This window comes from Acidimicrobiales bacterium (assembly GCA_035533095.1).
In the GTDB taxonomy this organism is placed as follows: domain Bacteria; phylum Actinomycetota; class Acidimicrobiia; order Acidimicrobiales; family Palsa-688; genus DATLUM01.
In genome coordinates this window covers 1-53,319 of sequence record DATLUM010000069.1, presented here as the reverse complement: position 1 = coordinate 53,319, position 53,319 = coordinate 1, and the positions used below count along the sequence as shown (strand labels likewise).

55 protein-coding genes are annotated in these 53,319 nt (G+C 67.6%); 21 read left to right on the top strand and 34 right to left on the bottom strand.

The window, feature by feature from the left end; all coding sequences use genetic code 11:
* The first annotated feature begins 221 nt into the window (after positions 1–221).
* From VNF71_08795 to VNF71_08785, 3 genes are read left to right on the top strand one after another with little or no spacing between them, the layout of a single operon-like run.
* Entirely contained in the window at positions 222–1,187 is a 966-nt protein-coding gene (locus VNF71_08795) for a diiron oxygenase (protein HVA74650.1), read from the top strand.
* Position 1,188: 1 nt separating this feature from the next.
* On the top strand, positions 1,189–2,457 hold the full coding sequence (locus VNF71_08790; GenBank protein ID HVA74649.1) for an MFS transporter: 1,269 nt from the start codon (positions 1,189–1,191) through the stop codon (positions 2,455–2,457).
* Positions 2,458–2,484: 27 nt separating this feature from the next.
* Positions 2,485–3,594, top strand: a complete 1,110-nt coding sequence (locus VNF71_08785; protein ID HVA74648.1) for a phosphotransferase — start codon at positions 2,485–2,487, stop codon at positions 3,592–3,594.
* On the opposite strand, the gene VNF71_08780 is transcribed toward VNF71_08785, so the two are convergent.
* From VNF71_08780 to VNF71_08765, 4 genes are all read right to left on the bottom strand, one after another.
* Complete coding sequence (locus tag VNF71_08780) at positions 3,595–4,818, bottom strand: acyl-CoA dehydrogenase family protein (protein HVA74647.1); 1,224 nt, start codon at positions 4,816–4,818, stop codon at positions 3,595–3,597.
* A 99-nt stretch (positions 4,819–4,917) separates the two neighbouring features.
* Positions 4,918–6,711 carry an acyl-CoA dehydrogenase family protein gene (locus VNF71_08775; GenBank protein ID HVA74646.1) on the bottom strand — a complete coding sequence of 598 codons (1,794 nt, stop codon included), beginning with the start codon at positions 6,709–6,711 and terminating at the stop codon, positions 4,918–4,920.
* Positions 6,712–6,735: 24 nt separating this feature from the next.
* Positions 6,736–7,197, bottom strand: a complete 462-nt coding sequence (locus VNF71_08770) for a hypothetical protein (GenBank protein HVA74645.1) — start codon at positions 7,195–7,197, stop codon at positions 6,736–6,738.
* On the bottom strand, positions 7,194–7,796 hold the full coding sequence (locus VNF71_08765; protein ID HVA74644.1) for a hypothetical protein: 603 nt from the start codon (positions 7,794–7,796) through the stop codon (positions 7,194–7,196). Before VNF71_08765 ends, VNF71_08770 begins: the two co-directional genes overlap by 4 nt.
* Before the next feature lie 118 nt (positions 7,797–7,914).
* Here VNF71_08765 and VNF71_08760 point away from each other — a divergent pair, with 118 nt between their 5' ends.
* Together VNF71_08760 and VNF71_08755 are read left to right on the top strand one after the other, a co-directional pair.
* A complete protein-coding gene (locus VNF71_08760) occupies positions 7,915–8,925 on the top strand; it encodes a YihY/virulence factor BrkB family protein (GenBank protein ID HVA74643.1) in 1,011 nt (336 codons plus the stop codon).
* A 29-nt stretch (positions 8,926–8,954) separates the two neighbouring features.
* A complete protein-coding gene (locus VNF71_08755) occupies positions 8,955–9,566 on the top strand; it encodes a hypothetical protein (protein ID HVA74642.1) in 612 nt (203 codons plus the stop codon).
* Here the strand turns inward: VNF71_08755 and VNF71_08750 are convergent.
* From VNF71_08750 to VNF71_08695, 12 genes are all read right to left on the bottom strand, one after another.
* Complete coding sequence (locus VNF71_08750) at positions 9,550–10,689, bottom strand: zinc-binding dehydrogenase (GenBank protein HVA74641.1); 1,140 nt, start codon at positions 10,687–10,689, stop codon at positions 9,550–9,552. The two genes, VNF71_08755 and VNF71_08750, sit on opposite strands and share 17 nt — an antisense overlap.
* Before the next feature lie 10 nt (positions 10,690–10,699).
* Positions 10,700–11,503, bottom strand: coding sequence for an alpha/beta hydrolase (locus tag VNF71_08745; protein HVA74640.1), 804 nt, complete (start codon positions 11,501–11,503; stop codon positions 10,700–10,702).
* Between the two features lies 1 nt (position 11,504).
* Positions 11,505–12,338 carry a thioesterase family protein gene (locus VNF71_08740; protein HVA74639.1) on the bottom strand — a complete coding sequence of 278 codons (834 nt, stop codon included), beginning with the start codon at positions 12,336–12,338 and terminating at the stop codon, positions 11,505–11,507.
* A 29-nt stretch (positions 12,339–12,367) separates the two neighbouring features.
* On the bottom strand, positions 12,368–13,888 hold the full coding sequence (locus VNF71_08735) for a sulfatase-like hydrolase/transferase (protein ID HVA74638.1): 1,521 nt from the start codon (positions 13,886–13,888) through the stop codon (positions 12,368–12,370).
* Between the two features lie 3 nt (positions 13,889–13,891).
* Positions 13,892–14,818, bottom strand: coding sequence for a haloalkane dehalogenase (locus tag VNF71_08730; protein ID HVA74637.1), 927 nt, complete (start codon positions 14,816–14,818; stop codon positions 13,892–13,894).
* Positions 14,815–15,411 carry a TetR/AcrR family transcriptional regulator gene (locus tag VNF71_08725; protein ID HVA74636.1) on the bottom strand — a complete coding sequence of 199 codons (597 nt, stop codon included), beginning with the start codon at positions 15,409–15,411 and terminating at the stop codon, positions 14,815–14,817. Before VNF71_08725 ends, VNF71_08730 begins: the two co-directional genes overlap by 4 nt.
* 88 nt (positions 15,412–15,499) lie before the next feature.
* A complete protein-coding gene (locus VNF71_08720; GenBank protein ID HVA74635.1) occupies positions 15,500–17,305 on the bottom strand; it encodes a GMC family oxidoreductase in 1,806 nt (601 codons plus the stop codon).
* 1 nt (position 17,306) lies between these two features.
* A complete protein-coding gene (locus VNF71_08715; GenBank protein ID HVA74634.1) occupies positions 17,307–18,197 on the bottom strand; it encodes a hypothetical protein in 891 nt (296 codons plus the stop codon).
* Complete coding sequence (locus VNF71_08710) at positions 18,194–18,949, bottom strand: gluconate 2-dehydrogenase subunit 3 family protein (GenBank protein ID HVA74633.1); 756 nt, start codon at positions 18,947–18,949, stop codon at positions 18,194–18,196. Before VNF71_08710 ends, VNF71_08715 begins: the two co-directional genes overlap by 4 nt.
* Positions 18,950–18,981: 32 nt before the next feature.
* Positions 18,982–20,472, bottom strand: coding sequence for a hypothetical protein (locus tag VNF71_08705; protein HVA74632.1), 1,491 nt, complete (start codon positions 20,470–20,472; stop codon positions 18,982–18,984).
* A 6-nt stretch (positions 20,473–20,478) separates the two neighbouring features.
* Positions 20,479–21,138 carry a TetR/AcrR family transcriptional regulator gene (locus tag VNF71_08700; GenBank protein ID HVA74631.1) on the bottom strand — a complete coding sequence of 220 codons (660 nt, stop codon included), beginning with the start codon at positions 21,136–21,138 and terminating at the stop codon, positions 20,479–20,481.
* A gap of 34 nt (positions 21,139–21,172) precedes the next feature.
* Positions 21,173–21,607: a PaaI family thioesterase gene (locus VNF71_08695; GenBank protein ID HVA74630.1), complete on the bottom strand. Its 435-nt coding sequence runs from the start codon at positions 21,605–21,607 to the stop codon at positions 21,173–21,175.
* Between the two features lie 57 nt (positions 21,608–21,664).
* On the opposite strand from VNF71_08695, the gene VNF71_08690 reads away from it, so the two are divergent.
* The 3 genes from VNF71_08690 (at position 21,665) to VNF71_08680 (ending at position 24,045) form a co-directional block, all read left to right on the top strand.
* Entirely contained in the window at positions 21,665–22,804 is a 1,140-nt protein-coding gene (locus VNF71_08690; protein HVA74629.1) for a nitronate monooxygenase family protein, read from the top strand.
* Positions 22,755–23,747, top strand: coding sequence for a hypothetical protein (locus VNF71_08685; protein HVA74628.1), 993 nt, complete (start codon positions 22,755–22,757; stop codon positions 23,745–23,747). Before VNF71_08690 ends, VNF71_08685 begins: the two co-directional genes overlap by 50 nt.
* Positions 23,748–23,877: 130 nt before the next feature.
* A complete protein-coding gene (locus VNF71_08680; protein ID HVA74627.1) occupies positions 23,878–24,045 on the top strand; it encodes a hypothetical protein in 168 nt (55 codons plus the stop codon).
* A 117-nt stretch (positions 24,046–24,162) separates the two neighbouring features.
* On the opposite strand, the gene VNF71_08675 is transcribed toward VNF71_08680, so the two are convergent.
* Complete coding sequence (locus VNF71_08675; protein ID HVA74626.1) at positions 24,163–24,576, bottom strand: SRPBCC family protein; 414 nt, start codon at positions 24,574–24,576, stop codon at positions 24,163–24,165.
* Positions 24,577–24,598: 22 nt separating this feature from the next.
* On the opposite strand from VNF71_08675, the gene VNF71_08670 reads away from it, so the two are divergent.
* From VNF71_08670 to VNF71_08660, 3 genes are all read left to right on the top strand, one after another.
* Positions 24,599–25,462 carry an LLM class F420-dependent oxidoreductase gene (locus VNF71_08670; GenBank protein ID HVA74625.1) on the top strand — a complete coding sequence of 288 codons (864 nt, stop codon included), beginning with the start codon at positions 24,599–24,601 and terminating at the stop codon, positions 25,460–25,462.
* 79 nt (positions 25,463–25,541) lie between these two features.
* Positions 25,542–26,084 carry a VOC family protein gene (locus VNF71_08665; GenBank protein HVA74624.1) on the top strand — a complete coding sequence of 181 codons (543 nt, stop codon included), beginning with the start codon at positions 25,542–25,544 and terminating at the stop codon, positions 26,082–26,084.
* A 75-nt stretch (positions 26,085–26,159) separates the two neighbouring features.
* Positions 26,160–26,750, top strand: a complete 591-nt coding sequence (locus VNF71_08660) for a carboxymuconolactone decarboxylase family protein (GenBank protein ID HVA74623.1) — start codon at positions 26,160–26,162, stop codon at positions 26,748–26,750.
* Positions 26,751–26,759: 9 nt separating this feature from the next.
* On the opposite strand, the gene VNF71_08655 is transcribed toward VNF71_08660, so the two are convergent.
* A complete protein-coding gene (locus VNF71_08655) occupies positions 26,760–27,422 on the bottom strand; it encodes a hypothetical protein (protein ID HVA74622.1) in 663 nt (220 codons plus the stop codon).
* A 48-nt stretch (positions 27,423–27,470) separates the two neighbouring features.
* Between VNF71_08655 and VNF71_08650 the strand changes: the two genes are divergently transcribed.
* The 4 genes from VNF71_08650 (at position 27,471) to VNF71_08635 (ending at position 32,799) form a co-directional block, all read left to right on the top strand.
* Entirely contained in the window at positions 27,471–28,709 is a 1,239-nt protein-coding gene (locus tag VNF71_08650) for a cytochrome P450 (GenBank protein ID HVA74621.1), read from the top strand.
* 154 nt (positions 28,710–28,863) lie between these two features.
* Entirely contained in the window at positions 28,864–30,513 is a 1,650-nt protein-coding gene (locus VNF71_08645) for an AMP-binding protein (protein ID HVA74620.1), read from the top strand.
* 140 nt (positions 30,514–30,653) lie between these two features.
* The gene (locus tag VNF71_08640) at positions 30,654–31,775 is read left to right on the top strand and encodes an enolase C-terminal domain-like protein (protein ID HVA74619.1); all 1,122 of its coding nucleotides are present in this window, start codon (positions 30,654–30,656) and stop codon (positions 31,773–31,775) included.
* 22 nt (positions 31,776–31,797) lie between these two features.
* Entirely contained in the window at positions 31,798–32,799 is a 1,002-nt protein-coding gene (locus VNF71_08635) for an SDR family oxidoreductase (GenBank protein HVA74618.1), read from the top strand.
* Positions 32,800–32,826: 27 nt separating this feature from the next.
* On the opposite strand, the gene VNF71_08630 is transcribed toward VNF71_08635, so the two are convergent.
* The 8 genes from VNF71_08630 to VNF71_08595 form a co-directional block, all read right to left on the bottom strand.
* A complete protein-coding gene (locus VNF71_08630; GenBank protein ID HVA74617.1) occupies positions 32,827–33,219 on the bottom strand; it encodes a hypothetical protein in 393 nt (130 codons plus the stop codon).
* An 88-nt stretch (positions 33,220–33,307) separates the two neighbouring features.
* Positions 33,308–33,931 (bottom strand): hypothetical protein, encoded by a 624-nt coding sequence (locus tag VNF71_08625; GenBank protein ID HVA74616.1) that lies wholly within the window; start codon positions 33,929–33,931, stop codon positions 33,308–33,310.
* A 39-nt stretch (positions 33,932–33,970) separates the two neighbouring features.
* On the bottom strand, positions 33,971–34,474 hold the full coding sequence (locus VNF71_08620) for a hypothetical protein (GenBank protein ID HVA74615.1): 504 nt from the start codon (positions 34,472–34,474) through the stop codon (positions 33,971–33,973).
* Between the two features lie 98 nt (positions 34,475–34,572).
* Positions 34,573–35,034 carry a hypothetical protein gene (locus VNF71_08615; protein ID HVA74614.1) on the bottom strand — a complete coding sequence of 154 codons (462 nt, stop codon included), beginning with the start codon at positions 35,032–35,034 and terminating at the stop codon, positions 34,573–34,575.
* Between the two features lie 63 nt (positions 35,035–35,097).
* A complete protein-coding gene (locus VNF71_08610) occupies positions 35,098–37,869 on the bottom strand; it encodes a bifunctional YncE family protein/alkaline phosphatase family protein (protein ID HVA74613.1) in 2,772 nt (923 codons plus the stop codon).
* Positions 37,870–37,971: 102 nt separating this feature from the next.
* On the bottom strand, positions 37,972–38,796 hold the full coding sequence (locus tag VNF71_08605) for an enoyl-CoA hydratase (GenBank protein HVA74612.1): 825 nt from the start codon (positions 38,794–38,796) through the stop codon (positions 37,972–37,974).
* The gene (locus tag VNF71_08600) at positions 38,793–39,524 is read right to left on the bottom strand and encodes a VOC family protein (protein HVA74611.1); all 732 of its coding nucleotides are present in this window, start codon (positions 39,522–39,524) and stop codon (positions 38,793–38,795) included. The genes VNF71_08605 and VNF71_08600 overlap by 4 nt, the downstream gene beginning before the upstream one ends.
* Before the next feature lie 59 nt (positions 39,525–39,583).
* Positions 39,584–40,144, bottom strand: coding sequence for a DUF3565 domain-containing protein (locus VNF71_08595; GenBank protein ID HVA74610.1), 561 nt, complete (start codon positions 40,142–40,144; stop codon positions 39,584–39,586).
* A gap of 49 nt (positions 40,145–40,193) precedes the next feature.
* Between VNF71_08595 and VNF71_08590 the strand changes: the two genes are divergently transcribed.
* A complete protein-coding gene (locus VNF71_08590; GenBank protein HVA74609.1) occupies positions 40,194–40,937 on the top strand; it encodes an alpha/beta hydrolase in 744 nt (247 codons plus the stop codon).
* Here the strand turns inward: VNF71_08590 and VNF71_08585 are convergent.
* Together VNF71_08585 and VNF71_08580 are read right to left on the bottom strand one after the other, a co-directional pair.
* Entirely contained in the window at positions 40,934–42,181 is a 1,248-nt protein-coding gene (locus VNF71_08585; protein ID HVA74608.1) for an NAD(P)/FAD-dependent oxidoreductase, read from the bottom strand. The genes VNF71_08590 and VNF71_08585 overlap by 4 nt on opposite strands.
* Before the next feature lie 60 nt (positions 42,182–42,241).
* Positions 42,242–43,381 (bottom strand): hypothetical protein, encoded by a 1,140-nt coding sequence (locus VNF71_08580; GenBank protein ID HVA74607.1) that lies wholly within the window; start codon positions 43,379–43,381, stop codon positions 42,242–42,244.
* A 121-nt stretch (positions 43,382–43,502) separates the two neighbouring features.
* On the opposite strand from VNF71_08580, the gene VNF71_08575 reads away from it, so the two are divergent.
* Positions 43,503–44,645 (top strand): transglycosylase family protein, encoded by a 1,143-nt coding sequence (locus VNF71_08575; protein ID HVA74606.1) that lies wholly within the window; start codon positions 43,503–43,505, stop codon positions 44,643–44,645.
* Positions 44,646–44,694: 49 nt separating this feature from the next.
* Here the strand turns inward: VNF71_08575 and VNF71_08570 are convergent, their stop codons facing one another.
* From VNF71_08570 to VNF71_08545, 6 genes are all read right to left on the bottom strand, one after another.
* Complete coding sequence (locus VNF71_08570) at positions 44,695–44,979, bottom strand: MoaD/ThiS family protein (protein HVA74605.1); 285 nt, start codon at positions 44,977–44,979, stop codon at positions 44,695–44,697.
* Positions 44,980–45,074: 95 nt separating this feature from the next.
* Positions 45,075–46,190: a hypothetical protein gene (locus VNF71_08565; protein HVA74604.1), complete on the bottom strand. Its 1,116-nt coding sequence runs from the start codon at positions 46,188–46,190 to the stop codon at positions 45,075–45,077.
* A 79-nt stretch (positions 46,191–46,269) separates the two neighbouring features.
* Complete coding sequence (locus tag VNF71_08560) at positions 46,270–47,121, bottom strand: L,D-transpeptidase family protein (GenBank protein ID HVA74603.1); 852 nt, start codon at positions 47,119–47,121, stop codon at positions 46,270–46,272.
* The gene (locus VNF71_08555) at positions 47,118–48,083 is read right to left on the bottom strand and encodes an MBL fold metallo-hydrolase (protein ID HVA74602.1); all 966 of its coding nucleotides are present in this window, start codon (positions 48,081–48,083) and stop codon (positions 47,118–47,120) included. The genes VNF71_08560 and VNF71_08555 overlap by 4 nt, the downstream gene beginning before the upstream one ends.
* A gap of 82 nt (positions 48,084–48,165) precedes the next feature.
* Positions 48,166–48,981, bottom strand: a complete 816-nt coding sequence (locus tag VNF71_08550; protein HVA74601.1) for a M15 family metallopeptidase — start codon at positions 48,979–48,981, stop codon at positions 48,166–48,168.
* Positions 48,982–49,227: 246 nt separating this feature from the next.
* On the bottom strand, positions 49,228–50,499 hold the full coding sequence (locus tag VNF71_08545; GenBank protein HVA74600.1) for an acyl-CoA dehydrogenase family protein: 1,272 nt from the start codon (positions 50,497–50,499) through the stop codon (positions 49,228–49,230).
* A 109-nt stretch (positions 50,500–50,608) separates the two neighbouring features.
* Between VNF71_08545 and VNF71_08540 the strand changes: the two genes are divergently transcribed.
* The 4 genes from VNF71_08540 to VNF71_08525 form a co-directional block, all read left to right on the top strand.
* Complete coding sequence (locus VNF71_08540; protein ID HVA74599.1) at positions 50,609–51,802, top strand: acyl-CoA dehydrogenase family protein; 1,194 nt, start codon at positions 50,609–50,611, stop codon at positions 51,800–51,802.
* Between the two features lie 39 nt (positions 51,803–51,841).
* Positions 51,842–51,991, top strand: a complete 150-nt coding sequence (locus tag VNF71_08535) for a hypothetical protein (protein ID HVA74598.1) — start codon at positions 51,842–51,844, stop codon at positions 51,989–51,991.
* Between the two features lie 11 nt (positions 51,992–52,002).
* Positions 52,003–52,857: an SDR family NAD(P)-dependent oxidoreductase gene (locus tag VNF71_08530; GenBank protein ID HVA74597.1), complete on the top strand. Its 855-nt coding sequence runs from the start codon at positions 52,003–52,005 to the stop codon at positions 52,855–52,857.
* Positions 52,858–52,878: 21 nt separating this feature from the next.
* Positions 52,879–53,319: PIG-L family deacetylase (locus tag VNF71_08525; GenBank protein HVA74596.1), on the top strand; the 441-nt coding region annotated here is incomplete at its 3' end.

Genomic DNA, 53,319 nt, shown 5'->3' with positions numbered 1-53,319 from the left:
CCGCTCGAGAAGCGCGCTCACCAGGCGCAGGCGGGCCAGGTGGGCCTCGGAGTACAGGACGATCCGCCCCTCCCGCCGGGGTGGTGGCAGGAGGCCGCGGTCCTGGTAGGCGCGGACGTTGCGCACGGTCGTCCCCGCTTCCCTGGCCAGCTCGTCGACGCGGTACTCCATGGGCCTTGACGTTACCATTATCTACTGTTACATTGCTTGATGACATAATCATGCCCGAGGACCCCACCACGGAGGACCCCATGGCCGCCACCATCGAAACCGACACGGCCTTCGACGCGCTGGTGCGGCGGCTCAGCCGCCAGTCCGTCGAGCGGCACTTCGACGCCTTCGCCGACGTGGACTGGGATGCCGAGGCGCTGCAGATCGACCCCGGCGGGGCCCGATGGGCGGCGGTGACCCTCGATCCCCTCACCGACACCGGCTGGTACCGCCGGCAGCCGCCGGAGATCCAGGCGAGGATCGGCCTGCACCGGATCGCCACGGCCATGCGCACCGGCTGGGAGTTCGAGAACGTGCTCCAACGAGGCCTCCTCGCCTACGCCTTCTGGCTTCCCAACCACCGGCCGGAGTTCCGGTACCTGCACCACGAGGTGGCCGAGGAGTCCCACCACACCATGATGTTCCAGGAGTTCGTCGACCGCTGCGGCCTACCGGTCGACGGCCTGCCCGCCCGGATGAAGGTGACCGCCGAGCTGCTCGTCGCGCCGTTCGCCCGCATCTTCCCCCCGCTGTTCTTCATGTTCGTCCTCGGGGGCGAGGACCCCATCGACTACGTCCAGCGACAGCGGCTGCGCGCCGGCATCGCCCATCCCCTGGTGGAACGGATCGTGCGCATCCACGTGACCGAGGAGGCCCGGCACCTGTCCTTCGCCCGCCACTATCTCAAGCGCCGGGTACCGCAGCTCAGCCGGTTCCGCCGCGCCGAGCTCGCCGTCGGAGCGCCGCTGATCCTCGCCGCCATGGCGCAGATGATGCTCCGCCCGTCGCGCCAGATCGTCGCGGACTATGCGATCCCGGCGTCGGTCCTCGATCTGGCCTACACCTACAACCCCGAGCATCGGGCCGCGACGGTGGAGTCGTTGCAGAAGGTGCGGCGCCTGTGCGAGGAGGTCGGGCTTCTCACGCCGGCGTACCGGCGACTCTGGCGGGTGTTGGGCCTCGGCTCAGGTACCTGAGGTGAGCCGGCTGGGGAAACTGCTCGAGCCCGCCCGTCTGCTCGAACCGTCGCACTGGCAGCTCCTGGCGCTGCTCGGATGGGCGAGCTTCTTCGAGGGCTACGACCTCAACGTCGTCATCTTCGCCCTTCCGCACATCCGCCACAGCTTCGGGCTCTCCCAGTCCTCGGCTTCGCTGTGGCTGAGCCTTCTGTATCTCGGGGCCCTGCCCGCGATCTTCGTCGCAAGAAGGGCGGACCGGCACGGTCGCCGGCGGGTGCTGCTGGTGTCGATCACCGGCTACACCATCGCGACCGCGGCGACGGCCGTTGCACCGACCATCGGCGCGTTCGCGGGGTTCCAGTTCGCGGCGCGGCTCTTCCTTGCCACGGAGATCTCGCTCACCTGGACCGTTATCGCGGAAGAACTGCCGGCGGGGGCACGTGGGTTCGGGTTCGGCTTCCTTGCCACGCTGGACATCCTGGGCGCCGGCTTCGGGTCGTTGCTGTACGGGGTCGTGCTCGCACCGCTCGGCATCTCCTGGCGGTGGCTGTACGGCGCCGCCGTTCCAGTCCTTCTCGTCGCCGTGTGGCTGCGCCGGCGGCTTCCCGAGAGCAGTCGATACCTGCGCATCGCCGAGACCAAGGCGTGGTCGAGGTGGGCCGAAATCGCGCGTCCTCCGCACCTGCGCAGTCTCCTCCTCGTGTGCGCGATCGCCTTTCTGATCAACCTCACGACCCAGGCGCAGGTCTTCGTCATCGATTTCTTCGAGTCTCAGCGCCACCTCTCGACGTCTGCCGCGAACCTCATCCTCGTGGCCGCGGGAGCGCTGGCGATACCCGTACTCGGCATCGCCGGTTCCCTGAGCGACCGCCTGGGGCGCAAGGCCGTGGGTTGCGGCTTCCTCGCCGCCGGCGTCACCGGAACCTACCTGCTCTTCTTCATCGCCCACGGCGCGCCTGAGCTGTTCGGCGCGCTCGCGCTCACGTACGTCGGTGGGTTCGGCGCCTGGCCCGCGCTCGGCGCGTACGGGACCGAGCTGTTCCCGACGAGCCTTCGGGCGCTTGGCAACTCGACGGCCGGAGCCGCGAAGGTGATGGGGCAATGCGTCGGCTTCGTCGCCGGCGGCGTTCTGATCGCGGGGACCAAGGGCCTTTCTGATGCGGTCGGGATCCTGGCGTTGGGCCCGCTGGTGGCGATCCCCGTCGTGGCCTTGCTCCTCCCCGAGACGAGCGGGCGTGACGTCGACGAGACAGCCGGCGCCGGCGTCCCGGCGGTTGCCCTGTCGTAGCCCGCGCGGAATACGTAATGTCTCGGCGTGCCGAGCATCGCTGACACCCCAGATTCCCTGACGCCCGCCTGGCTGTCTGCAGCCCTCGCCGAGACGCTCGGGGACGTGAAAGTCGAGTCGGTCGACACCGCCCCGGTCGGCACAGGACAGATGTGCGACACCTTCCGTCTCATCCTGACGTACGCCCCGGGCCCGGACATCCGGACCGATCCACCCCGATCGATCATCGCCAAGCTCCCCTCGGCCGACCCCATCAGCCGCGCGACCGCCCTGTCCCTCGGCAGCTACGAAAACGAGGTCCGCTTCTATCAGCAGCTCGCCCCCCGCCTCGACGTTCGCACGCCGCGCGTCTATTACGCGGACATCGAAGTCGAGACAGCCAGCTTCGTCCTGCTGCTCGAGGACCTGAGCCCGGCCCAACCCGGGGACCAGCTGGCCGGTTGCTCGCACGCCGACGCCGTCACCGCCATCGACGAGCTGGTCGGCCTGCACGCGCCACTGTGGGACGACCCGTCGCTCAAGGAGCTGCCGTGGCTCCACCGCGACCGTTCGGGCCAGCAGCTGTTCTACCTGGGTCTGCTACCTCAGTTGTGGGACGGATTCCGCGAGCGTTATGCGGAGTCGCTCGGTCCGGAGGTGCACGAGGCGGGCGACCAGCTGTTCGCCAAGCTGTCGGACTTCATCCTCGGCGACACCGAGCCGTGGACCGTCGTGCACGGCGACTACCGTCTCGACAACCTCCTCTTCGCCGGATCACCCGCCGTTTCGGGCAGCAAGCCGGGTGAGGGGACGGGCGCGTCGGTGACCGTCCTCGACTGGCAGACAGTCACCCACGGGCCCGCGCTGGCGGACGTCGCCTACTTCATCGGGGCGGGGCTCCTGCTCGATGACCGGCGGGCCCACGAAGGGGGGCTGGTGCGGCTGTACCACGACCGCCTGGTTGCCGCGGGCGTGCAAGGTTACGGATGGGATCGCTGCTGGCACGACTACAGGCGCGGCACCTGGTCCGGGCTGATCATGGCGATCGCGGCTTCGATGCTCGTCGAGCGGACCGAGCGCGGCGACGAGATGTTCATGGTCATGGCCCACCGCCATGCCAGGCACGCGCTCGACCTGGACGCGGCGACCGCTATCTGATCAGTGCATCCGGAACGCCGGCTGGTGCTTGCGGATCTCCCGTCGGGCGATGGTCATCTTGTGTACCTCGTCCGGCCCGTCCGCGATCCGCAGTGAGCGCATGTGCGCGTACATCTGCGCGAGCGGGGTGAACTGCGTGAGCCCCGCGGCTCCGTGCACCTGGATGGCCCGGTCGATCACCTTCAGCGCCATGTTGGGAACGGCGACCTTGATGCCGGAGATTTCCGTGGCGGCTGACTTGTTGCCGACGGTGTCCATGAGATGCGCCGTCTTCAAGACGTACTCGCGAGCCATGTCGATCTCTATGCGCGACTCGGCGATCCAGTCCTGGATGAGCCCCTTGTGGGCGATGCTCGATCCGAAAGCGTGCCTTTCGAGCGAGCGTGTGACCATCAGCTCGAGCGCTCGTTCGGCCACGCCGATGGAGCGCATGCAGTGGTGGATCCGGCCCGGGCCCAACCTGGCCTGCGCAATGGCGAAACCGCCACCTTCCTGGCCAAGCAGATGGTCGTCGGGGATCTCGACGTCACGGTAGATCACCTCCGGGTGACCGCCGTGCTCGGCGTACCCGAAGACGGTCGGGCGCATGCCTACGGTCACGCCGGGGGTGTCCTTGGGGACCACGACCATCGATTGCTGCAGGTGCGCCGGCGCGCCGGGGTCGGTCTTGCCCATGACCACGAGCACCTTGCAGCGCTGCGACCCTGCGCCCGAGCTGAACCACTTGCGACCGTTGAGCCGGTAACCGCCCGGCATCCGGTCGATCCGCAATCCGATGTTCGTGGCGTCCGATGAAGCGCTGTCCGGCTCGGTCATGGAGAACGCGCTTCGAATCTCCCCGGCGAGCAGCGGGGCCAGCCACCGCTCCTTCACGATCTCCGTCCCGTAGTGGTGGAGGATCTCCATGTTGCCGGTGTCGGGGGCGGAGCAGTTGAGCGCTTCGGAGGCGAACCCGACCCCGCCGAGCATCTCGGAGACGGGCGCGTAGTCCACGTTGGACAGGCGGGTCCCCGGGCCGTTCGGCTGCAGATCGGGCATGAACAGGTTCCAAAGGCCGCGCTCCATGGCCGCCGCCTTCAGTTTGTCCATCACAAGCGGGTAGCCGTCGGGCGCGCTCTCGAGTTCCTCGTAGTAGCGGTCCTCGTTGGGGTAGATCGTGGACTCCATGAACCTGCGGACCTGCTGCTGGACGGCGAGTCCCGCTTCGCTGAACGCGTAGGGCATGGGGCATGTGTAGTGGCCAACGACTCGCCCCGGATAGGGGCAGAAGTCCCTTACCAGTGATGCAGGGACTAGTCCGCAGATCAGAGGCTCACCGGTTGATCATCGCGGGTCGACGAGCGCGCCGTCGCAGAGCTCCTTGAACCTTTCGAGGTCTTCTGCCGGCGCGTCCACGCCGCGAAGCGGGCCTTGGTCCGCCAGGTGCGACTGCGCGTACAGGCGGGCGACGAGCGACTTCCGCGCCCCGGAGCCGCCGGCGCTGCCCGCCAGGCGGGCCTCGCGTCCCGCCTGCTCGATCAGAAGCGCGCCGGCGTAGACGTCGACCATGAACTGGGCCAGAGGGAAGAGCCGCGCCTCGGCCACCGTCCGCTCCAGTTTCTTCCACGCGCCGACGGCCTCTCGCATCTGTGCAGCGCGAAGAGATACCAGCTCGGCGGCTTCGCCGCACTCGGACCCCGCCCCCGAGAGCGCGGATTCGATCCGCTCGAAAAGCTGTTCGTGCGCTGCGCTCTTCTCGATCGCCCGGCGGACATCGAGACAGAGAATGTTGTCGGCGCCTTCCCAGACGGTGTTCACCTGGGCATCTCTGAGCAGACGAGCCACCGGCCACTGCTCGATGTAGCCGTTGCCACCGTGGATCTCGATCGCGTCGCTCGCTGCCGTGATGCCGAGGCGAGCAGAGCGCAGCTTGATGAGCGGTGCACCGATGCGCAAGCGGGGCCCCAGGTATCCGTCGAATGCGAGCGCCTGGGCCGCCTCCAACTCGACGATCATCTCCGCCAGCTTGCGCTGCATGAGGGGCTGGTCGATCAGCGCGGCACCGAAGGCCTCGCGGGTCCGGGCGTAGCACAACGACTCCACCAGGGCGCGCCGGGCTACGCCGACACCCATCATGGCGATGCCGAGCCGTGCACCGTTGGTGAGCTCCATCATCCGGCTGAGCCCATGACCGTCGTGCGAAGTCCCCGAAGATGATGAGTCGGAGAACCCGGGAGCCAGCAGGAATCCCTCCGCGTCGTCCAGTTCGACCTCTGCGGAGGCAACTGCCTTCGTGCCGAGCTTGTCCTTGAGCCGTCGGATCCGCACGCCGTTACGAGTTCCGTCCCGTCTCTCGCGAAGGACCAGGAACGGGGCGACCCCGCGGGTTCCGTCCGGAGCACCCACGGGCTTGGCGAGCACGACGTACGCGGAACCGTCCGCGTTGGACACGAACCACTTGAAACCGTTCAGCAGCCAGGCGTCACCGGCGGGCGTGGCGGTCGTCTCGAGAGCGGCCAGGTCGGAGCCGCCGGTGCGCTCGGTGAACATCTGCGCCGTTTCGCCGGCGAGCTCGCTGCCGCTGGCCGCGAGTTCGGCCACCCGCGCCTTGACATCGTCGGGTGCGAACCGCTCGGCCATGCGAACGACCATGTCGAGACCCGTCCCGAGCACGCACATCATCCCGATCTCGGCCTGGTTGAGCATGTAGCTCCATGCCGCGGCGAGCGGACGGGCGTCGACTCCCGCTTCACCTGCCGTCTTCTCGAACGCCTCCGAGGTGAACGAATCGCGAACTAGATCAGCCTTCGACTCCCGGAACGACGCCGAGTGGACGATCCGGCTCACGTCCCGGCCCCAGCGGTCGTACTTCTCCAGCCGAGGCGGCTCACGGTCGGTCATCTCCGCCCGCTCGGCGATCGGGCCGCCCATGAGCGCGCCGACACGCTCGAGATGCGGCTGCGCCCACGCGAGGCCGGCGTCCCCGAGGTGGACCCTCATCAGGAACTGCAGCGTGGGGTCAGACGTGTACCAGTTCAGCCCGACGGCACCGCTGTACCTCTCGGTCGCGTACCGACGTGCCTTGTCGGGGTTGCCGAAGGGCAGTCGGTCGAATGGTTCGCTCAGGTAGTCGGCCACACCCGAGATGTTACGCCAAGACGATCAATCTGGCAATACTTGTAATGTGGACGTGCTTCCAGGGTCCTGGTAGCGGGCCACGGTGAAGCCGATGATGGTCGGGACGTCCACCGCGAAGACGGCCAACGTGCACAGGAGCACGGCGAGAGTGCCGCCGCGGGTGTGGTCGTAGACGAACACGAATCCGAGGATGCCGGCGATGATCGCGTAGGCGAGCAGGGCCCATTTCGCGACCAGGAAGAATTTGTCCCATGCGAAGTCGCCGACTCTGCTCAGCATGACCACCGCGACCATCGTGAGGGCCGCTCCAGCGGCGAGCAGGGCGACCACCGGCGCCAGTCCCGGTGGCTTCGGCAGCGAAGCGGCCAGGTACACCCCACCCGACAGCATCATCGCGAGCGACAGAACGACGAGCTCCGCGACCGGCGGCAGCTTGCGATCGAGCAACGGCGAGGAGCTTCCTACGTCGGCGGGATGGCTGCTCACGACGAGGCCACCTTGGTCATGATCACGAGCGTGGCCACCTGCATGGCGCCGGTGATTCCCGCTGTCATGATGAACCGCTTCATCAGCTTGGCGATGATCTCGCCGTCGGGGCGAGGCTTCTTCAACTCGAACAGGACGGCGACGTTCGCCGGCTCCAGCAGTCCGAGGGCTATCACCGCCATGACCGCTACGACGATGAAGGACGCGACGATCCAACCGTGGTGCGGATCGCTGGACGCCAGGTAACCGAGGTGGCGGGCCAGCTGCCATCCGGCTGCCAGCGTGCAGACCACCACCGTGGGCATGATCAGGACCATCTTCGGCATGAGGCGTGTGGTGAACTCGATACGGGCTGGTATCGACAAGCGTCCGAGGATCGGTCCGATAACGAACCCTAGAAACAAGTCGAGCGCCGTCCATATCCCCCCGGCGACCACGTGGAAGAAGTCGATGGCCCACTGCTTGTTCGTTGCGATAGTGACGACGAGCCCGACGAGCACGAGCCCGACGACGGGCAGGCCGGCCAGCGGGACGATCTGGAACTCCGGCACCGCCGGAGCTTCCGGCCGCGCAGGCGTCGGTGTGGCGATGTCGACCATTTGCCCCCCCCTTCCAGGAATCTCCTACAGATCCGAGACTAGCTGGCTGAGTTCGCGCGCGTGCCGACCGAGCTACCGGGGCCGGTAGATCCGCCGCCGCGCGGGGTACATCGCGTGAATGGAACAGGTGCAAGCCGTGCTGAGGGGGCTGGACGGCTTCCAGCAACGGCATCCCTGGGCTGCGTTCCCGTTCGCGGTTGTCAAGAAGTACGGCGACGACCAGGCCGGCAACCAGGCCGCGTTGATCGCCTACTACGGGTTCTTCTCCCTGTTCCCCCTGATGCTCGTGGCGGTCACGGTCCTCGGGATTGTCCTGGCCCACGACCCGCACCTCCAGGATCGGGTCCTGCATTCCGCTCTCAAGAACTTCCCGGTAATCGGCACTCAGCTCCGGAATAACGTCCACTCACTCGACCGGACCGGCCTCGGCCTCGGCCTCGGGCTGGTGGGCACGTTCTACGGTGCAAGGGGAGTTGCATCGGCGGCGCAGAACGCCTTCAACCACGCGTGGAACGTCCCCAAATCCGAACGGCCCGGGTTCCCGTTCAACACACTCCGCAGCTTCGGGATGATCTTCGCGGTTGGCATCGGGATCGTGCTCAGCACCGCACTCTCGAGCTTCGGGTCCGGCAGCCACTCCGCGATCGGTTTGCGGATCGCCGCTTACGCGGTCGCTTTGATCATCAACTTCGGCGCGTTCTGGCTCGGCTTCCGGTTGGGTACCGCGAAATCGATCCGGAGCATGGACATGTGGCTCGCGGCCGTGATCGCCGCGGTTTTGTGGCAGATCCTCCAGGGTTTCGGCACCTTCCTGATCGCCCACGAACTGAAGAACGCGAGCGAGGTCTACGGGACTTTCGCCTTCGTGATCGGCCTCCTCTGGTGGATCTACATGCAGGCACAGTTCACCATGTACGCGCTGGAGATCGACGTGGTCCGGGCCCGGCGGCTATGGCCTCGCAGCCTGGTCCAGCCCCCCCTTACTGAAGGTGACCAGAAGGCCTACGAGATCTACGTCGAAGAGGAGAAAAGACGGCGGCCCGAGGTGGTCGACGTCCATCTCGACGAGCCGGTCGAGCGCGGGGAGCCCGTTGGTAGAGCCGCGCGCGGAGACGGCGCACAACGCTGATTCACGCCCGGGCGTAAGAATGACCTGCTGTGCTCGACGTCCACTTCGTGATCCTCGGCGCGGTCATCGGCATGGCAGGGATGCTGTCGTACCTGCGCGACACGGTTCGGGGAGTCACCCAGCCGAATCGGGTGACCTGGCTCATGTGGGGGGTAGCTCCATTGATCGCCTTCGCGGCGGAGGTGCAGGCAGGGGTCGGGCTTCGCTCGCTGATGACGTTCGTGGTGGGTTTCGGTCCTTTGGCGATCTTCGTCGCGTCGTTCTGCAACCGGCAGTTGGCGTGGCGGATCGGTCCGTTCGACTGGCTGTGCGGCGCTCTGTCCGCCGCCGGGCTCGTCGCCTGGCTCGCAACCCGCCACGGGACAGTGGCCGTCGTCGCGTCCATCGCGGCGGACGCGATTGCGGCGATACCGACACTGCGAAAATCCTGGGTTGCGCCTGAAAGCGAGTCGGTGTCCGCGTACGTCACAGCAGCGCTCAACGCCCTGATCACCGTGTTGACCATCGACCGGTTCACGACCGCGAATGCTGCCTTCCCGCTGTACATCCTCGTCATCGCGTCGGTGGAGACCGCCCTGATCGTCGGCCGTTTCGGGCAGCGCCTCGCGTCCCGGCGGGGGTTGCTCAGCCGTTCGGATTGATCAGGTACTTCGAACCTGTGGCCTGCCGGCCGTAGTTGGCGATGGCGTCCTGGCTGAGTGCGCCGGCGAGAGATACCTCTGCCGTGTAGGAGCTGGCGAAAGTCGTCTGCAGACCGCTCGCGACCCTGTCGCGCAGCCGTGCCATCGCTTCCATCCCGATCTTCTGGAGGAACGGAGTGAGCAGCCAACCGCCGAGGCTCCACGCGAACCCGAAGCTGCGAGTGAGCTCGGTAGGACCGCGGTCGAGCGAGCCGTAGATGTAAACCTGCTTGTGCACGGATGAGCCGTAGCGGCTGTAATCGCCGCCGGTGGAGCTGGCTGCTGCCTCCATGCACGCGAGGATCTGGCTCGCCAGCGTCCCCCCGCCTACGGCGTCGAAGGCGAGGGTCGCGCCGGTCTCCTTCAGGGCACGAGTGAGATCGTCCATGAATCCAGGAGTCGACGAGTTGCACACGTGCGTCGCGCCGGCAGATCGCAGGATCTCCTCCTGTTCGCTCTTCCGGACGATGTTCACGAGTGGGATCCGCTCCTCGATGCACAGTCGGTTGAGCATCTGCCCGAGGTTCGAGGCGGCTGCCGTGTGCACGAGGCCGGTGTGGCCCTCCATCCGCATTGTCTCGACCATGCCGAGAGCGGTCAGTGGGTTGACAAACGACGACGCCCCCTCCGCCGCTCTCGTCCCCTCCGGCAACACGAGGCAGATGGCGGCGTCGACGCAGCGGTACTGGGTGTACATCGCCCCACCTGCCAGCGAAACGGTTCTGCCCACAAGCGCCTGCGCCTCCGGCGAGGAACCAGCGGCGACCACGGTGCCGGCTCCCTCGTTGCCGACCGGCAACGATTGGCTCATCCTCGCTGCCATTGCCCGCATGGCCGCAGGAGGGATCGGCGCGATCACCACCGGCAGGTCGTGCGAGCCGGCCGTCGACGCCGAACCCATATCCGCGCCAGCGAAGAGCAGGCCCAGGTCGGACGGGTTGATCGGGGCAGCCTCGACGCGGACCACCACCTGGCGCGGGCCCGGCTCTGGGACATCGACGGTCTGGAGTGACAACTCCACCGTCGCTTCCGGAGTCACGAGGGAACGGATCTGCAGGCAGGTTTCCGGTACGTCGGTGGGCATGGCCCCGAAGCTAACCGACAATCGATTCCAAGAAGGCTTTCACCGCCGAGTTCCACTCGGCAGGATCCTCGAAGTAGGGGGAGTGACCGCAGCCGGGTATCTCGACGTACTGTGCTTCGGGCAGCAGGTCCGCCAGCGCGCGAATCGAAGCGGGCGGGAAGAGAGGATCCTTGTCCCCTGCGATGCAGAGCACCGGCATGGTGAGACGCTGGGCCTCGGCGGTGTCGTGGGAGACAGCGAGAAGCCGTGGGATGACGGCAGCGGAGTCGGCGCTGCCCATCTGACCGAGGCACTGGTAAAGGTGGGCTCTCTCGGGTTCGCGTTCGGAGAACCCAGACCCGAGCGCCGGGTGTCTACCCAGCACGTCGGGGGAACCGAGCGGGTCCAGCGGTCTCTGCGACAACCCGGCTTCGATGGCGGGGGACGTGAAACCGCCGAGGGTGTCCGCGAGCACCAGGCTCCTGGCCAGTCCGGGTCGCGCCAGAGCCGCCCCGACGACGGTCCAGCCCCCCATCGACTGGCCGACCAGGTCCGCCCGCTCGATCCCGAGAACGTCGAGAACCGCCAGAAGGTCTCCGGCCGCGACCAGCGGCCCCGACAGATCGGCGGCATCGGTGGACCTGCCGAAACCCCGGTGGTCCCACGTGACCACCAGCCGATCGGCAGCGAATGCCGTCACCTGCTGGAACCATACGGCGTGGTTCCCTCCGGCGCCGTGGCTCAGCACCAGCGGGACTCCGCCGCCTCCCACCGTCTCGTAGTAGATGCGCTCGCCGTCGTGCTCCACGAAACCGGTGCGGCGCGGGATGTCCATGTCAGCGACTCCCCGCCATGTCCGGCCACATTCTCACGATCGCCGACTGGCTGGCCGTCGCGAGCAGCGCGCCGCTCTGCGACCAGAGATGGACGTCTCCATGCCCGAACCCGTTTCGGACCTGGTGCACGCGAACGTCGAGGAGCACCCACTCGGTCGGTACCTGCTGGCCCATGCGCAGCGTGTTGTCCAGGCTGTTGCCGCCGGCGGGGAGGCCCAACGCCTGGCCGATGCCGAACGGGACGTAATCCCCGAGGATCCCCAGCGAGGCCGAAGACATGTCCAGCACATCCGGCATCTTCGCCCACAGAGCCGAGCGGCCGTCGGGCATTCCCTCTCCCGGTCGGGCGCTCTTCGAAAGCTCGGCCATGTTCCGCCCGAGCGCCATGCGGATGTCGAGACGGTCGGGGAGCGAGTTCCCGTCGGTAGGCAGGCGCAACTGCCGTCGGGAGCACTCCTCGGGCGAGGGAACCTCCGGCATCACGGCCCATGTCCCGTCGTGCTCGACGTGGCGCCGACCGAGAGCCGCGTTCACCGTGATGACCTCGCGGTCCGCAACGTGTCCGACCACCCGCGCTTGGGTGACCTGATGGCCGGCCACGCTCACGATCACATCGAGGTCGAGAACTTCGGGAGGGCGCGCGTACGAGAGGTACTGGGCTGTCGCCCACACCAGGGGGCGGCCGGTCGTCGCCTCCAGCGCGGTGATCGCCGCTCCCAGCCCGCACCCGCCGAAGAGGAACCCTCCAGGTGTGCAGATGCCCTGCGTCACCGGGAGAATCCACCGGAAAGGGTTGTGCGTCGCGTTCAGTCCGAGGAACGTGCGGGCATCCACGGGGCGGCGATGCTAGCCCGCAGGGCCGGTCAGACCGGCGCTTCGACCTCCAACTTGTCTGCGCGCTCCGGTGGAAGGTTGTCGTAGAGGTCTGCGACGAGATCCTCGCGGATCGCCTTGTAACCGGGGTCGTTCCAGAGATTCTTCCACTGCCGCGGGTCCTCGGTGAGCGAGTACAGCTCTCCCTCGCTTCCGTCATAGCCCCCGCCCGGCTCGTAAGCGGTGACCAGCCAACCGTCGCGGTACATCGAACGAAGATGCAGGTCCTCGGTCGGGAACTGGCTGTCCCACTCGGTGATGACGCGCTCCCTCTCGGGTGCGGGACCGATCGGAAGCGGCGTCCCCTGCACCCATCCGGGTGCGGGCAGGCCGGCGATGGCGGCGAACGTGGGCGCGAGATCGAGCTGGCCCACCGGTTCGTCGACGACCGCCGGCGCAACGGCGGCGGACGGCGCCGGCCGCCAGATCATCGGCAGGTGCATCAGCGCCTCGCAGTGATAGGGCCCCTTGAAGAGCAGCCCGAAGTCGCCTTGAAGCTCGCCGTGGTCCGTCGTGAAGATCACGTCGGTGTCTTCGGCCCAGCCGCGCTGGTCTACGTAAGCGAGGATGCGCCCGATCGCCTCGTCGATCAGCTCGTTTTCGATGTGGGTCAGCGCGTTGACCTCACGCACCTGGTCGGGAGTCATCTCGGCCGGGACGAACGTCGGAGGGCCGCCCTCGAGGTTGGAGTGCGACCCGTCGTAGTACGCCAGCCAGTGGTGCGGCTTCTCCTCGAGGATGCGCCGGCACTCGTCCGCGCTTCCCGGGTGCGCATCAGGCAGATCGAGATCGCGCCAGTTCACTCGCCCGAGCTCCGACGACGGCGGGTCCCACGGGTGGTGAGGGTCGGGGAAGCTGACCCAGCAGAACCAGTCGTCGCCCGCTTCGAGGGTCTGGAGCCACGCCATAGCCCGGTCGGCTGTCCAGTCGGTGTGGTACATGTCGCGCGGAACCGGGTTGATGGCCACCTGCGGGGCGCCGGTCTCCCCGCCGGGCTCGCCGTTCAGCTGGCCTCCTTTGAACAGCTGGTAGAAGCCTTGCTCCAAGTGCCCCGGCTGCTCCATGAGCCACTTGCCGTAGTGCCAGAGCGGTAGCGGCCCGTGCATGGCCAGTTCCATGTGGTCGAAACCGCGGTGGGGGCCGAAGGTGCCATCACGGGCCATGCGGTTCTCGGGCCAGCGGCCTTCGAGGTCCATCCCCGGTTCAAAGTGCGCCTTGCCCAGCAGGGCGGTCTTGTATCCGTTGCCGTTCAGGTACGCGGCGATGCTCGGAGCGTCGGCCGGCAGAGGCACCCCATTGGCGAACACCCCGTGGGTCCGGACGTACTGCCCGGTGATCATCGTGGAGCGTGCCGGCATGCACACGACGTTCTGGTTCATGGCCCTGCGGTAGTTGATGCCTTCCGCGGCAAGCCGGTCGAGTACCGGCGTGCGCGCGACGGTCCCCCCGTTGCAGCCGAGGCTGTCGTAGCGCTGCTGATCGGTGGTGATGAACAAGATCTTGCGGCCCATGGTTCAGCCCTCCCGGTTGGTTCGAATGAAGTCGGCGACGGCCGCGGCGAGTTCCGGCCCGCGGTCTTCCTGCAGGAAATGGCCTCCGCCTGAGATTGTCGTGTGGGCCTGCCCCTTGGCGCCCGGCACTCGCGCCAGGAACAGCTGGTCCGCACCGCGAGTGATCGGGTCGCCGTCGCTGTACGCGCACAGGAACGGTTTGGCGAATCCGGCCAGCACCTCCCACGCCTTGCGGTTCGCGCCGGCAGCCGGGTCGTCCGGCCGGGTCGGGACAAGAAGCGGGAACTGCCTTGCACCTTCCTTGTAGGTCTCGTCCGGGAAGGGGGCGTCATAGGCGGCGACCACCTCTTCGGGCAGCTGGGTCGTGCAGCCTCCGGCGATGATCCCCCCGACCGGCAACTCGGGTGTCTCCTGGGAGAACCGCTGCCAGGCGAGAAACGCATCGCCCATGTCCATGTCGCCCGTCGGCAGTCCGGTGTTCGCCGCCACCACCCGGCGGAACCGGTCGGGGTTCTCAGCTACCAGACGGAGCCCGATGAGGCCGCCCCAGTCCTGACCGACCACGGTGAGGCCGGACAAGCCGAGACCGTCGAAGAGGGCCGAACGCATCCATTCGACATGGCGCTCGTAGGTGTAGTCGTTGCGGTCAGCCGGTTTGTCCGAACGCCCGAAACCGACGAGATCAGGGGCCACGACCCGGATGCCGTCCGCGGCGAGCGGCGGGATCATCTTCCGGTACAGGTAGCTCCACGACGGCTCCCCGTGCATCAGCAGGACCGTCTCGGTGGCACCGGGATCACCCTCGTCGAGGTAGTGGACTCTGATCGTGCCGGCGGCACCGTCTCCGGCCGGTACGTCGACGTAGTGCGGCTCGAACTCGAAGCCGGGTAGGCGCGAGAACCGCTCGTCCGGTGTGCGCAGGACTTTCAACGTGACCCTCCTTGGTCTGCGAGCAGCGACTTCATCATCCGAACCACGACGCGCCGCGCGGCTGAGCGGCTCAGACCCATCCGCCCGCGGAGCAGCTCCCAGGTCTCCCAGCTGGCTGCGGCCTCCAGGGCGTCCAGCAACTCCTTGGCACCGGAACCCCGCAGCTCGGCGTCGAATGCCGACTCGATCCCGTGCCGCAGCTGCAATCTCGCCCGGGTCAGCTCGGCGGCAACCGTCGGCGAAGACTGCTCCGCCCGAGCAGCGGCGCGCCTGACAGGGGCGATCGCCTCGTACAGCGTCTCGCGTTGGCGGACCACTTTGCTTGTCCGCTCATCGAGCGGCAGCAATGGGTCGACCGCCTGCAGCCGGTTCCAGTGCCGGTCGACCTGCACCGAGACAGCGGCGCGGAGAACCTGTTCCATGTCGTCGAAGTGGTGGAAGACCAGGCGCAGCGACACCCCGGCGCGCTCTGCGATATCCCGCGCGGATGGCTGGGGCGAGCCTTCCTCGAGCAGAGCGATCATCGCCTCCGCGAGCCGCCGGCGGGTTTCCTCCCCCCGGGCTACACGGCGGTCGACGGCGGTATCGGGCACCGATGGCGATCGTAAACTAGTTGCACTCCTGATGCAATGAGTTTCTCCGGCCCGTCAAGTCGCTGGCTGCAGCTGGACGCCCGCCTTGTCATCGGCGACGCGAAAGAACGCCATGCGGTCCAGCCCCGCGTAGCGCTGCCACGATGCGGTCCGCCGTGCGCCAGGCCATCGCCTGGATCGTCAACGTCGGGTTGTATCCGCCGGCGGTCGGGAACACCGACCCGTCGGCGACGTACATGTTCGGGACCCCCCAGACCCGCCCGTGCGGGTCGACGACCGACGTGGAGTCGTCGTCGCCCATGCGCATGGTGCCCATCTGGTGGTTCACGAGCCCGCCCACGGTGTCGGGAAACCCGCGCAGGGCTCCCATGTGGAAGGTGTCCTGGTTCCCGAACTGCGGTATGGCCGTCCCCACCCCGATCGGCATGACCATCTGAGTCGACACCGCCCCCATCTCACCGAGGAGTCCGGCGATCAGCGGCGCGGCGGCTGCCTGTACCACGGCGTTGTTCGGGTGGTGCGAGTACGTGATCCGCGCGACGGGAACGCCGTACACATCCTGCACGGTCGGGTCCAGGTCCACCGTATTGGTCGCCACGGGTGGGTCCTGGCCGATGATGCCCAGGAACTGAAGGTGGCCGAACAGGTACCGCATCGCCTCTTTGTGCGTCTGGCCCCAGCCGACAGTCTTGGCCATCGAGATCAGCCCACCGGTTCCGAAGGCCGAGCGAGCCCCGCCCGACGGTCCGATCGTCTGCAGGTTTCCCCAGCCGAACTGCGGGTCAGAAACCCCGCCCGGGCCGAAGTACCAGTCGTCCAGGCAGCGCATGCTCCAGAAGCCCCGCCAGTAGTCCACCCGCTCCTCGAACACACCCACGCCGGCGGGGTAGTGGTGCACCATCAGGTAGCGGCCAAGGGCGTCCGTGTTCACGAGTCCGGCCGGAAGGGTCGACTCCCTGATGGAGTTGAGGACGAGCCGCGGGGTCTCGACCGTCGACGCGGCAAGGACCACCGCCTTGGTGGCGGACCAGTAGTCGTCGTTGCCGGCGCCGTCGATGACGTTCACGCCGACGGCGCGGCCACCCACGACTGCGACGTTGCGGACGAACGTGTCCGCGACGATGGTCAGGTTCCCCGTCGCCTGGGCGAGCCTCAGCGCCGTTACCCTCGTGTCGCCTTTGGCCTCGATCGGGCAGGCGTAACCCGAGCAGAACCCGCAGTAGGTGCATCCCGGCCGCCCCTTGTAACCGCCGTTGTTGATCGCAACCGGTGTGGGGAACGGGTGCAGCCCGGCGGCGAGCGCAGCCTTCTCGAACAGCGAGCACGGGTAATTGGGCGGGTGCCCTGGCATCGGGTACGTGTCGGTGCGCTCCTGGAGGCTTCCCGGGATCTGGGCGCCGGGGCTCGCGGAGCCCGCCGTCTGGCCACCCGCCACCCCGATCAGCGCCTCCACGCGCCGGTAGTAGTCCCAGATCGAACCGGGGGCGCCGAATGCCAGCTCGCCATCGCTCAAGGGCCAGTTGACGACGGCGGCCCCGGGAAGGTTGCCCCATGTGTTGTAAGCGCGGAAGTCCTCGGGCCGGAAGCGGAAGCACACGGCCCCGTAGTGCACCGACCCGCCGCCGACGCACCTGCTCACGTCGAGCACGTCGCCGACGTACACGTGGTCACCCTGATCGGCGTTGTCCCTGAAGGTGCGAGGCTCTATCAGCGGGTCCTGGTCGATGAAGTTGCGGTCCCCGAAGCGAAGCTCGTCATCGCCGAAGTTGGCAGGGGTGGCCCAGGGGCCCTTCTCGATGACGGTTACCGAGAACCCCGCCTGGGCCAGCACGTAGGCGGCTATGCCCCCGCCGGCGCCGGAACCGACGACGACTATGTCGGCTGTGCCGCCCATGTCAGCTACTCGCCCACGGGTCTACACCCGGTTGGGTGCTCGCACCGAACGCGTTGACGCACCCGCCGTAGAAGTAGTTCCCGTCGGTGTAGGTCGGGCCGAACACGGCCGAGTCGGGGCATGTCGACGGTGAGGAGTCGAACCCGGCCGCGTAGCGGATGAGGTTTGCCTCCGCCTGTGGCAACTCCGTCGCTTTCGACATATCGACGTCGAGGTATGCACCTTGGACCCACTGGCCGGCGGTGTTCAGGTAACCGGGGCCGACGTAGTAGGGGCCCTGTGCCGCGGTGTGCGCGAAGTTGGCGGTGTCTGCCGCGTATGCCATGTCGTAGGGGTCGACCTGCGAGGTCAAGGCCGAAACCGGAGAGCCTGGGGGCGCGACGAGGCGGTCGTTGGTGAGGTTCTTGATGTTGGGGCTGTGCGCGAGCGGCGGGACCGTGTAGGTCGGGTTCAAGGACATCAGCCGGAAGTAGGCGTGCCCGTGGGATGTCGGAGCCGTCGAGGTGCTCGGTGCGATCTCGGAGTAGTCGATGAACAGCCGCCGGCATCCAGTGCACAGCGGCGGCGTATCGATCTTCACCTCGTAGAGACCGGTGGCCGATGGCGCGAAACCTGAGGCGGCGCACGCGGGCGAGCTGCCGGTCGCCGTCTCGGTCGTCGCCGGAACCTCGAAGACCGTCGGGTGCACGCAGAAGTCGGAGCTCGGCTGATACGCCTGCCAGTTGGCGGTGACGTCGACCAGCGGGCCGAGCGGGTCGCTCGAGGTGGGGTCGGTACCGGCCGCACGGGCGGGTACGGCAGCCCACGCTATGGCGGCCGCGGTCGCGACGATCGCGAGGACGATCCTGGCGCGGGGGAGACGTCGCTCCCGGTTCACGGCGCGGCGGTTCATGGCAGCCTCCGGGAAGACGAGGCCGTAACGGGCTGTTCGGTCGCGGATGACCCCACGGCGATGATCTCCTCCGGCGCGTAGCCGCCGTAGACGTTCCACGCTCCCTGCGACCCGACCGTCGGGAACCTCACGCCGTGCACATCGCCCGCGAAGCCGACGGCCTGCCATGACCGGTACCCCGTGTTGCCTCCGTAGACGGGGTGGCTGTAGGCGCCTTCCATCGTGTGGTCGTAAAGCACCGCAAAGAACTTGTCGTTCGACAGGTCGAACTTCTCGAGGATCGCGTCCTGAACCGGGGACGGCACCGCAGCGAAGTTGCCTCCTGCTGCCTTGTCAAGGGCGGCGAGCCCGGACCTGTACAGCCCCTGCCACCGCGAGATCTGGGCTTGCCAGCCTTTCGCCTTCACCCGGCTGAGTTGCTGGAAGGCACCGAACCCTGGGCCGGCTGCGCTGGCGGCGCGGTACGGTCCGCCCGCGAACACCGGGGGAGGAGAACCGCCCGACCAGGACACCGACAGGATGTTGTCGATGTAGGTCGCCACGCCGAGGTCCGCGGCCGACCAGTCACCCGGGCCGCTCGCCGGGATCATCCGTGCGAGGGCGGCGTTCAGCGTGGTGATCTCCGCCGCCGTCAAGAACCCGCCGGGCCCAGGCCCTCCGTCAGCCAGGGCCGGCAGCCGCCAGCCGAGCAGGCCGGAGCCCGTCGCCGCGCCCGCCATCTGCAAGAAACGCCGCCGTGACCACTGAGCCAACCTCCACCTCCCCAGCGAAGCTCAGGTTCAACCTAACTGACTGACGAGTCAGTTTCCAAGTGGTAGGTCGGCGGGGACCCGGACACCTGGACCTCGCTGCCGGCGATGTTGCATCCAGCGAGCCCGGCTAGGTCGGATTCGGCCGCTCGAGCCACGATCCGGCGGCCGTCGGGCAGGGAGGCGATCACCGGAGCGGAGGTCGGATTGCCCTCCCTGTCGTAAATGACAGTCGTCGCTTCGACGATCGCTCTGGACCCGTCCCCCGCATCCGCGGCGGCGGCCAGCGCTGTGGCGTCGATCCGTTGCTGCTCGCGCGAAGTGTCTCCCCGCCGGTAACCGCCTGGCGGGGGAGTGGACCCATAGATCCCGACCGAATGCTTGGTCATGTACCAGCCGAGCCCTGTGATGAGCCCGAGAGTGCCGTCCTGCGCTCCCTGCAGCGATTCGGTCAACGCCGCGATCGAATGGGTGCAGTAGTTGTTGCCGGGTCCGCCGAAGTAGGGCAGCCCGCCCGTGACGGTGAGCCCGCGCGTGTCGTCAGGAGCGATGCCGAGCGCCGCGGCGGCCATCTGCACGGCGGAGGGGAAGCACGAGTAGAGGTCCAGTCGCGCGATGTCGTCCATCCCGGCTCCGGCTGCCGCCAGCGCGGCAGCCGAAGCCGCGGCGATCGCCGGCGAGGCTCCCAGGTCGGGCCGCTGGGACGGGAACCAGACGTCCGAGCAGTCGGCGGCCGACCACACGAACACGGCACTGTCCGCCACGCCGAGCTCCTGCGCGACGGCGAGGGAGGTGACGACGACCGCGGCGCCCTGGTCGACCATGATCACCGCGTTCATGCGCTTCGTGTACGGCTCCGCAGTCACGCGGTTGTCAGGTGAGGGAGTCGAGATCGCCTGGGGCGTCAGCGCCTCGGGGAACCATGCGTGCGGGCGCATTGCCGCAACGGCGCTGAACGGCGCCATCAACCTCCCGAGCGCCGCCCTGTGCTCTTCGACACTGCGCCCGAGCTGTGTTGCGATGGCGCTCTCGAAGAGCGGATAGACGTGTGCCGGAAGGAACAGACCCGACGCCACCTCCACGTCGGACAGCCCGGGCCGGTCATCCCCGATGACCGGATCCGGCGGATCCTCGGCGCTCGACGGTGCCGCCCCTGCGCTCCTTCGAGCCTGGTGGCTGCGCAAAGCCTCGGCGCCGGCGATCAGAACCGCGCGTACCCGGCCTGCCGCGATGTCGTCGGCCGCCCTCCCGACGAGCCACTGGGGTGTGTTGCCCCCGACGGTCGTCGTGGCCTTCGCCTTCGGCTTGATGCCGAGACGAACGGCCAGCTCCGACGCCGGCGCCTGTCCGCCACCGGCGAGAATCCTCACGACCTCCACCCTGTCGATCGCGGAACCCAGGGCGCGGGTACCGGCGAGTGCTGCCGCCGACGCTCGTTCCGCCAGGTCCAGCGGGCTGACGAGCGCCTCGCGCTCGCTCGCCTCGCCTACCGCGACGACCACCGGAATACGTTCGGGGTCAACCACCGCGAGTCACCTCGGTCTCAGCCCATCCAGGAGAAGGTTCACGACGAACTGTGCGATCACACCGGCGTCGAGGCCGTCGTCGGTTGTCAGCCTGCGGTAGGCGAGCTGGCCCACGAGAGCCGCTATGGAGAATGCCACGACGTGCGCCGGCGCCTCGACGATCTCGCCGCGCTTCTGCGCCTCTGTGATCAGGTCGGACAGATCCGATATGAACCCCTCGTATATCGCGAACAGGTGCTTCTCGAAGCGGTTGCCCATCGCGTACGAATCCCGGAAGAGAAGTTTCACCGTCGCTTTGTCCGCTTCGAAGAACTCGAACGTGGCCCGGATCGCTGCCTCCAGGGTCGCCGTCAGGTCGGGCAGCCCCGGGTTCGCCCCGGCTGAGTCGACGACGGCGGAGAGGATGTGGCGGCGGAGAGACTCCTTTTGGTTGTCCATGAGCTCGTGGAAGAGAGCGTCCTTGGAGGGGAAGTACCAGTACACCGTTCCGTACGACGAACGACCCGCCTTCGCGACATCGCCCATCGTCGTCCCGTGGAACCCCTTCTCCGCGAACACCTTCTTGGCCGCGGCCAGCAGCGATTCGCGCCGGCGAGCCTTGTCGTCCTCGCTCGATGCCCGCCTCGGCCGGCGCGCGACAGCCGCCACGCCAGTCTTGGGACTCATGGTCTCCTCCGGCCCCGCATCACGATCCGGCCGTTCACACGATCCGGTAGGTCTGCACGCCGTGGGCGACGGTGCGACCGTCGGCATCGGTCGCGGTGATCTCGGTGAACGTGAGCTCCTTGCCCCGGCGCACGGTCCGCGCGTGGCATATCAGGTCGGACTTCTTGGCGGCCCCCACATACTGGATGGTCATGGACACCGTCGAGGCGCGGCTTCCCTTGTCGAAGTCGTGGTTGGACCACGCTGCGGCCGCTCCCGTCGTGTCGATGACCGATGCGATGACGCCGCCATGGAAGTAGGTGCCGTCGTTGGTGAGGTCCTCCCGGAAAGGCAGCCTGATGGTCACCTCGTCGGGCTCGTATCTCTCGAACACGATGCCGAGCCCGGCCAGGAAAGGGGTCTTCGGCATGATCTCGCGAACCGCCAGGCGTCGCTCCTGTTGCTGCTCTTGTGACAGTGGCTCGGGCACGGTCCGACTCTAACGTCTCGATTGACATATCAGTCAATAACGACGTACCGTCGGCCCATGAGGACGCGCGTGGCCGAGATGCTCGGCGTGGAGTTCCCGATATGCGCCTTCAGCCACTGCCGCGACGTCGTTGCGGCCGTTTCGAAGGCGGGCGGCTTCGGCGTACTCGGGGCGGTGGGGCACAGCCCGGAGCTTCTCGAAACCGAGCTTTCCTGGATCGAGGACAACACCGACGGCAAGCCCTACGGGGTGGACCTTCTGCTGCCACCCAAGTACGTCGGTGCGGAAGAGGGGGGCATCGACGCCAAGCAGGTGCGGGCCCTCCTTCCGGCGGAGCACAAGGCGTTCCTCGACGACATGCTCGCCCGGTACGGCATCCCCGTGCCGACCGACGAGGAACGCCTTTCCCCCGGGGCGGGTCTCAACGTCTCCCCGAAGGGCTACGGACCGCTCCTGGACGTCGCCTTCGACCACCGCATCCGGCTCGTCGCAAGCGCCCTCGGCCCGCCGCCGGCGGACCTCGTGGAGCGCGCTCATTCGCACGGCGTGGTCGTTGCCGCTCTTGCCGGCTCCAAGAAGCACGCTCTGCGTCACGCGGAAGCCGGCGTGGACCTCATCGTCGCCCAGGGCACCGAGGCCGGAGGGCACACGGGCGAGGTCGCCACGATGGTGCTCGTTCCCGAGGTGGTGGACGCTGTCGCGCCGGTACCGGTGCTGGCCGCCGGCGGCATCGCCCGCGGCCGCCAGATGGCCGCGGCCTTCGCGCTCGGTGCCGAGGGTGTGTGGTGCGGGTCGGTGTGGCTCACTACTGAGGAAGCCGAGACCCCGCCTGTGGTGAAGGAGAAGTTCCTGAAGGCGGGGTCCTCCGACACCGTCCGTTCGCGGTCGCTCACCGGGAAACCGGCTCGGATGCTGCGCACGGCATGGACCGACGAGTGGGATCGCCCCGACACGCCCGATCCGCTCGGGATGCCTCTACAGACAGCGCTGATCGGCGACCCGCAGTACCGGATCCACCAGGCCTCGAACCGTCCGGACTCCGAGGCACGCGAGTTGGCGACGTACTTCGTCGGCCAAGTGGTCGGATCCCTCGACAAGGTCCGCCCGGCCAGGGCGGTGGTGCTCGAGATGGTCGACGAGTTCATCGATGCCGTGCGAAGCATGGACCATCTCGTCGAGGGAGACCCCGTCGGCTGATACCCGGCTGCTCGGGGCACCGCTTTGGGACGGGCGGCCCGGCCGCGTCGAGGTCTGGTACGCGACGTTCACCGACACGACCACCGGCGCCGGCTACTGGCTGCATTACGAGACGGTCGCGCCAAACGCTGAACGCCCCGACACCGCCCCGTACGCGCACGGATGGGCCTCCGTGTTCCCCGCCGGCGGCGCGCCGCGCACCGAGCGGTTCGGTCCCGATCCAATCGCCGAGACAGACGCCGCGACCTGGCTCGCGGTTGGCAGCTCGACGATCGGTCCCGGCCGGCTCGCAGGTTCAGCCGGCGGCCTCGCGTGGGATCTCGCTTTCGACGATCTGTCCGCGCCGCTGTTCACGTTCGGTCGGACGGTCTGGCAACGGCACCTGTTGCCAGGAGCGCAGTGTGTTCCCTGGCCATCGGCGACCTTCAGGGGAACGTTCGCCGTCGACTCGAGCGTCGACGGTCTCCACACCCGAGTCGAAGGCAGGGGAGCGGTCGCCCGCATATACGGGCACTCCAACGCCCACCGCTGGTGCTGGCTGCACGCCGACCTCGACGACGGGGCCGTGCTGGAGCTCGTATCAGCGACCGCGCGCCGACCCGCGCTGCGCGGCGTTCCGCCTCTCGCGATGGTGGCGCTGCGCCTCCCCGGCGAGGCGGACTGGCCTCGCGTCCCGCTGCTTGTCGCTCCGATGTTGCGGACACGGATCGGCCAGTCCGGCTTCACCATTGCGGGTCGGGTCGGGACCCGCCGGCTTCATGTAGAGGTCGGTATCCCGGCGGACCGCGGCGTGGCGCTTTCCTACACAGACCCCGACGGCTCCACCGCCACGTGCACCAACAGCGAGGTCGCGGACGCGACGGTCGTCCTGCACCACCGAGGGCAGGACCGGAGGTGGGAGCTCACGGGCCGAGCTCACGCCGAGATCGGCCGCCGGCCGTGATGTCCACTAACCGCCGGAGATAGTCTCCCGCCGTGCAGGAGCACACCTACTCCGTGGACGTCGAGGGCACCCGGGAGGAGGTGTGGTCGCTGTTCTGGTCGCACCGCTCGGGGAGCCGCACCCACGGGACGTGACGATCGAGATCCTCCACCCCGGTGACGCCGAAGGGGATGGTCTGGTGCGCCACTGTGCCTTCCCCGTCCCCAAGTGGCTCCTCTCGGGGGGTCGTGGTGTCAACGCCGGCCTGTCCATGCTCCGCGGCCGGACCGCCGCAAAGGCAAAGCAGCCCGATGCCTGAAACGGACGGTCGCCCCTATATCCTCGTCACCGCGGACGGACAGTGCCCTTTTTGCGGGACACAGGCGTCATATGACGACGTCCTCGCCCCGCAAAACGGAATCGTCTCGCAAAAACGTCAGCCCCCGAAGTGCCGCTGCAGGCCCTTGATGCCTCTGCGGTAGGCCCCGGTGATGATCTCGGCGAGGTCCGCCTCGCTCATCTCGCCGGCCGCCTCGAACGTCGAGGACCAAACGATACGGGTGGTCGAGTCGCCGGCGGCCTCCACTCGAATGATCCCGAGGTAGTCCTTTGCGGGCAGTGGTCCTTCCACGACCGAGTACGACGTCGAGTGCGAGTCCTCGTCGATGCTCTCCAAGCGCTCGATGAGCACGCTCGAGCCGAGCATCAGCTTGCGCAGCGCGCCGATTCCCTGGCCCTCGACCTCAACGGGGATACCCCGCGCCTCGAGAAAACCGCCGAAGTCGGAGACGATCTTCCAGACATCGTCGAGCGGAGCGGGGATCTCGCCTTCTACTTGGATGCTTGCCATGGGGCGAGGGTACCCTCCGGCGATGCCTCGCGCCGCGGGACTCCTGAAGATCGGAATCTCGCTCGGGACGCTCAACCCGCGTGTCTGGAAGGAAGCCACCCAGACCGCCGACCGGCTCGGGTTCGAGTCCGTGTGGCTCCCCGAACATCTCGTCCTCCCCGTTTCCATGAGCGGCAGCCCGATGCACGGATCCGATCACCCGCCCATCCGTCCCGACACCCCGGTGTTCGATCCCTTCGTCTACATGGCGATGCTCGCCGGCTGTACCGAGCGGGTCCGGTTCGGGACCCAGGTGTTCAACATCGGGCTACGCCACCCCTTCACCACGGCGAGGGCCGTCGCCACACTCGACGTCGTCTCGCAAGGCCGTGTCGAGCTTGGAATCGGGGCGAGCTGGCTGCAAGCGGAGTGGCGCGCCGCCGGCCTCGACTTCTCGTCGAGAGGAAGCCGCGTCGACGAGGCCATCGAGATCTGCCGGCGCCTCTGGATCGAATCCGAGGTCGAGCACCATGGGCGCCATTTCGATTTCGACCCGGTGATGTTCGAGCCGAAGCCCGTCCAGTCGCCCCTTCCAATGCACATCGGCGGTGACGGGCCCGCCGCGATCCGACGGGCCGCCCTCCTCGGCGACGGCTGGATACCGATGAACCACACCCTCGACGAGATCCCGGCGTCCCTCGCCCGCATCCGGGCGCAGCGCGAAGCCGCCGGCCGCGACCCGCACGTCGAGATCACGCTGGGCCTGCCGGTCTCGAGCCGTGCAGACCTCGAGGGTTACGCCGGCGCCGGCGTCACCCGCGTCCTCGTGAAGCCCTGGCAGTCCAGCCGGGAAGCCATCGGCGCAATGGAACGCTTCGCGAACGACTATCCCGAATACCTGCAGTAGGGCCGGCGTCGTTCTGCTTGTCGATCCCCTCGTCCACGATCGGCTAATACATTGCAGTCAAAGACACGAGGAGGTCCACATGTCCCGGCCCTTTGAATTCCGCGGCGTGAATCACCTGGCACTGGTTTGCAGCGACATGAACCGGACCGTCCATTTCTACCGGGACGTCCTTGGCATGAAACTCGTCAAGACGATCGAGCTGCCGACGGGCATGGGCCAGCACTTCTTCTTCGACTGCGGAAACGGGGACTGCCTCGCGTTCTTCTGGTTCCCCAACGCCCCGGAGGCGGTCCCGGGCGTGACCGCCCCTTCGGCACGTCCTGACACCGGCGAGATCCTCTCCGCTGTCGGCTCCATGAACCATGTCGCGTTCAACGTGCCGCTGGAAGCGATCGACGGTTACGCCGAACGCCTGCGCGAGGCCGGTATCGAGTGCAGCGAGGTCGTCAACCACGACGACAGCGAGTGGGGCGTCAGCAAGGACATGCATCCGGGAGTTTTCGTCAGGTCGGTCTACTTCCAGGACCCCGACGGCATCCTGCTCGAGTTCGCAGCCTGGACACGCACCCTGTCGGAATCCGACGTCGCCCACGACCCCGCTGGCGCCAGCGCGCTCAGCTGAGCCCGCCCGACCAAGGTCATGCCACGACTACGCCAGGTACCGCGGTCGGAAGCCAAGGCTCCGATCGTCAGAGCGATGTACCAGTACCTCTTCGGTGATGACGACCCCGTCGGGCAACCCGGCACCGAGTCGGGGTCACCGGGCGACTGGTGGACGGTCTTCGCAGCGGTCCCCGACATCCTCGAGCACTCGGTCCAGGGTTTCGGCGTCTACCGGAACCCCGAACGCAAGCTCGACCCAGTGCTCCGGGAGCTCGGCCAGACGCGGGTCGGGTGGGCTTCGCAAAGCCAGTTCGTCTTCTCGCAGCACTGCAAATCGTTGAGGGCTCTCGGCGTCCTCGAGGAGAAGATCGAGGCCGTGCCTCACTGGCCGGCGGCCAGTTGCTTCGACGAGGTCGAGCGCCTGGTTCTTGCGTACACGGACTGCCTCGTCTACGACCACGGGCGGGTGCCGGACGGCTTGTTCGAAGCCCTCCGGTCGCATCTGTCCGACGAGGAGATCCTCGAGCTCACCTACATCAACGCCCTGTACTTCCAGCACGCGGTCATGTCGAGGGCCCTGCGCACCGAGTTCGACGACGTGCCCGAGCGGATAGTTGAAGTTGCCGCCCCCGAGGGGTCCGACCCGTTGCAGGTCGGTCGCTACGGACCGAGATCTCGGGGCTGAGCAGACCTTTCAGAAGTCCTCGGCGTGGTATGTCGGCTTGCCGTACTTCGCCGCCAACGGATTCCAGGCCTCGACGAAAACCTCCTTGTCGAAGTTGGTCCGGTCGGACTGGGCCTCCGCTGCCGCGAAGTTCGGGTCGGTCATTGGGTTTCCGCCGCACGTGGCGTGCCCTCCGGCGATGTCACTCATCCAGCTCATGTAGCTCACGTCGTCGCTTATGGACGCGTTCAACGTCGTCGTCAGATCGTTGACCACCGCAGCCGCCGGCCCGGCGGCTGCGGAGCGTTCGAGTTGCGCTACCGCTCCCCGGCGGTCATTGATCACCGACTCGACGGCCGCCTGCCCCTGGGCTGCAGCGAGAGCGCATGACTGCACCTCGTTGATCGCGGCTATGACCCTTGAGCGGTCAGCAGCACTGGCCGCGACGATCGCGGACATCGAGTCGACTGTCCTGCGGGTCAGGTCGGGCGGAGGAGCGCCGGCATGCCGGGAGCCGGAAGAACCCTGGTCCAGGGCCGCCAGCGCGATCCCCGCTGCGATCCCGACGCAAGCGACGGAGGCGACCAGCGCGGCGAGCCGGCGCGGTCGGTTCGGCCGGAGGCGCCTCCGTGTCCGGGGCGGAGGACCCCATCCACCGAATGTTCGCGACGGGCCCGGTTCGAGTGAGGTCATCGACCGCCTTTCCGAAGACGACTCGCGAGACTATGACAAAATCGACATATGCGTCCGCTGTCCGAAGCGCCATACCTGGATCTGTTCGACCCGGACTTCCAGACGAACCCCGACCCCTACGTCGCTGCCCTACGCAAGGAGTCGAGCGTTCTGCGGACGCCGATCGGCGCGTCGGTCATAGACAAGGCGGGGGTTCACGAGCTTCTCCGGGAGCGGTCGTTGCACAGCTCGCTCCTTCACCTCCTGCGCCTTCAGGGAGTCAACGACGGGCCTCTCTACGATCTCGCCGCCGCCTCCCTCCTCGGGCTCGAGGGTGACGATCACACGAGGCTCCGCCGTCTCGTCTCGAGGTCGTTCACCCCCAGGGCCGCCGACGGCCACAGGGAGTTCATGCGCCAGCTCGTACGCGAGCTGACAGCCGCCTTCTCGGGCCGAGGCGAGTGCGAGTTCATGTCGGAGTTTGCCGACCATTACCCGGTGCAGGTCATCGCCCACCTCATGGGCGTTCCCCGCAAGGACCACGGCCTGTTCGCGAAGTGGGGGGACGCTTTGACCCACCTGCTGTCCTTGGAGTTGTTTCAGTACCGCGCCGAGGTCGAGGCGGCCCAGAGCCAGATGAGCGAATACCTGACAGGGCTCGTTGCGGACCGGCGGAAGAACCCCCGCGACGATCTCGTAACCGAGCTCATCACCGCCCGCGACGGCTCCGACCGGCTCAACGACTCCGAGCTCCTGTCCCTCCTCGGCGGTCTCTTGTTCGCCGGCTACGACACCACCCGCAACCAGCTGGCCGTCGCCATGACGATCTTCGCCGAGCATCACGACCACTGGGAGGCCCTCGCCCACGACCCGGGCCTAGCCCCGAAGGCCGTCGACGAGATCATGCGCTTCGCCGGCGTCGTGTCCGTCGTCCCGAGGGTCACGACCACCGACCTGGAGGTGGGAGAGTGGCTGATACCGGCCGGCACACTCGTGTCACTGTCGCTGGTGGCGGCCAACCACGATCCTGCGGTTTACGACGATCCCGACGGGTTCGATCCCACGGCCGAACACGAGTCTCATGTCAGCTTCGGGGGCGGGGCGCACCACTGCCTCGGCGCCAACCTCGCCAGAGCGGAGATGCAGGAGGCGCTGCCGCTGCTCGCCGCGGCGATGCCCGCCGTGACGGTCGCGGAGCCTCCAGAGTGGCGGTCGCCGCTCGGCGGGATCGCCGGCCCGCTTCGCCTCCGGTTGTCGTTCACGCCCACACCGGGCGGAGGCACGGCCGCCGAGGCAACCCATCCGTAGCCTCGACGGCCGCACCTGTCTGGGGCCGCCCCCTACGGAAGCGCCGGCGCCTCCGAAAGGGTGGCCCGGCCTTATCGGCCGAGCAACTCCTTAACGCAGCCGCCGATGGTTTCTTGCGGCTGAAGTTCGAATAATGCGGCGCTAGCTTTGGCGCGTGACGTCGAAGCCCTCCTACGAGCACGGCACCTCCGATGTTCCGCTGCTCGGCGAGACGATCGGTGAAAACCTGACCCGGACGGCGACCCGGTTTCCCGATCGGGAGGCTCTGGTCGACTGCCCGTCGGGGCGCCGGTGGTCCTACGCCGAGCTGCTCGGATGGACGCGGGCGGTGGCGAAGGGCTTGCTTGCTTCAGGTGTGGAGAAAGGTGACCGGGTCGGCATCTGGTCTCCCAACTGCCCGGAATGGGTTGCGCTGCAGTACGCGACTGCGCTCGTGGGTGCGATCCTCGTCAACATCAATCCGGCCTACCGGGTCTCGGAACTGGAGTACGTGCTTCGCCAGTCAGGTGTGGGCACTCTCGTCAGCGCTACGCAACACAAGACGAGCGACTACCGCACGATGGTCGAGGAGATCGCCCCTGGGATCGAGACCCTGCGCGACGTGATCTACATCGGTGATGCGACGTGGGACGCTCTCGAGTCGTCCGGCACGCGGGTGAGCGACGATGACCTCGATGGCGTTTCGAGCAGGCTGGAGTTTGACGAGCCGATCAACATCCAGTACACATCCGGTACGACAGGCTTCCCCAAGGGTGCAACCCTGTCGCACCACAACATTCTCAACAACGCGTTCTTCGTAGCCGAGATGCTCGGTTACACCGAAGAGGACCGGGTGTGCCTGCCGGTGCCCTTCTACCACTGCTTCGGCATGGTGATGGGCAACCTCGGAAGCACGACTCACGGGTCGACGATCGTGATTCCGGCCCCGTCGTTCGACCCGGTCGCGACCCTCGAAGCCGTCGAGCAGGAGCGCTGCACCTCGCTGTACGGCGTGCCGACCATGTTCATCGCCGAGCTCGGTCTCGAGGGGTTCTCCGGATACGACCTGGCTTCGCTGCGGACCGGGATCATGGCCGGGTCGCCTTGTCCCGTCGAGGTCATGAAGCGCGTCATCAACGAGATGCACATGACCGATGTCGCCATCGCGTACGGCATGACCGAGACCTCCCCGGTGTCCACGCAGACCCGGGCCGACGACGACCTCGACAGGCGGACGGCGACCGTCGGGCGTGCCATGCCGCATGTCGAGATCAAGGTGGTCGACCCGGCCACCGGCCTCGTCGTCGCGCGGGGGGAGCCCGGCGAGTTCTGCATCCGCGGGTACTCGGTCATGCTCGGCTACTGGGACGAGCCTGCCAAGACGGCTGAGGCCATCGACGAGGGCCGCTGGATGCACACGGGAGACCTGGCTGTCATGCGCGACGACGGGTACGTAAACATCGTCGGCCGGATCAAGGACATGGTCATTCGCGGCGGGGAGAACATCTATCCGCGCGAGGTCGAAGAATTCCTCTACAGCCACCCGGACATCGAGGATGTGGCGGTGATCGGGGTGCCCGACGAGCGCTACGGAGAGGAGATCATGGCCTGGGTGCGGCTGAAGCCGGGCGCTCCCGTCATGGATGCGGCGGCTCTCCGGAAGTTCTGCGAGGGCAGGATCGCGCATCACAAGATCCCCAGGTACGTGCGGGTGTCCGAGTCGTTGCCCATGACGGTCACCGGCAAGATCCGCAAGGTCGAGATGCGCGACATCAGCATTGCCGAGCTTGGTCTCGAGCAGGTAGCCGGCGCTCACACCGCCTGATCTTTAGAGGGCGCTCCGGCGGGTAGGACCCGGCGCTACCCGACTGTAAGGCCGGATAATCCCGCAAGCCGCGAGCGCCGGCGATCAGTGGCCCGAAAAGGGTAAGTACTGAGTCTCTATGGAGTGTGGAGGACTCAGCGGTGATTGAACGCGCCCGTGGCGGGACGCCCGTTACCGAGGTGACTGCGGCGGCCTACGAGATACCGACCGACAGGCCCGAGGGTGACGGGACACTCACCTGGGACTCGACTGTCATGGTCGTCGTGAAGGTGTCGGCCGGCGCAGAGCATGGGCTCGCCTGGACCTACTGCGCCAAGGCCGCAAAGATCATCGTTGACGAGAAACTCGCCGGCGTCGTGAAGGGTGTCGACGCTCTCGACGTCCCGTACGCGACGCGGGAGATGCTCAAGGCGTGCCGCAACCTGGGCCAGCCCGGAGTGGCGGCGTGCGCGATCTCGGCAGTCGACACGGCCCTTTGGGACCTCAAGGCGCGCCTGCTCGGCGTGCCGCTGTCGAGCCTACTGGGCAGGGCCGCCGACGACGTGCCCATCTACGGCAGCGGCGGGTTCACGACCTACGACGACGACACGACGCGGGCGCAGTTGGAGCACTGGGTGGGGGAGTGGAAGCTTCCCCGCGTCAAGATCAAGATCGGCGAGTCCTGGGGCCGCGACGAGAAGAGGGACCTGCATCGGGTCGGGCTCGCTCGCAAGGTGATCGGTGACGACGTCGAGCTCTACGTCGACGCCAACGGCGGGTACACCCCCAAGCAGGCCATCCGGGTGGCGCAGGTGATGAGCGACGCCTGGGCGGTCACCTGGTTCGAGGAGCCTGTCTCGTCCGACGATCTCGCGGGACTGCGCGAGGTTCGCGACCAGTGCCGCATCGACGTCGCGGCCGGCGAGTACGGCTATTCGCCGTGGTACTTCGCGCCGATGATCACGGCTGGCGCGGTCGACTGCGTGCAGGCGGACGTCACCCGCTGCGGCGGGATCACCGGGTGGATGGCCGTGGCGCATCTCGCTGCGGCCAACAACCTGCAGATATCAGGTCACTGTGCGCCCAACCTGCACGCGCACGTCGCGATAGCGGCGCCGAACCTTCGGCACCTCGAGTACTTCCACGACCACGTGCGCATCGAGGACATGCTCTTCGACGGCACGCTCTCGCCCCGGCGCGGCGCGTTGCAGCCCGCCCCGGACGCGCCCGGCCACGGCCTCACCTTCAAAGAGGCCGACGCCGAGCATTACCGCATCGCCTAACTACGACAGGAGGAACCAGAACATGCCAGAACGCCGCATCGCCGTCATCACAGGCGCGTCGGCCGGGGTCGGACGAGCCACTGCCCAGGCATTCGCCAACGAAGGGTTCGACCTGGCACTTCTGGCGCGCGGCTCGGCTGGTCTCGAGGCTGCGGAGAAAGACGTGACCGCCGCGGGGGTCCGGGCGCTCGCGATACCGACCGACGTGAGCAAGTACGAAGAGGTGGAGGCCGCAGCCGAACGCACGGAATCGGAGCTCGGCCCCATCGACGTCTGGGTCAACGACGCCATGACCACCGCCTTCGCCCCCGCTTGGGAGATCGACCCCGACGATTTCAAGCGCGCGGTCGAGGTGACGTTCCTCGGGCAGGTCTGGGGCACTAAGGCCGCTCTGGCGCGCATGCGACCCCGCGACCGCGGGTCGATCGTGAACGTCGGGTCGGCTCTCGCGTTCATAGGCATCCCGCTGCAGTCCGCCTACTGCTCGTCGAAGTTCGCGTGCCGCGGTTTCTTCGAGTCCACCCGGGCCGAGCTCCTCCATGAGGGCAGCAACGTCCGCATGAGCATGGTCCACCTGCCCGCCGTCAACACGCCGCAGTTCGAGTGGTGCGAGAACGCCATGGACAAGCACCCCCAGCCCGTCCCGCCCATCTACCAGCCCGAGATACCTGCAAAGTTCATCCTCGAGGCCGCATTCGACGGCCGGCGCTCCAAGATCGTCGGCTCGTGGAACAAGATGCTCGTCGCCGCCGGCTCGGTGTTCCCCGGCCTCGGCAACCAGTACGCGGCCCTCGGCGCGTGGAGCTCACAGCTCACGTCCGAGCCGGCGTCGGGCGACCGTCCGGCCAACCTGTGGGAGCCCGTGGACTCCGACCGCGACGCCGGCGCGCACGGGATTTTCGACGATCAGGCCGGCGGGTTCCTCGACCCGAGCTTCCTCAAGACCCTCCCGCACACGGCCAAGCTGTTCGGAAAGGCCGTCGCGCGCACGGTCGCGGAGAAGAGGCGACGCCTCGCCGCCTGAACCACTCAGGCAGTTCAGCGAACCCCCTCAGCGGGGGCGGGGGCGGCGCTGCTTGCTGGCACCAGGCGGCCGGCCGGCCCTGTAGCGGGTGTCGTTGCTCGTGCTCAGGCGCTTCCGGGCCGCCGCGCGGCGGAACTCCCGCGACATGTTCGGCATCTCCTGTTCGGCCAGAAGCGCGTCCTCGAGGAGTTGCTCCCGCTTGTCCTTGGGGACCAGGGACAGCTGCCGCGCCATTTCGGACATCCCCTCAGGCAGGCGGCGCCCCTTGGCTTTGGACTTCTCGATGAACTTCAGGGTTCGCCTGATGTACCAGTGCCGGAGTAACGGGATCTTCATCAGCCCCCGGCCGACGGCGCCCCGAATACGCGCCTTCTTCTTGCCGTCCTGGTCTGGATTCTTAGCGTCGTCTCGCCGGCCCATGGCACCAGGTTAGGGACCGGAAGGGCTCGCTGACGAAGTCAGTCCCAGCACGAGGCCGGGAAACCGGCCTCCTGACCCGGCGCGGCTGTCAATCCGACTGGCGCGCCTGCTTGCTCGCCTCGATCTCTGCGTCGAGATCAGCCACCGCCGCTTCGCTGGCCACGGCGCGCCGCTCCTTCGCTATGGCACGCCGCTCGGTCTCGATCTGGCGCGCCCGGGACGCTCGTTCCTTGCGCGCCAGCGATTCCTGGGCCACCGCGTCCAGCCGTGCGTCGTCCTCGGCCAGCTTCTCCGCCTTTGACTCGAGGCTCCGCCGCTTGGCGCCGGCCACGCGTTCGGCGGTCTTCTTCTCGGTGCCCGCCCTGGCGTGCGTCGCGTTGCGCGCCTTGGCGACCTGTTCAGAGCGCTCCTCGAAACGCTCCTCTGCGCGCTCGCGTCTGGAGTCCGCGACCGCCCCGAGCAATAGAGCCTGGCGCTGTTCCTTGGCGGCCGCCTGGTTCAACTTGCCTTCTTCGACCAGCCGCTCGTCACGTAGGAGCGAACCGATCGCCTTCTTGATCCCCCCCTGGACGGCGTCGAATACGACCGCTGGAGGCCAGGGCCGTCGATCGTCTCCGTTTCGCCTCGCGATGGACTCGCTGAGATCGATCGGCATGCGGATGGCACGAAGTGTCGTCCGCACGTAGGCCCGAGGGATGTCCTGGATCTGCACTTGTCAGCACTCCTTGTTGTGTCGGTTGCGAACCAGCGATTACTTGCGGTCCGCCACGTCGTCGTAGGCCTCAGCCCGACGCTCCGCCCGATCTGCTTCGCCTTCTGCCTTCGCGGCCTCGCGTAACTCCTGTGCCCGCTCGGCGGCGGCGGCAGCCTGGTTGTGCGCGAGAGCAGCCTCACCGGCATGCTCCCGGGATTCGGCCTGGCGCGTCGACCGCTCCAGGTCCGACTCTATCTGGGCCTCCTGTTGAGCGATTTCACGCTCGTGAACCGTCTCTCGTGCGTCGATTAGCTGGTCCTTGCGGAGTTGCTGCTCCTCGATCGTGAGCTCCCGTTCCCGCTCGCGTATCTCCGCCCGGGCCGCATTCCGCTCTGCTTCGGCCGCCTCCCTTTCCGCCTGGATAGCGGCGTCGGCCTTCTGCTCGTGCAGTTCGCCCTCGCGCTGAAGTGCCCGGTCCGAGATAATGGACCCTGCGATCTTCTTGGCCTTTCCCACGATTCGATCGGTGATCCGCTGGGCCGCGCCGGTCTGGCTCGTCATGCAGTCCTCCAATGCTCGATTTCCGCCTGAACCGTTGTTCTACCCAGTGGTAACCGGTAGCACTCGGTCTTGCGTCACGCTGCGCTCAACACACGTACTCAGCTGGAGGCGGCGCCCCGGACCATCCCCAGGATCTTCTCGAGCTCTGCATCCTGGGCCTGCAGGTGCTGCTGGATCTGCAGAGCCTCGTGGAGGATGGCATCGGCGTCGTTGTAGGTGTCCTCCGACCTCTGGTCGGCCGCCTTCGCCTGGATGTTCTGCCCGACGATGATGATCGGCAGCAGGATCAGCTGCAGGAAGTTCGAGGAAACCCAGGCGATGATGATCGTGGTATTGCCGGACTTGAACGCTGACGGGGCGCTGATCAGCGCGATGAGCGTGAACATGTACGCACACCACATGGTGCCGACCACGATCGTGATCCGCAGCCCAACCCGCGCGTTGAGACGGATGACCGGATTCGGGTGGTTGAGTCGCCTCTGGTCGACGGTCTTCGCGGGGCCCTTCGTCGAGCGGAGGGCCACGTGTGGGTGGGGGACGTGCTGATAGATCTCTGCCATGGGGGCATCCTCGCGCCCCATGCCACACCAACCCCGGATACCGGGTGTCGGTGACGAGCAGAGCTACTGGCCGGGAACCCGACCGGAGAGGAAGGGAGTGGGTGGGTACACCGCCGTGTAGGCGGCCTTGTTGGTCCCAACCTGATCGGAGACGATCTGTTGGAGGGGTACCGCCCTAGCGTCGAAAAGGGTCATGGGTGGCAGGCCGAGAAGCGCCTCGGTGGTCTTGTCCACCGACGCAAACGAACCCACCTGGGTGGCTGCCAGCCCCTCGCTCCCGAGCGGCCGGGCGATGCCGCCGGCGGTGAGCAGGAAGGTGCGGTGGATGTCCGCGTGATCGCCCGTGAACTGGTTGTCGTCCTCGGTGATCATCACGAGAGTGTGCGACCAGAAGGGGCTCTTCGACAGGCCTTGGACTATCTCGCCGATCGCGTAGTCGTTGTCGGCGACCATCGATTGGGGCGTCGGGTCCTGGGGGTTGAATACGTTGGACACGTCGTAGGTGTGGTTCTCGGGCAGCTGCATGTACACGAGGTTGGGCATGCTCTGCTGGCACTGGTCGTCGGACCTGCCGCCGGCCGTGCACGACGCGTACGCCGAGTCCCACCCGTCGAGGGTGAACTTCTGCTTGTCCGCCGGCTTGAACTGGATCGTCTGGCCGTACCACTTCGGAGGTGTCTGCCCCTCGAGAACATCCCATGCGTGCGAGACGGTCGAACCGTGCAGGAACATGGCGGCGCGATCGACGTCCGGCCACGCCAGATCGGTGCTGACGTCGGAGCCCGACTCTCCCCACAGGTCCTGGGGCACCTGGTTGCCCGCGGCGACAGCCGGCGACCCTGGCCGGGTGTCGGTCCCGAACAACCGTACGGTCATGCCGGCTCCGTAAGCCTGGTCGATCAACAGTTGCCTCGGGTTCAGCATGACCGACTCCTGGGCGTTCACATCCGGATCGGTGGGCCCTGAGAGGCTTCCGGGCGAACCCGCCGCGTACTGCCCGTTGGATCGCTGCCCGCGCAGGTTCTGCGAATAGTCGGGACCCCACGTCAGTTCACGGTCGAGAGTGGTGTACGCGCCGGACAGCCAGCTGTGGCCGAGCGTCGACGCCTCGGCTCCTTCGTTCCAGAAGTTGTCGTCGACGTTGTAGGTCTCGGCGAGATTGTGCTGGTTGGTCGTGACGGCGTCGCCGTACTCCGTCCACTGCGGGTCGGCGTCGGCATTGCGGAGAACCGCTCCCGTGTCCCCGAAGTACGAGTCGAAGGTCTTGTTCTCCGCCTCGATGATCACCACGTGGATCGACTTCGGGTCGACACTGCCTTTCGCGACCCCGCAGATCACCCCGCTCGTGATGCTGGAGCCGTCGGGCAATGGTGCCGGCAGACATGGGTTGGACGCCGGGTCGGCGACGTCGTGGGCCCACAGTGGCGCGAGCTGATCGTCCTCGACGAAGCGCTTCGTCCAGGCGTTCCACTCGCCGGACGCTGACGATCCGGGCAGGTCTATGACCGACAGGCTGCCTTCGGTCGAGGAGCCGACCAGCGGCTCGGTCTGGCCGTAGTACCCGGGCCCTGCTCCCTCACCGCGCAAGTTCGCCACCACTAGACGCGGGCCGCCTCCCGGTGCCTTGCCGTAGGCCATGGCGTCGGGATACCAACCCGTCGGGATGAACGTTCCACCGACGGTGAGATCCGGGACCGGCCGCCCGTCGAACGTCGTGTCCCGCAGCTTCTGGTGCATGGCGGAGACGTGACCGTTCGCCGCAGAGAAGACCTCGACCGCGTTCATTCCCGACAGGGCGGCGAACAGCAGAGACCCGTCCGACGAGAACGCGGCCGACACGGGTGACGCTCCCAGCGGCACTCCGTTGCCCAGAACAGGGAGCGTCTCAGTCACCGCGAGGTCACCCGTGTCGGGATCTACCTTCAACACGCTGATCGTGTCGGAACCCGCGTCGGTGACCACCGCGGTGCTGCCGTCTGGGGAGAGGGCGATTCCGGTCGGCTCCAGGCCGACAGGCACCACCTGGACCTCGTTGCCGGATCCGTCAGGGTTGACTCGGACCACCGAAACCGTTCCTGTCCCCACTCCGCCGCTGCGGGCGGGGTCGGTTTGGTCCGCCCAGTTGGTCACGTAAAGGGTCGACGGGTCCGAAGCGGATGCGCCGGGCCGGTAGGCCATGCCGTAGGCGTCCCGGCCGACGGGGATGGCTTTGACAGCCGGGGAGGAAGCGTCGGGATTGGAGACGTCGACGACATTGACGACCGAGCAGATCTTCGACGACGTCGGGCAGGGCGTCCCACCTGACTCGGCGGCCGCCACCTTGGAGGGGACGCTGACGTTGCCCGCGACGAAGAGCTTCGAGCCCTCGAGCAGCATGTTGCCCGGGTAGCCGGTGACCGGGATCCCCTTGTTGGGTGCGTCCGGTGCGGGGCCCGCCAGCCGGGCATCCACGAGAGCGGGACCTACCGCCTTGAACTGCCACACACGATCGGCGGAGCCGCCCGACACCCAGATATTGCCGGCTGCGTCCCCGGCGACGCCTTGGAACGTGTCCGATACGAGTGTCGGCGTCGGGAGCAGTGTCGTGCCGTCGACGTGGACGACGGCCTCCTCGAAGATCCCCGAAGTCGTGGCGTAGATGTCGCTGCCCGTGGGGGACATCCACACTCCCGTCGTTGCGCGGTTGGTGAGCACCTGGGTCCCTGCCGGGTCGAGCTTCCAGCCGTTGGGCATCCTGCCCGACCCGGGCAGAGGCTCGCTCGGCGAGGGCAGCGCCCCTCCCGTCCCGAGCGCCACCGCCGGCATCGCTGCTCCACCGGCGGCGAGTAGTGCCACACAGAAAAGCGACCGGGCGCGACACCGTGACTTCCCGCGTCCCCAGCTCATCCAGGCGTGGTTCGCCGCGAGAACCCCGTTTTCCTGCAGGACAGGAGCTGTTCAGCGACCCTGGAAGCGCGGTTCTCTCTTCTCGACGAACGCCCGGGCCGCCTCGCGATGATCCTCCGTGAAGCCCGTGTGCACGTGGTGGGTGACTTCGAGGTCGAGGCAGTCCATGACGTCACCGCCGGCAATCGCCCGGTTCAGGTTCTCCTTCATGTACCTGTAAGCCACCGCAGGACCTGTGGCGAGAATGTGCGCCCGGCGCATGACCTCGTCCGTCAGCGCATCGGCTGCGAACACCGCGTTCACCAGACCGAGCGCTTCCGCCTCCTCGGCGGTGAGCCGTTCGGAGAGGAAGTAGAGCTCCTTCGCCTTGGCCGCACCGACCAGGTGCGGTAGGAACCAGGTCCCGCCGTAGTCACCGGCGAACCCCACCCGGGCGAACGCTGTCGTCAGTACGGCGCCCGAGGAGGCGTAGCGAAGGTCGCAGGCGAGCGCGATGGACAGGCCGGCGCCGGCCGCCGGTCCCGGGATGCAGGCGATCGTCGGCTTCGGCATGGACCACAGCTTCCCGGAGGTGGCTCGCTGGCTGAGTCTCTGTTTCGCAATCACCTCGTCGACCGAAGACCGCGCTCCCGAGCCGGCATTCCGCTCGGCCATGCCCTTCACGTCCCCGCCGGCGCAGAACGCGCCACCTGCCCCGGTCACCACCACGCAGCGGACCGCGGCGTCGCCCTCGAACTCGGCGAGCACGCGCGCGAACGCTCCGAGCATCTCGTCGGACAGGGCGTTACGGCGCTCGGTCCGGTTGAACGTCACGACGCCCACGCCGTCGTCGATCTCTGCCAGCAGATGGTCCGTGCCTGTATCGACCCGCGTCATTCCCCGCCTCCTACCACGAACCGGACTCCCGCGATCTCATGGACGTGCTGCGAAGCGCTCGCCGCGCCAAGCCAGACTTCGGTGATGCCCTCTGCGTGCCCGTTCGCTGCGGGTGCGAAACGCAGCGTCTGCCCGGCCGATACAAGCTCCACCCGCGCCTCGCCGTTCCGGCCCTCGTCCACACCCAGTCCCAGAGCCGTAGCCCATCGTTGCGCCGCGACGGCCGGGTCTTTGACCTCGATGACCAGACCTCTGAGCGCGCTGCACCCGTTGGGGGAACTCCGCCCCGTCCAGTCCGGCCCGGCCCACCGCCACGTCTCCGGTGGCTCGGCCCAATCGAGCGAGACGATCGCCCCCGGCGTGTCCTTCGGGTGCAGGTGCGTGCCGGCGATGTCGTCGAAGTCGACCTTCCAGACCACCTTCATGCCGGCGTCGGCCACGCGGGCGCGAGCCGCCTCGAGGTTGTCCACCTGGAATATCGCCATGTACCCGCTGTCACCCCCGCGGCGCTCCAGGTAGCGCCCGGCGGCCGTGTCGGCACGAACGGGCGACACAACCTCGACGAAGGTGTCTCTCGCGGCGAACACCGAATTCTCGAGTCCGAACTCCGCGACCCCGGGATCGTGGAACGGGTCTGGCCAGCCGAACGCCTCCTGCAGGGCCTCGGCCGTGATGTGAAGGTCGTGGGCTGCCAGTGCTACCTGACGCAAGCGGGGGAGTGATGTCACGCGCGCATCGTAGGCCCCGCAGGATTTCGTGGTCGCCCGGGTGAACCGGCCCGCTGCGGTCAGCCGCCGTCGGGGCACCCCGGCTTGTGCGCGCCACCATCCATGACCGCCCCGCACTCAGGGCACAGAAGTCCCGCCCAGCATGCGGGATCTCCGCCCTCGTCCCGACCGGCCATCCCTGCGGCCGGCTCCCTGTCGACAGCAAGGAACTCGATCCAGAGTTCGACCTCACCGAGCGGCTCGACTTCGTGTTCGACGCCCGGGGGGATCACCCGCACCTCGCCGGCGCGCAGCTGCGATTCGTCGAAGCGCAGCCTGCCGCACTCGACGTGGAGCACCCCCCAGGTGGCGCGCCCCAACTTGTGCCGGTGGCGCAAGGCGTCGGGCATCGACGAAGCGTCCCATACCGGTGAGTTGCGCACGTGGCGCACATGGACCGGTAGCTCGCCCTGATCGCACAGAGGGCAGTCCAGAGGTGCTCCGACACGCGCCCTGCGCGAGTCGTCGTCGACCACCCATTCGCGCAGCTGGAACGGCGGGCGATGTCTGACGTGCTGGTTGTGGCCGCATTCGAGCTCCGCCACCCAATCGCCGGCGTCGTCCCGGTGGAAGCCGGTCATTGCTCGCTCCACACCCGAAGCGTACCGGCCGGTTGTATCGTCCTGGCCCGTGCCCACCTTCGAGCGACCCGGCGCTTCCATCCGTTTTGACGAGTACGGCAGCGGGTTTCCCCTGTTGCTGTTCGCACCAGGCGGCATGCATTCGATCGCGATGCTGTGGAGGGAGCGGCCCGGAGCATCGGGTGAGCGCCTCCCGTGGATCGACCCGACCACCGCTCTGGCGGACGCCTTCTGCGTAGTGAGCATGGACCAACGCAACGCGGGAGGGTCCGCCGGGGACGTATCAGCATCCGACGGGTGGCACACCTACACGAGTGACCACCTTGCGCTGATGGACCACCTCGGCTTCGACAGGGTGCACGCGATGGGAGGCTGCATCGGTTCCACCTATGCGCTCGCGTTGTGCGCGGCAGCCCCGGAGCGCGTCGCTGCCGCCGTCTTGCAGAACCCGATCGGCCTCAGCTCGGACAACCTCCAAAACTTCGTCGGCATGTTCGACTCGTGGGCGTCGGAGTTGCGTTCCCGCCGCGGGATCGATCCGGGAGTGCTCGAATCGTTCAGGGAGAACATGTTCGGGGGTGAGTTCGTCTTCGGCGCCAGCCGGGAGTTCGTGCGGTCGTGCCCCGTGCCGTTGCTCGTGCTGCCGGGCAACGACGAGTTCCACCCGCGGGCTGTAGCCGAGGAAATCGTGGACCTCGCACCCCGCGCCGAGCTACTGGATGATTGGGCCGGCAACCACGCGACCACCGCTCAGAAGATCCGGGCCTTCCTCTTACAGCACACGCCTCTCTAGCGCGCTGCGAGCAACCTGGTTCGCACACTCACGCTGAAGCACTCTTCCGGCGCCGTCTCGGGTCCGGTCAGCGTAGACGCCTGTGTGAGAAACGCCTGCTCGTCGCCGCCGCTCAGCATCGCCATGCGGGCGTGACGGGAGACATTATCTCCAGGGCGCACCGGAAGATGTCCATCGGTGAACAGCTGGGCTGCAAAACGAAGCCTGCGCATCCGCTGGGCCCTCTCCGAGTTGTAGGCACCGAACGTCGCTGGAGACCAGTCGTCCTCGGCAAGGAGAGCCTCAGCGGCGGACCTCGCGTCGCGCAGCGCGATCGAAAGCCCCTGCCCGATCACCGGATCGCTGTAACCGCCAGCATCACCTACGAGGACGGCACCCTCGACGCACACTGTCTCGACCCACGTGTCCTGCATGGGGTAGGCGGCGCACGGTCCGATCGGCGTCGCTCCGGCGATGTCGACGGTGTCGGGAATGCATCTCAGCTGGAAGCCTTCGAGCGTACTGGCGACCCTGTCTGCGCCCGACAGCCGCTGCCGCTCCTCCACCCGGACGCCGAGGTACAGGCGCGCCCTCGACGGCGTTTGGGGGAAGACGTAGAACATGCGGTCCCCTTCGGTACCGATCAGAGCGTCTGCCGGGTCCCAACCGCGCACTCCATCGACGAGCATGCCGGCGAGGAAGACGCGTGCCTCTGTGGAGTGGATGTCCATGCCGAGTTGGCGCCGGACGGTTGAGTCGCGGCCGTCCGCACCGATGACGATCCGGCAGCCGACGCGGCGGGTCGCTTCGCCCTCGGCATATTCAACGGCGGGTTTCGCCCCTGCGCGGATCACGACTTCGGAGACGCCGCGCACCACCCTCGCGCCAGCCCTAATCGCTGCTGCCTCCAGCGACGCGCAGGCTCTCGGGTGTCCTATCCCGAGGGCGCCCGGAACGCCCGGAATCAGTTCTCTGAGAGGGATCGCCCCGTTTTCGGTCTCATCCGCCGGGCGCACTTCGTCGTAGCCGTACATACGCTCGATGGGATTGGCGCCTGCGTCCATCAGCGCGCGGAGGAGACCCAGCCTTTGCGCTTCGAGCACGCCCCAGGGGGCGATGAACTCGCCGCGTACGCGGTCCTTGTACTCAGTGGATCGTTCGATCACGAGCACGGACAGACCACCGCGTGCGAGCGCTGTGGCTACAGATCCACCCGCGATTCCGCCTCCGACTACGACGACGTCAAAGTAATCGCTTTCGCCCAAATTTTGCCCCTTCGCACCACGCTCTGCTGCCCTCGAAAGGAACTTAGCGCGGTCGCGGTATCACCAAGGGTAAACGGACAAGGAATTCCACTCTTCGGTTGTGGCGGTCTGCCACACCCAAAACGACGCCCCCACAGCGCCACCGCGCCTCGCCTCCGCGAGGAACTCGTCTATCTCGGCGCCGCTCGGAGCGTCGACCCGCCCGCCCACGTCGGCCATGTTGAACGCCTGCCCGATCACATGGACGGGTCGGAGGGTGGACAGGCGGCTGATCGCCTGCGCCGCGGCACTCGCAGGGTCGACGCACTCCCAGTAGACCATCGGCGCGAACGCGTCGACGTAGGTCGCCATCGACTTGTACGGGTAGTCACCCAACCAGTACCGGTCGAGCGGCGGGTACACCGTGGCGATGATCGGCGTGTCGCCCGCAGCCTTGCGCACGGCTTCGAGATAGACGCCGACGCGTTGGGCCGTCAGGTCGACCCCTTCGGACGGTCGTTCGATATCGGCGCTGTACGCGTCGACGGCGTCGCCGCCGGGCGCGCGCCACGCGAGTATCTGCGCCGTCCACGCGGCGTCGCCCACAGGGTCGTACAGGTACGGGAATCCCCACGCGATCACGCGGATTCCCGCGGCGTGCGCCGCGGGCACGAGCGCAGCGAGCTCGTTCGCACCGTAGAACCCGTTCTTGGAGTCTCCGACCCGGACCCAGAGCTGGTGCAGCCCCGCGCCCTGGGCCTGCTTCACTACGGCGGCCGCGTCGCCGCCGTCGGTCTGGGACCACAACCAGACCCACATTCCCTTGCCCTCTATCGCAGCGAGCGAGGAATGCCACGGTTCCGGCGGCTGCTCGGGCGGTAATGCCGAGTCCGGCACGAGCGTCGCTGGGTGCCACGGTGGCGGCGAGGGTGGCCCCGGCGGTTTCGGCGGTACCGGGCAACCCGCGAGCGTCGCCGTTTGCGGCGCCGGCGGCAACGTCGTCGTGGAGGTCGTGGTCGTCGTCGGGGGCGGAGGCGTCGTCGGCGGCAGGGAGGTGGTCACATCACGCGGTGCCTGGGGTGCCAGCGCCGCGACTACACCGGTTCGTGTCGTGCGCTGCGGATGGCTCGTGGTCGTCACCATTGCAGCTGCAGCAGCGACGCTGCCCGCTGCGAGAACAGCGACAGAAGCCTTCAGCGCCCCCAGTACCTTCAGCCCCACGCCTTCATTGTCGCGGACGGAGGCTGACGATCGGCCGCGGGCGCACGATCGAGCCCGGGCAGCATTCCCTTTCGGGATGCTATGGACGAATCCGCCTCATGCCGCTAGGGTCGATCGGGTCGTGAAGCTCCTTGTGCAGCTCCACCGTCGAGGCCGCCGCCGGCGGACTGGCCTCCCGAAGGCTGCGGCGGCCCTGATCCTCGCCGCAGTCACGGGCGCGTCCTGGCTGCCGTCGTTGGTGGACGCTCCCAGCGCGTCTGCTGACCAGATCGGCTCGACCCGTCAGCAGGTCGCAGCCGCGCAGGCCCAGGTGATCGCCGGCGCGCGGCGGGTCCACCAGCTCACCCTCGAGTACGCGCAGGCGAACCTTCAGGCATCGTCCCTGCAGGCATTGGTGGCGTCCGGTCAGGCCCAGGTAACCCGGCTCGAGGCTGCGACCGCTCAGGCATCCGCACGCTTGCGGCAGGAGGCGATCGACAGCTACACGGGCGCGTACACCGGAGTCCCGTCCGTCGTTGCTTCTCCGCAGAACTCCCCGCTTGCCGACCCGGCGGTGCGAGCCGGCTACATATCGATCGCCTCGGGTGACCTGCGCGACTCCCTCGACAGCTACGTGGCTAGCCAGCGCCAGCTCGTTCAGGCACAGACCTTGCTTGCTGCCAGGGAAAGACAGAGCCTCGCGGCAGCCACCGTTCTTCAGCGCGCTCGTGACGCGGCTATGGCGGAGGCCACCTCCGACCAGACGCGGCTCAACTCGCTTCAAGCGCAGCTCACCAACCTCGAGGCAGCGCAAGCAGCCCAGGCAGCCCAGGCCGCGCAGGCCGCCGCAGCAACCCGGGCGGCCCAAGCCGCCGCAGCTGCCCAAGCCGCGCAGGCCGCCGCAGCAGCGAAGGCGCGTGCTGCCGCGCCCCCGGCGGGCCCCCCTGTCGACAACGGCCTGGTCGCTGTGGTCCAGTCAGTCGTCTCCCAGCCGGCACCGTCAACCCCGACTGCTGCGCCCGCACCCACCTCCGGAGATGGGGGAGCCGGGGGTGTCTGGCTGCAGCTTCGCGAGTGCGAGTCCGGCGACAACTACCAGGCCAACACCGGCAACGGTTACTTCGGCGCGTACCAGTTCTCGCAGCAGACCTGGACCGATCTGGGGCTCCCGGGGCGCCCGGACCTCGAGCCCCCCTCGATGCAGGACCAGGCGGCCATGAAGCTGCAGTCGGAGTACGGCTGGGGCCAGTGGCCGGCTTGCTCCGCCGCGCTCGGCCTGTCCTGAACCTGCGGGGCAACCGCTGCCCGCGGGCGACCGCTGCCCGCGGCGACCGCTACCCGCCGGCGATCGCACCCACCACGCAGAACGGTTCCTCGCCGGCCACCACCCTCGCCGGCAGCGGTGCATCGGGCGGGTCGTGGGAAAGGTCCTCCTCGCAAGCGAAGAACCGCACGAACGCGCGCCGCTTGGCCGTCTCCCGGTCCCGGATGGTCCCCTTCAGCATCGGGTAACGCTGTTCGAGCGCGTCCAGCACCGCCCGTTGCGTCACCTCGCCGGCCAGGTCCAGCGAGACTTCGCCGCGGACCCCGGCAAGGGTCCGCAGGTGCGCAGGCAACACGACCCTGATCCATGGCCTGCCTTGCCCGGCCGGGGCCCCAACCCCGGCCTCCTCCAGAGAGGGGAGACGCCCGCCACTCTCGTGGCCGACTTCGCTCACGGCAGGGTCTGGACCTCGACCGACAGCACCGCCGGCAGATCCCTCACGATCGCCTCCCACGTGTCGCCGTCGTCGGCCGACGCGTACACCTGCCCTCCTGTGGTCCCGAAGTACACGCCGCACGAATCGAGCTCGTCGACCGCCATGGCGTCGCGCAGGATGTTGACGTAGCAGTTCGACTGCGGCAGGCCGCGTGTGAGGGGTTCCCACTCGTTGCCACCCACCTTGCTTCGATACACGCGCAGCTTGCCCTCGGGCACGTAGTGCTCCGAATCGCTCGTGATCGGTACTACGTACACCGTGTCCGGCTGGTTCGAGTTGATCGCGACCGGGAAGCCGAAATCGGTCGGCAGGTCGCCGCTTATCTCGTGCCAGTGGTCCCCGCCGTCGTCGGAGCGCATCACGTCCCAGTGCTTCTGCATGAACAGCACGTTCGGCCGTGAAGGATGCATCGCGATCCGGTGCACGCAGTGTCCCACCTCGGCGTCCTCGTCGGGCATGTGAGCCGACCGAAGCCCGCGGTTGATCGGCTCCCAGCTCTTGCCTGCGTCGAGGGTCCGGAACACACCCGCGGCCGAGATCGCAGCGAACATCCGCGATGGGTCGCCACGGTCGATCACGATCGTGTGCAAGCACATGCCGCCGGCACCGGGAGCCCAGTCGGGAGCTGTTCCGTGCTTGCGCAAGCCCGGCAGTTCGCTCCAGCTACCACCCCCATCATCTGAACGAAAGATCGCCGCGTCCTGCACCCCGGCGAACACCGTGTCCCTGTCGAGCGGGGAAGGTTCGAGATGCCAGACCCTCGTGAACTCCCAGGGACGCAGCGAGCCGTCGTACCACTGGTGCATGCCGGTGTCGCCGTCGTAGGAGAGATCGTTGTCTACCGGGTTCCACGACTTGCCCCCGTCGTCCGACCGCTGGACCAGCTGCCCGAACCACCCCGTCGACTGAGACGCGTACAGCCGGTCAGGGTCAACCGGGGAGCCGGAAACGTGGTACACCTCCCAACCGCCGAAGAACGGGCCTTCGACCCTCCAGTCCCGGCGCGCACCGTCCGAGGTCATGACGAACGCCCCCTTGCGCGTGCCGACCAGAACCCGAACCTTGCTCATTGGCCAACCTCCGTCGTCTCTTCCTGTGCGATGGATCCATCTAGCACATATGACGGTCGCCGAGCCCGGGATTCATCGCTCAGAAGCGAGCAATTTCGCTCGCCGGCCCCATCACGATGAGCGGGTCCTGGGACGGCTCCATCCAGCGCAAGAACCAATCGAGGTCCGACAGCGGCACACTGACGCACCCGGCGGTGCTGCCACCCGTGGAGGCGTGGAGGAAGATGGCCGACCCAGCGCCGTTGACGACCGGATCGGTGTTGTAGTCGATCACGGCGAAGCTGGGATACGGCGCCTTCTCCGTCCACAAGGCCTCGCTTCCGGTGGACCAATTGGGCGTTGTCCCGCATTGCACGTGCTGGAACGTGTTGTACTGCGCAGACGACGGGTCCTCGTCCCACCAGTCGCCACACACGAGCAGGTGGTATGTCTCGTGAACCCCTGGGTCCGCGTCGTTGCCGTACACGACTGGGCCGAACCCGTAGATTCCCGTCGGCGTCGTGCCGTCACCCTCGTGCTTGCGGTCCGAGAAGCCGTTGTAGCCGATGAACCCGCTCCACGGCCCGGCCGCCAACTGCCAGCACGTCCCTGCCCTCTGCCACAGCGTCACCGTCGCCACGTCGGTGTCGTAGCTCGACGATTCGACCGTGACCAACTGCCGCGCCGAATACGTGTTGGCGATGCTCGAAGCGAGGTTCGCCGGGCAAGAACCCGCGGAGGCAGCCGCCGCCACAGTCGGCCGGGTCGTGGTGGTCGCCGCCGGTCGAGCGATCGTGGTCGTCGTAGTGCTCGCCGCAGTCGTCGGCGGCTCGACCGTCGTCGAGGTCGTCGAGGAGCTCGTCGTCGTCGATGCAATTCTCGCGAAGCGGGCCCCGCCTGACCCGCAACCCGCCAGCAACAACAGGGCTGCCGCCGCCCACCACCGCCTCACGTTGCCCGAGCCCGACCTCTATTGGCCGTCTCCCAGGCCGCCATCGCCCCCAACAACCCGACGGCGTCCCCGCGCTCGTCACTTCCGAGCTCCCGGTATATCGATCGAACGTTCACCGCCATGCGCTCCGGGTCCGACCACTCTCGGTACGGGCCGAGGTCGATGTCGAGCGCCGCCTCGCTGGCCGGCATGCCCGCTTCGAATCGGGCCGTCGACTCACGGGTAAGCCACTCGAAGTAACCCTTGAATGCCTCCAGCGCTGCCGGCGTCGCCATCGGGCCGTGCCCCGGCACGATCGTCTGTGCATCCCAGTGGAGGATCGTGTCGCACGCGTCGATCCAGCGCGACACCGGGCCCGCCCACACGATCGGATGCCCCCCGTGGAACAGGATGTCCCCGGTGAACACGACACCGTCGTCGGGCAGGTGCACGAGTGTGTCGCCCCGAGTGTGCGCCGGGCCGACCTCGACGAGATCCACCCGCCGGTCGCCGACTGTCAACTGCAGCCCGCCCTCGAACGTGCGCGTCGGCGGCACTACCTCGATCCCCTCGAAGGAAAAAGACCCGAAGATGCGCTGCACGAACGCCCCCAGCTCGCCGAGCTGCGGCGCGGCTTTCACCAGCTCGGCGAGCCGCGATGGAGGCGTTTCGACCATTTCCTGCGCGCACGCCCTCGACGCAACGACCTCCGCCCCTGCCACCAGGGCGTTCCCGAAACAGTGGTCGCCGTTCGCGTGGGTGTTCACCACCGTCTCGATCGCCTCGGCTGACTTGGTCGCCCGCCGCAGGTCGTCGAGCATCTGGGCGGTTAGCTTCAAATCGAACAACGTGTCGACCAGTAGCGAAGTCTCCCCGCCGCTTATCAGGCCCGCGTTGGACCAGCCCCAGCCGCCGTCGGGCTGGAGGTACGCCCAGATGCCGTCCGCCACTTCCAGCGGGCCTCGTCGGTAGCTCGCCGCCATCGTCGAACACGTTACAGACCAGGCGCCGCCGGGCGGGCGACAGGCCCCCGACGCCGGCGGCCCGTCGAGGCTCGACAGCCGGTCAGCCGCCCGTCTTGGAGAAATGCTGGTAGTCGGTTCCGGGGTCCCACCGGCCGCCCCACGGCCACCCCACGGACGCGAACGCGTCGACGAGCACGCCGCCGGGCTCCGCCATTCCCGGCCGGACGTCGGCGCGGTTCAGGTAGGCAGCTCCCGACGGCGGGATGATCGTGGACCCGTCTACGTATGGGTTCTCCACGTCGTTGACATCGATCGCCTCGCCGAAGGCGTGAACCGACCAGCTGTTGCTCGGCGGATTGGTCACGGCGTAGCGGCAGTTGAAGCCCGATGTGTCGTCGGCGGCGGCCGCCGCGTTGTCATCACCTCCATAGACGTCGACCGGGACCATTTCGTGGATGGGGAATCGAGCCTGGAACAGCTTCCGGAACACGGTGACGACATCCCCGGTGACCGCCGCAGCCACGACGATCGACCCGGTATGCGCCTGGGAGTCGAAGCCCCAGTACGCCAGGCGGATCATCCGAAGCTCGGATGGGGCCACCGGGCAGCCAGGGTGCCAGCTGTGCGGCAGGTCGGCCGCCGTCACGGTGCTGATTGTGTACGCGAAGGGCGCCACAGTGGTCGCTGGGGTGGCCGCCGGGCTGGTTGTCGCCGGCGTGGTTGTCGCCGGCGTGGTTGTCGCCGGCGTGGTGCTGGAGGCGGGTCCCGACGTCGGGGTCTGCGCCGGCGGATTCGACCGGAGCGCGCCCGACCCGCAGCCGGTCACGAGCGCCACGAACGCCACGAGCGCCACGAACGGCGCGACGGCCGCCGAAGCGGCGGGGAGCCCGGTTCTCGCTCGAATCGCCGGCGACATGCGCCGATTGTGCCCGCGCCGTCCGGTCAGCGTGGAGCGCGGTGGTGCCGAAGTGGACAGGGTTCGTGCCCGCGTTCGCCCTCTCAGTCCGAACTCCGTCCACTTTCCCCGCTCGATTCGGGTCCGAAGGGGACAGAGATGGGGCCAGGGAGCGCCGAGGCTCGCATTCTCTGTCCCATCCGGCACGACGCAGCGGCCGGCGCGCGGGCCGGCGCCGGGCCGGCAGCGGGCGCCCCGGGTGGCCGCTCAGCGCCGGCTCTGGTACCGCGCTATCTCCGCCCGCCCCACCACCATGTGATGCACCTCGTCGGGCCCGTCGGCGAAACGAAGCGTCCTCTGTTGGGTGTACATGTCCGCCAGCGGCGTCCATTGCGATATCCCCGTCGCGCCGTGGATCTGGATCGCCCGGTCGATGATCTCGCAGACGCGCTCGGGGACCATGGCCTTCACCGCGCTCACCCACACCCGCGCGTCGGCGTTGCCCATCAGGTCCATGGCCTTGGCGGCCTTGAGCACCATCAGCCGCATCGCCTCGATCTCGATGCGTGCGCGTGACACCCATTCGGTGTTCTTGCCCAACGAGATGATCGGCTTGCCGAACGCCTCCCTCGACAGGCCGCGCTCGACCATCAGCTGCAGGGCCTTCTCTGCGGCACCGATCGAGCGCATGCAGTGGTGGATCCGCCCCGGTCCCAGTCGAAGTTGGGAGATCTCGAATCCGCGACCCTCGCCGAGGAGAACGTTGTCCTTGGGAACCCGTACGTCATTGAAGCGAAGGTGCATGTGGCCGTGGGGAGCGTCGTCGTGGCCGAAGACGAGCATGGGGCCCACGATCTCGACACCGGGCGTATCAATAGGAACGAGGATCTGGGACTGCTGAAGGTGACCGGCCGCGTCGGGGTTGGTCTTGACCATCACGATCATGATCTTGCAGCGCGGGTCGCCGGCGCCCGAGATGTAGTACTTCTCGCCGTTGATGACCCACTCCTCGCCGTCGAGCACCGCCGAGCAGGAGATGTTCCGAGCGTCCGACGACGCCAGCGCGGGCTCGGTCATCGCGTACGCCGAGCGGATCTCGCCGTTGAGCAACGGCTCCAACCACATCTTCTTCTGCTCCGGTGTGCCGACCCGCTCGAGCACCTCCATGTTCCCGGTGTCGGGGGCCGAGCAGTTCAGGCACTCCGAAGCGAGCGGCGCCTTGCCCAACTCGAACGCGATGTAGGCGTAGTCGAGGTTCGACAGGCCCTCACCGGTCTCGGCGTCGGGCAGGAAGAAGTTCCAGAGGCCGAGCGACTTGGCCTTGGCCTTGACGCCATCCAGAAGCTCGAGCTGGCCGTCGGCGAAGCTCCACCTGTCGGCGCGACCCTCGGCGAGTGCGAAGTACTTCTCCGACATCGGCTGCACCTCTTCGGCGATGAACGCCTTGACCTTTTCGAGCAGCAGGCGGGCACTGTCCGATATGCCCAGGTTGTACAGCTCTCCGCCGAAGTCGTCGGTGTTGATTGGGTTGGCTGGCATCCGGGCTCCCTCCCTGCGCGCTCAGCTCCGACCGAGAGCGCCTGCCGCCGACCTTATTGCCGCCACCCGGCACGACGCACACCCTGGCCCGAGACGGCAGAATGCGATCATGACTGACCCCACCGCCCTGATCGACGAGCGCCTCGAACAGCTCCTGTCGAAGGCTGACCCGGACAAGGTCTCCCAGGAGGAGTTCCGGGGCGTGCAGTACGACCTCGGCCTGGCGTGGGTGCACTTCCCCGAAGGACTCGGCGGGCTGAACGTGGCTCCCGGCTTGCAGCGCCGCGTCGACGACCGCCTGAGGGAGGTGGGCGCCAAGCCGCCGGGGTCGCGGCATTTCTTCGGGCTCGCAATGGCGGGACCGGTGATCGCCACCCACGGCACCGACGAGATCAAGGACCGCATGCTCCGCCGCATGTTCACCGGGGAGGACGCCTGGTGCCAGCTGTTCAGCGAGCCCGGCGCCGGCTCGGACCTGGCGGGTCTGGCGTGCCGTGCGGTGAAAGATGGAGACGAGTGGGTCGTCACGGGCCAGAAGGTGTGGAACACGCTTGCCCACGTCGCCGACCGGGGAATGCTGGTGACACGGACCGACCTCGAGGCTCCTAAGCACAAGGGGCTCACCTACTTCGCGCTCGACATGCACGCGCCCGGCGTCGAGGTCAGGCCGCTCAGGCAGATCACCGGCGAAGCGGAGTTCAACGAGGTCTACATCACCGAGGTTCGCGTCCCCGACGCAGATCGGATAGGCGAGGTGGGGGAGGGCTGGCGCGTCGCGATGACCACCCTCATGAACGAGCGCACCACCATCGGCGGAGGCTCCGGTGCTCCCGAACGAGGTAGCGGCGCAATCGCCGAGGCCGTCCGCATCTGGAAGGAGGAGGCCGCCACCCACGAGGCCGCCACCAAGGACCGGCTCATGAAGCTGTGGGTTGAAGCGGAGGCACTGCGGCTCACCAACATCCGCGCGTCTCGCAACCGCAAGGCGGGCAACCCCGGCCCCGAGGGTTCCATCGCCAAGCTGATGTTCGCCGAGGTCAACAAGCGCATCTACGAGCTGTGCATGGAGCTGCTCGGCCCGTCTGCGACGGTCGGCTTCGACTACACGATGAGGCGGACGGAGAACCTGGGACTCGTCGGTCCGGCCGGTTGGTCGAGGAAGATGTTCCTGCGCTCCCGTGCCAACTCGATCGAGGGTGGCACGTCGGAGATCCAGCGCAACATCCTGGGCGAGCGGGTGCTCGGTCTGCCCGGGGACATCAGGGTGGACAAAGACCTGCCCTGGTCGAAGGTGCCCCGCTAGCTCCCCTCACCGCTAACGAGCGATCGGGAGCCGGGGTCGTTGAGCGACGCCGACCCGGTGCTGGCGGTGGCGGCAATCGGCGCGATGGACATGCGGGTGGCCGACTGGTGGCACCCCGAGGTCGGCGTGTCTGTCGAGGACCTGGCAGACACCTACGGCGGTTTCGCCCTCAGAGTGGTCGCGCCGTAGCATCCGATGTCATGGACAAAGACAACGCGTCGCGCTATTCGGGCGCCACTGCAGTGGTCACCGGCGCCGCGTCGGGGATCGGAAGGGCACTAGCGATAGAGCTGGCGAAAAGAGGAGCGAACCTCGCCATCTCCGACGTCAACGACTCCGCCCTCTCCGAAACGGCTTCCCTCGCCCAGTCCGCCGGCGCGGGCATCAAGGTCCGCACCTACCACCTCGACGTCGCGGAGCGCGCCGCGGTGCTCGCCCATGCTGACGACGTCGCCTCCGAATTCAGCCACGTCGACCTCGTGTTCAACAACGCCGGCGTCGCGGTAGCCGCCACCGTGGAGGAGACGTCGTGGGAGGACCTCGACTGGTTGATGGGCATCAACTTCTGGGGCGTCGTCCACGGCACGAAGGCCTTCCTGCCACACCTGATCGCGTCGGGCGACGGAACGTTGGTCAACCTCTCCAGTGTCTTCGGCTTCATCGGAGTGCCCAGTCAGAGCGCCTACAACTCCGCCAAGTTCGCGGTCCGCGGCTTCACCGAGGCCCTGCGCCAGGAGATGCTGATGGACGGTAAGCCGGTGACCGTCTGCTGCGTGCACCCGGGCGGCATCAGGACCAACATCGCCCGCAGCGCCCGCGTCCCGGACACCAGCCAGGTAGAGAAGGAACGCATGGCAGCGGACTTCGACCGGATCGCCAGAACCAGCCCAGAGCGCGCCGCGCGGACGATCCTTCGCGGTGTTGATCGCCGCAAGGCGCGCATCCTCGTCGGGCCGGATGCCTATCTCATCGACGGTATGGCGAACCTCCTCGGGGCGCGCTACCAGGGGCTCGTGGTCCGCTTGGCCAGGCGTGCACCGGTCGGTACCGCTTGAGCTTCCCGTAATGTGACATCGGTGCCCGGCCTCACCTTGATGACCGTCCACGCCCACCCCGATGACGAATCGATCAGCACCGGGGGAGTGCTGGCGCGCTACGCGGCCGAGGGGGTCACCACCGTGCTCGTCACCTGCACCGACGGCTCGTGCGGTGACGGCTCGGAGGGCGCCAAGCCGGGTGATCCGGGCCACGTCCCCGACGAGGTGGTCGAGGTCCGGCGGGCCGAACTGGAGCAGAGCTGCAAGGCGCTCGGCATCTCCCACTTCGAGAGCCTCGGCTACAGGGACAGCGGGATGATGGGTTGGTTGCAAAACGACGCCCCGGGTTCTTTTTGGACCACGCCCGTCGACGCTGCCGCTGACCGCCTCGCAGCTCTCTTGGAGAAGTACCGCCCACATGTCGTGGTCACCTACGACGAGAACGGCTTCTACGGTCACCCTGACCACATCCAGGCGAAC

What these genes read in the sequence shown, in the direction of transcription:
- VNF71_08760 (HVA74643.1), top strand. Translation starts at nt 7,915, where the DNA reads ATGGAACAGGTGCAAGCCGTGCTGAGGGGGCTGGACGGCTTCCAGCAA.
- VNF71_08765 (HVA74644.1), bottom strand. Translation starts at nt 7,796, where the DNA reads ATGGTCGACATCGCCACACCGACGCCTGCGCGGCCGGAAGCTCCGGCG.
- VNF71_08660 (HVA74623.1), top strand. Translation starts at nt 26,160, where the DNA reads ATGTACCAGTACCTCTTCGGTGATGACGACCCCGTCGGGCAACCCGGC.
- VNF71_08550 (HVA74601.1), bottom strand. Translation starts at nt 48,981, where the DNA reads ATGTCGCCGGCGATTCGAGCGAGAACCGGGCTCCCCGCCGCTTCGGCG.
- VNF71_08675 (HVA74626.1), bottom strand. Translation starts at nt 24,576, where the DNA reads ATGGCAAGCATCCAAGTAGAAGGCGAGATCCCCGCTCCGCTCGACGAT.
- VNF71_08750 (HVA74641.1), bottom strand. Translation starts at nt 10,689, where the DNA reads ATGCCCACCGACGTACCGGAAACCTGCCTGCAGATCCGTTCCCTCGTG.
- VNF71_08635 (HVA74618.1), top strand. Translation starts at nt 31,798, where the DNA reads ATGCCAGAACGCCGCATCGCCGTCATCACAGGCGCGTCGGCCGGGGTC.
- VNF71_08735 (HVA74638.1), bottom strand. Translation starts at nt 13,888, where the DNA reads ATGGGCCGCAAGATCTTGTTCATCACCACCGATCAGCAGCGCTACGAC.
- VNF71_08780 (HVA74647.1), bottom strand. Translation starts at nt 4,818, where the DNA reads ATGCCCTACGCGTTCAGCGAAGCGGGACTCGCCGTCCAGCAGCAGGTC.
- VNF71_08685 (HVA74628.1), top strand. Translation starts at nt 22,755, where the DNA reads ATGCCGTGCGAAGCATGGACCATCTCGTCGAGGGAGACCCCGTCGGCT.
- VNF71_08795 (HVA74650.1), top strand. Translation starts at nt 222, where the DNA reads ATGCCCGAGGACCCCACCACGGAGGACCCCATGGCCGCCACCATCGAA.
- VNF71_08650 (HVA74621.1), top strand. Translation starts at nt 27,471, where the DNA reads ATGCGTCCGCTGTCCGAAGCGCCATACCTGGATCTGTTCGACCCGGAC.
- VNF71_08545 (HVA74600.1), bottom strand. Translation starts at nt 50,499, where the DNA reads ATGCCAGCCAACCCAATCAACACCGACGACTTCGGCGGAGAGCTGTAC.
- VNF71_08745 (HVA74640.1), bottom strand. Translation starts at nt 11,503, where the DNA reads ATGGACATCCCGCGCCGCACCGGTTTCGTGGAGCACGACGGCGAGCGC.
- VNF71_08605 (HVA74612.1), bottom strand. Translation starts at nt 38,796, where the DNA reads ATGACGCGGGTCGATACAGGCACGGACCATCTGCTGGCAGAGATCGAC.
- VNF71_08555 (HVA74602.1), bottom strand. Translation starts at nt 48,083, where the DNA reads ATGGCGGCGAGCTACCGACGAGGCCCGCTGGAAGTGGCGGACGGCATC.
- VNF71_08655 (HVA74622.1), bottom strand. Translation starts at nt 27,422, where the DNA reads ATGACCTCACTCGAACCGGGCCCGTCGCGAACATTCGGTGGATGGGGT.
- VNF71_08565 (HVA74604.1), bottom strand. Translation starts at nt 46,190, where the DNA reads ATGAGCAAGGTTCGGGTTCTGGTCGGCACGCGCAAGGGGGCGTTCGTC.
- VNF71_08690 (HVA74629.1), top strand. Translation starts at nt 21,665, where the DNA reads ATGAGGACGCGCGTGGCCGAGATGCTCGGCGTGGAGTTCCCGATATGC.
- VNF71_08615 (HVA74614.1), bottom strand. Translation starts at nt 35,034, where the DNA reads ATGGCAGAGATCTATCAGCACGTCCCCCACCCACACGTGGCCCTCCGC.
- VNF71_08630 (HVA74617.1), bottom strand. Translation starts at nt 33,219, where the DNA reads ATGGGCCGGCGAGACGACGCTAAGAATCCAGACCAGGACGGCAAGAAG.
- VNF71_08530 (HVA74597.1), top strand. Translation starts at nt 52,003, where the DNA reads ATGGACAAAGACAACGCGTCGCGCTATTCGGGCGCCACTGCAGTGGTC.
- VNF71_08620 (HVA74615.1), bottom strand. Translation starts at nt 34,474, where the DNA reads ATGACGAGCCAGACCGGCGCGGCCCAGCGGATCACCGATCGAATCGTG.
- VNF71_08670 (HVA74625.1), top strand. Translation starts at nt 24,599, where the DNA reads ATGCCTCGCGCCGCGGGACTCCTGAAGATCGGAATCTCGCTCGGGACG.
- VNF71_08715 (HVA74634.1), bottom strand. Translation starts at nt 18,197, where the DNA reads ATGAACCGCCGCGCCGTGAACCGGGAGCGACGTCTCCCCCGCGCCAGG.
- VNF71_08720 (HVA74635.1), bottom strand. Translation starts at nt 17,305, where the DNA reads ATGGGCGGCACAGCCGACATAGTCGTCGTCGGTTCCGGCGCCGGCGGG.
- VNF71_08665 (HVA74624.1), top strand. Translation starts at nt 25,542, where the DNA reads ATGTCCCGGCCCTTTGAATTCCGCGGCGTGAATCACCTGGCACTGGTT.
- VNF71_08540 (HVA74599.1), top strand. Translation starts at nt 50,609, where the DNA reads ATGACTGACCCCACCGCCCTGATCGACGAGCGCCTCGAACAGCTCCTG.
- VNF71_08700 (HVA74631.1), bottom strand. Translation starts at nt 21,138, where the DNA reads ATGAGTCCCAAGACTGGCGTGGCGGCTGTCGCGCGCCGGCCGAGGCGG.
- VNF71_08595 (HVA74610.1), bottom strand. Translation starts at nt 40,144, where the DNA reads ATGACCGGCTTCCACCGGGACGACGCCGGCGATTGGGTGGCGGAGCTC.